Genomic DNA, 57,384 nt, shown 5'->3' on the forward strand with positions numbered 1-57,384 from the left:
TATTTGAACGTGAAAACCCTACGTGGTTACGTAAATGGTTAATGATTTTATTTTTAGGGCGCCATAATTTCGTCCAGTTTTCTAATGCACTATCGCTTCGTCATATGGCCGATGAACATGGTACTGATAAAAGAATTGCTCACAAATTAACCCGAGTTGCCCGAGTGCATTTCCGCCGTCAACGCAAAGTGATGACAGGGCCACAATTACCTAATCGACAAGCGTTGTTTGCCTCTTTATTAAAATCAGAATCTATCAAAAAAGCCATTGAAGAAGAGTCTGCGAATAAGAAAGTAACGGTCGAGAAAGCGCGTGAAACCGCCATTGAATACCTTGATGAAATTGCCGCCGACTATTCTGATAGTTTGGTGCGTATTGCCGAACGTTTCCTGACTTGGTTATGGAACAAATTATACAGTGGTATCAATATCAAAGGTGCCGAACAAGTAAGACAGTTACATCATGATGGCCATGAAATTGTTTACGTTCCTTGTCATCGTAGCCATATGGATTACTTGCTACTGTCGTATATTTTGTATTATCAGGGCATGGTTCCGCCGCACATTGCTGCCGGTATTAACCTTAATTTTTGGCCAGCAGGGCCGATGTTCCGCCGTGGTGGTGCATTCTTTATCCGTCGTAGTTTTAATGGTAATAAACTTTATACCGCAGTATTTCGTGAATATTTAGATCAGTTATTTGCTAAGGGTTATGCGGTCGAGTATTTCACTGAAGGCGGCCGTTCGCGTACCGGACGTTTGTTAGCGCCTAAAACCGGTATGTTGGCTATGACAATTAATAGTGTGCTTCGTGGGATAGAGCGCCCAGTGACATTAGTACCCGTGTATTTAGGTTATGACCATGTGATGGAAGTGGCGACGTATCACAAAGAATTAAGCGGTAAGAAAAAGAAAAAAGAATCAGTTTGGCAGGTCTTTGGTGCTATTCGTAAGTTAGGCAATTTTGGCCAAGGTTATGTGAATTTTGGTGAGCCGATTAATTTACAACAGTTCTTAAATCAGCAGGCGCCAGAGTGGCGTGATGAGCTAGCTAAAGATCCTGATCAAAAACCGTCTTGGTTTACGCCATCAGTTAATTTATTGGCTAACCGTGTAATGACTAATATCAATGGCGCTGCCGCAGCCAGCTCAGTAACATTGACCAGTTTAGTGTTACTAGCGTCAGAGCAAAATGCGTTAGAAAGAAGCCAGTTAGAGCGTCAGCTTGATTTGTATTTAGCCTTACTTAAAACAGTGCCTTATACCGAATACGCCTCAGTGGCAGAAGGTAATGGCAAGTCAATTGTTGATCATTGTTTGTCGTTAAATAAGTTTGTGAGTACCAAAGACCTTATTGGCGAAATCATTTCTGTTGATGAAAAAATTGCCATCACCATGAGTTATTACCGTAACAATATTATTCACTTAATGGCGCTTCCGTCATTAATTGCCAGTTGTTTAGTGCATTATGATGTGTGCGACCGTCAGCGAATTCATGCCATTGTAATGGACTTTTATCCATTGCTTAAAGCTGAACTCTTTATGAGCATTGATGATGTGCCTAAACATGTAGATTGCATTTTAGATTTCATGGTTGAACAAGGTTTACTGACAGGTAGCGATCAATTTGAGATAACGCCTCGTCATATTACCCAAGTGTTATTGTTAGCCGAAACTATCAGTGAAACGTTGCAACGTTATGCGATTATTTTTAATTTACTGGCAATAAAACCAGATCTTGAGCGCTCAGAACTGGAACGCGATAGCCATTTGTTAGCCCAACGATTAGGCGCGCTGCACGGTATTACCGCACCAGAATTTTATGACAAAAAATTATATAACACCCTGAGTGTGAAACTGAAAGAATTGGGCTATTTATGCAGCGACGAACATCGTGCAGAAGTGATCAGAATTCGTGATAACGCTAATAAATTACTCAGCTCTTTAGTAAGACAAACCATTGTTGATAGTGTGGAAGCGGAGCACGGACAATAATGGCTAATCATATGAATGCTGCTAAGCATCGTACCAGCGGTAAATCTGTATTGGGTGGGGCGATGATTATTGCCGGAACCACTGTGGGTGCGGGGATGTTTTCGTTACCCGTTGTTGGTGCTGGAATGTGGTTTGGCTATTCTATCGCGATGTTACTCGGCGTTTGGTTTTGCATGCTAATGTCGGGTTTATTGTTATTAGAAGCCAATTTGCATTTTGAACCAGGTGACAGTTTTGACACCTTAACTCGGGTGACTCTGGGGCAGTTCTGGCGGGTGATTAACGGCGTTTCGATTGCGTTTGTGTTATATATTTTAACCTATGCTTACATCAGCGGTGGTGGTTCGATTGTGAATCACAGTCTGTCTGCATTGGGCGTAAGCCTACCGCAGAGCGTAGCCGGATTAGTGTTTGCGGTAGTTTTGGCTCTGGTGGTATTTATTAGTACTAAAGCGGTCGACCGTATCACCACAATCATGCTTGGCGGCATGGTGATTACTTTCTTTTTGGCTATTGGTAACTTATTAATCGATATCGATACCATAAAGCTAGTGTCGCCTGATGGTGAATCGCGTTACCTGCCTTATTTACTTGCCGCGATTCCATTTGGCTTAGCCAGTTTTGGTTATCACGGCAATGTGCCAAGTTTAGTCAAATATTACGGTAAAGATGCCAAAACCATCGTTAAAGCCATTATTACTGGAACCACTATCGCATTGGTAATTTATATATGTTGGTTAGTGGCAACGATGGGTAATATTCAACGAAGCCAGTTTGCCGATATTATTGCTCAAGGTGGCAATATCGGTGTGTTAGTGGGTGCGTTGTCTGGGGTTATTGCCAGTCAATGGCTGGATAACATGCTAACCCTATTTGCTAACCTTGCCGTTGCCTCATCATTTTTAGGTGTGACACTAGGCTTGTTCGATTACCTTGCTGATTTATTTGGGTTTGACGACTCGCGATCAGGACGAATTAAAACGGCAGCGGTCACGTTTGTGCCACCAACAATCCTTGGTTTGTTATTTCCGAATGGATTTATTTTAGCGATTGGTTTTGCTGCGCTAGCTGCCACTATTTGGGCTGTTATTGTACCAGCGTTATTAGCCTATAAAGTAAGACAACAATATCCTGACTCAAAGGGATTTAAAGTCCCTGGTGGAACCCCGTTAATTGCTATTGTGGTGTTGTTTGGAGTTATCACTGCCACATGTCATTTGCTGGCCATGGCCGATATATTGCCGGTGTTTAAATAGACGCAAAAAATTCCGGTGAAAAAACTTTTAGTCAAAAAGCCTTCGTTTGAAGGCTTTTTGCTTTTCTGCTGATATCGACTTAACTTATAAGACAAGTTTCATGTTGGCTATAACAAGGCAACTATTTTTATAAAGGATTAGGATAATGAAGGTACAACAGTATCAACAAGGACAGCCTTGCTGGATTGAATTAGCAACTCATGATTGGGCGGCAGGTAAAGCATTTTATCAGGCGCTATTTGGCTGGGGAGCAGATGATATGCCTATGCCAGAAGGGCATTATACTATGCTGCAAATCGACGGTGATGATATTGCTGCAATGTACCCAATGCCAGCAGAAATGGAGGCTTTACCGACTCATTGGACAATTTATTTTGCGGTCGATGATGTTGATGCTACCTCTAAGGCTGTGACTCAAGCTGGAGGTGAAATTATTGCGGGGCCTCATTCTGTTGGAGATGCTGGCCGTATGGCGCTATGCACAGATCCAGAAGGCTGTCGATTTGCATTATGGCAAGGCCAAGACCATATTGGCATTAAGCGATCGCAAGAATCAAATACCCTATGTTGGGTTGAGCTTGCTTGTCGTGATACCGCTGCGGCGAAACAGTTTTATAGCCAAGTATTAGGTTATCAAACTCAGCTTAATGATGTGGCTGATTTTGAATACACCGAATGGTATGCGGATGAACAAGCCATTGGCGGAATGATGGCAATGACTGCAGAATGGGGTGATACTCCTGCCCACTGGATGAGTTACTTTGCCGTTGATGACTGTGATGTATCAGTGACTAAAGCACAAACCTTGGGAGCTACTGTTTGTGTGCCAGCAACCGATATTCCAAACGTAGGCCGTTTTTCAGTACTCAATGATCCACAAGGTGGGGTTTTTTCCATTATTGCGTTATTTGCTGCGCAATAAATAGATCTGAAAATTATATTTTTCCATAATGAATGTTGATTATTTATATTCGTGTGTTGCCGATTAAAGCTAGAGTATCATTTAATGTAGAGTGCCGATTTAAGATCGAATGACGATTTAAGATAGAAGGCCGATTGAACCTTGATTATTAAGTGATGTCATATTGAGTTGTTGGTAAAATGTTACTTTTAGTAGAGTGTTACTATTAGTTGTTGGTAAGAGTTAGTGTATTTAAACAAGGATGAGTGAATGACACAGGAAAACACCCAAATCACATTAGCCAGTATTCATCGCAATATGTTGTTAGTGGCACTGATCGATTTTCCTGGCACGATATTATTTGGTCTTGGACTCTACGGTATCCTTGTAGGGTTTGACCAAGATTTCTTGCCTATGTTAGCCAACCCTTTGATCATTATTATTATGTTGATTATCGGTGCGATTATTATGCTATGGGGGATTATCCGCATGATGCTGCTTGCGCGTCAAAAACAAGGAATATTACAACAATGAAAAAATGGATAATCCAATTAAGCTTGTTATCTAGCTTAGTGATACTTACGGGATGCCGTGGTACCGATATCATCAATATTGGTAATAATATTGGCAATGCAGATGACAATAAAAATGACACAGATTACATGATACTGAATGTCCCTAGGGCAATTTTAGCCAGCGATCCATGCAAATATGGGCATCCTGACGATATTGCGGCGTGTCGTAAAAAGAAACAAGATGAAGCCGACCAACTTAATGAATCACTTAAGCGTAAATAACATTGTAATTAGCATATAAAAATCCCAAGCGATTAATCGTTTGGGATTTTTATTTATAGGGGTAAAAGTAATAACCTCAACTCTGGTTAAATAAATTTAAGATAATGATTGCTTGGGTAACTTACGGCCATATATCAGCAAGTAAATTGCTGGGATAACAAATAGCGACAGTAGCGGCGCAGTGACCATTCCTCCGACCATAGGCGCAGCAATTTTTTGCATCACTTCATTACCCGTACCGCTACCCCACATGATCGGTAGTAAACCAAAAAAGATGGTGGCGACGGTCATGGCTTTAGGGCGAATGCGCATCACTGCACCTTCAATTAATGCAGCCGTTAAATCCGCTTTGCTGTGGTAATTGTCGGCTTCTTTATAGGCCTTAATACTATTATTAAGGTACACCTGCATCACTACGCCAAACTCAGCGGCGACCCCAGCTAAGGCAATCATGCCGACAGATACAGCAACTGAAAAATTAAAATCGAGTCCATACAGTAGCCATGCGCTACCCACCAATGAAAAGGGTAAACTTAACATGATTACAGATGCTTGTATTACTGAGTTGAAAGTCATCATCAGCAACATAAAAATCACCGCGATCATTAATGGGATCACCATTTTCATTTTGGCATCTACGCGTTGCATGTACTCGTATTGCCCAGCAAAGCTATAGTTGTAGCGTGGAGGAAGGGTAATTTGTTGTTTAAGTGCCTTTTCTGCTGCAACGATATATTCACCGATAGAAATGTCTTTCAGATCGACAAACACCCACGAGATAAGGCGACCGTTTTCACTGGCTAACATAGGCGCACCATCGGTAATTTTCAGTTCGGCTAAATAACTTAACGGTAAGTACTTACCCGTTTTAGTCAGAACGGGTAAATTTCTGAGCTTCTCGATGTTGTCACGTAGCTCTCGCGGGTAACGGATATTGATTGGATAGCGTTCTTGACCTTGTATTGATTCACCTATTGTCATGCCACCAATGGCAATCTTTACCACATCTTGGATGTCTTTTAAGGTCATGCCATAACGTGCGGCATTTTTAAGGTCTGGTGTGATATCGATATAACGGCCGCCGCTACTACGCTGTGAAAATGCCGACTCAGTTCCCGGTAATTGGTTTACTACCGCTTCTATTTCTGCACCAATACGTTGTAGTTCTTCAACATTTGCGCCCGATATTTTTATGCCGACAGGCGTTCTCACGCCGGTAGATAACATATCGATACGGGTTTTAATCGGTTGCACCCAAGCATTGGTCATCCCTGGTATACGCACGGTTTTTTGCAGTTCAGCAATAATGCTCTCTAAGGTTACGCCTTCACGCCATTCGCCAGGCGGTTTGAGCATGATGGTGGTTTCTAGCATTGTTAGCGGCGCTGGGTCAGTTGCTGTCATGGCTCGGCCCACTTTGCCAAACACGCGTTTAACTTCGGGTACTGTTTTTATCAGTCGGTCAGTTTGCTGCAATATTTCTGCTGCTTTGCCTGCACTTACACTGGGTAGCGTGGTGGGCATGTAAAGTAGGTCACCTTCTTCTAAGGTGGGCATAAACTCTGAGCCCATTTGGCTTAATGGGTAGTAAGCACTGAATAGCACAATAATGGCTAATCCGATGGTGATTTTAGGGAAATGCAGTACCCATTTTAACAATGGTTGATATATGGCAATTAATACTCGGCTAATGGGGTTTTTACGCTCATCAGGGATTTTACCTCGCACAAAATAACCCATTAACACCGGAATTAAGGTAATTGCTAAAATGGCAGATGCCGCCATAGCGAAGGTTTTGGTAAAGGCTAGCGGGTGAAATAAACGTCCTTCTTGCGCTTCAAGGGCAAAGACCGGTGTAAAGCTTAGGGTTATAATCAATAAGCTGAAAAATAAAGCTGGGCCGACCTCAATTGAGGCCTCTTTGACGAGTTGCCAATGATCATCTCCTTCTGGAGCTTTACCGTGTTTTTGGCGATAATGTTCCAAATGCTTATGGGTATTTTCGACCATTACAATTGACGCATCAACTACCGCTCCTATGGCAATGGCAATACCGCCTAAGCTCATAATATTGGCATTGACACCAATGATATTCATGGCGATAAAGCTGACTAAAATCGAAATAGGTAAGGTGATTATCGCGACTAACGTTGAGCGTGCATGCAGTAAAAATAGTAGGCAAATAAGTCCGACAACCAGCATTTCTTCTAACACTTTATGCTTAAGGTTATCGACTGAGCGTAAGATTAACTCTGAGCGATCATAAGTGGTGACTAATTCGACCCCATCAGGTAATCCATTACTGATCTCCTTGAGTTTTTGCTTAACATTATTAATGGTTTCAAGAGCATTTTCACCATAGCGCATCACCACAATACCGCCGACAACTTCGCCTTTGCCATCGAGTTCGGCAATACCACGACGCGCCGCTGGGCCAGTTCGTAGTTGGGCAACGTCTTTCATTAATACCGGCGTACCAGTTTCCGATAAAATGCCCAGTGGGACTTCAGCAAAGTCGGCAATGGTTTGGCGATAACCACTTGAAGTGATCATGTATTCTGCTTCGGCCATTTCAATCACCGAGCCGCCTGTCGAGCTATTGGAGTTATCTAAGGCGTTTTTAATGGTCATTAAGTCGATTTTATACAGTGCTAGCTTATGTGGGTCGACGACCACTTGATATGTTTGTTCCATACCGCCAACAGTCGCAACTTCGGATACTCCGGCAACACTTTGTAATTCAAGTTTTAAAAACCAATCTTGTAATGAACGCAGTTGGGCTAAATCATACTGTCCGTTACGATCGACTAAGGCATATTGGAAAATCCAACCCACTCCCGATGCATCAGGGCCAATACTGGGCGTGACACCGTCAGGCAGTTGATCTTGGGTTTGCGATAAATATTCAAGCACCCGTGAACGCGCCCAATAGATATCGGTGCCATCTTCAAAAATGACATACACAAACGAGTCACCAAACATTGAAAAACCACGTACTGTTTTGGCTCCTGGCACGGCAAGCATGGCCGATGACAATGGATAGGTAATTTGATCTTCAACTAATTGTGGTGCCTGGCCTGGGTAAGAGGTTTTTACAATAACTTGTACGTCTGATAAATCAGGTAGTGCGTCCAGTGGGGTCATGCGCATGGCTTGATAACCCACTAACGCGATAACGGCCGTGAGTATCAACACCATAACGCGTTGCTTTATTGAAGCACTGATAATTTTTGCTAACATTGTCGTGCTCCTTAGTGCTGGTGAGCATCGGTAGTGGTTGATTCTTTGGTCGTTGGCGCATTACTTAAACGCTGTAAACTGCCTTGAATACTGGCTTCTGAATCTAATAAGAACTGCCCTGAAATAACCACTTTGTCATGTTCATTCAGTCCTTCTAAGATTTCGGCTCTACCGTCTGCCATCATACCAATTTTGACTGGCACCGAAGCAAAGCTGGTATCACTGCGTTGCACCACCACGCGGTTTTCACGTCCGGTAAGGATCAGTGCTTCAGTTGGTACAGTGAGCACATTATCTTTTGGCAGGCCAAATAAGGTCACATCAACTAAACTGCCTGGTCTGAGTTTGTCGTTATGATTGTTAAGCTTGATCCGCACCCGCATCGCTCGGGTGACAGGGTCTAATTCTGGGTAGATATAGTCAATTGTCGAGTCAATATCAAACAGCCCTTGTGCTGCAGCGCTAACACTGACTTTACGGCCTTGTTGTAGCCAGCTTTGTTCATTTTCAAATACATCAGCAATGACCCATACACTGTCTAAATTAACGATTTCAAACAAGGTATCTCCAGGCTGAATATACATGCCATGACGCACGGTTAGCTTACTGATAAAGCCATCTTGTGGGGCATAAAAAGGCACTTTAAAAATGGTTTCACCGGTTTTTTCTAAACGATCAATTATCGAGGTATCGACGCCAAGCAGCTCTAAGCGTTTACGTGCTTTAAGTAATAAACTGCTACCTCGTTTTTTATCTTGCAAAAGGTAGTCTTGAGCTTGGGAATAGTCGTCTTGGGCATTGACGAGCTCGGGTGAATAAAGCTCATATAAAAGTTGGCCTTTTTTTATCTGTTGTCCCACGTTATGTACCGTGAGCGTTTCTATCCATCCGGTTGCGCGTGTATGCACATGGCCAATCGCATTTTCATTATATTGCACCGTGCCTATGGTATTCACTTGGCGCGACAAACTGGTTTTTTCAACTACATGGCTTCGCATACCCAAAGCTTGTTGCATCCCGCCAGAAACACCGACAACAATTTCTTGGCTTGCATCGGTAACGGTGACTTTCTCTAGGTTCATCCCGCAAATAGGGCAGGTTCCAGGAGCATCGGACACCACATGTGGATGCATTGGACAGACATATTTTACATTGGTGCTATCGCTCTGATTTGCTGCCGGCACTAATGTGGGCTTAGGTTGACTAAATACCTTATCTGCTTGGCTTTGTTTTACAGGAGTCGCACTTTGCATATTTGCCATTGGATCTTGAGTGTCGTCAATGGTGGACTCTTCTTCCTCTTCTTTGACGACGAGAAACATATTACAGATGGGGCAGGTTCCCTCTTTATCACTGATCACTTCAGGATGCATCGGGCAAGTATAAGTTTTACTGGCTTGCGACTGATGCTGGGCATGATCGTGCTCTGCGCCATAAGCGACAGGTGATGTGAAAGCCGCGGGGATCATTACCCCAACAAACGCGCCTAATAGCACACTAGAAAGTGGGAATTTCTTCATAACAACCTCGATATTCATCATGGCAATACTGAAGATTGCCATGATGATAAACGCTAAAAACAATAATGTTGAATGTGCTCAACACACAAGAATGATCAGTTAAACTTGTCTGCTAGGCTTGGTTCTTTTGGAATAGCGCCATGCATGTTAGCCATCGGATGTTGAGTGTCGCCTGCGCTGGACTCTTGTTGATCATCTTTGACGACGAGAAACATATTACAGATGGGACAGCGCCCCTCTTTATCGCTGATCACTTCAGGATGCATCGGGCAGGTATAGGTTTTAGTGGCTTGCGACTGATGCTGGGCATGATCGTGCTCTGCACCATAAGCAACAGTTGATGTGAGAGCTGCGGGGATGATGACCCCAACGAATGCACTTAATAGCACATTAAAAAATGGGAATTTTTTCATAATAACCTCGATATTCATCATGACAATACTGACAACCGGCATGATGATAAACGCTAAAAAACAATAATATTGAATGTGCTCAACGCACAAGAATGATCAATTGAATTAAGCGATAGGAGGGCGGAACGCGGGAGGGAAAGCGATTGACACATGGTTAACAACCATCGTAAGCGGTGCAGAGTAAACGGGTGTAATGGTCATCGCCAATGGAATATCAATTAGGTTGGCGGTAAACGAAATAGTTAAACAGTGGTTACAATCCAAGCTGCAAAATCCGGACCCATTACAACAGCTGTTTTGCGGTAACTTTGTGGCAATAGGTTCACCCACATCATTGACGGCATTTTGCATATCATCGTGGCAGTTCTTCATTGCCTTGTGTGACATGGCTGATGTGGTGTTGGTTATTTTGTCGGTTTGAGAGGACAGTGCTTGAGTCATTTCTGCATGTGCCATTGGCACCATCAAACTGTCATTAGTCAGCAACCCCTGTCCGACAAGTGCGAACAAAGTGATTACGATGATCCAATAGTTTGACTGCTTTGCTCTCATTTAGCCTTAACCAAGTCGTTTATTAGGGGTTAGCTTAACAGACCTTTACTTCAGTAAACATCTTTCAAGTAATAACAGATTATATTCATTAATCAGAAAATAATAATAACGTTTTTATGATCATTTTCGTGTGATACACATTCCATTTCATTAATTTAGGGGCGACTTACGTTTAAATCGCCATTATTTGCGCTTTAGTTTGGGCCGATACCTGTTGCGCTTAAGCATATCAATCACCCAAATTAATCCACTAAAAGTTAACCATAAAGTGATAAATGCAAAGATCATGATAGGGATGTTATTAAAACTGCCTTCACTGGTGTAATCCATAAAGTGCAGCATAAAAAATATATCGGCTAAACGTGTATGCTCATCACTGTGGCCGACAAGTCGACCCGACTGCGCTTCAATATAAACGCTGGTGCCAATGTTATCAGCAAAGTTTATCTGCCAAGTGTCATTGTGCTGTTTAGGAAAGTCGTCTAACGGCGGAGTGAGTAAGAGAGTTGAACTTATTGTAGCCTCTCCAGAATAAGATGCTTTGGCCAACTGTTGTGCCATTGTGATATCAATTATTACTTGGTTACCGTCATAAGCATCAACCAAGCTGTAGTCATTGTTAAGATGATTGTATAAACCCTTTTCATGGATTAATAAGTAGTAAGGTTTATCTAATAAAGTAATGATATTAAGCGATACGCTAGGCTTAAAGGCGGCCAAAATAGTACCAGGTTCAAGTAAACGATGAGTCTCTATTGCCACTTCAGCGTGAGTATCGTTAAGGTGAGTAAGCCCTTGAGCCTTATCGTGATCCATAAGATTAAAATACAGCCCGCTAATTAACCATAGGAGTAACTGAATCCCTACAATGACTGATGCCCATTTATGCAGCTTTCTGACCCAAAACATTAGGCAACCCCACTGTGTTTACGCTTGCTCAACATAGACTTACGTTTGTTTTTAGTACGACGTAATACCCTGAAATACACTAATATTAACCCGCTAACGGTGGCTAAAGTTGAGAACAACGCTATCCAGAATAATAATTGGTTATCGATTTCTTCAGCATCGCCATAATCCATCACATGAAAGCGAAACATCCAGTCGAATAAACGCCAAAATGCATGGCGCTTACCTACTACTAATCCGCTGTCAGCCGAGATGTAAAGTGAGGGGGCGGAAAAATGGTCGAAATTAATTCGCCAAGCCGGTAAGTGACGAGCACTGAGTTCAAAAGGTGGATTGTCGTTCAGTAAACTCACCTTGGTAATGGATTCATTACCAAGGTAATAATATTGGGCTAATGCTATGGCTGCCGTTTGGTTAAGTGGCGATAAACGTTCACCTGTTTGCGCATTTAGCATTACTTGCTGAGTCGTGATTATGGTCGTATTTATGGCCGGAATAGAGAAGCGGTATACGTCTTGTTGCATCAGTTTACCGACGCTTATTTGCTCTGCTTCAGGATAAGTTTGTAACAGTTTTGCTAATGAATACTGCAGTTTATCGGGGTTGATTTTTGTTTGAGGGTTACTGATTAGCGAATCACCATGAATATAGTCAATATGCATAAACACCATATATGTTCCTGTCACTGACCAAATCACAAACTGTAGCCCGAGAAACAGCATCAGCCATTTATGGAGTGTTCTTGCTGCTTTGTGCATTCAAATTAACCTTATTATTTTTATTATTGGTTTGGTTAAAAAGCGTTTTACGCTAGTAAATCAGGCTGTAAATGACCATCGGAATAGCATTATCTGTTAAGTGACTCATAGTTTGCAGCAATTTATGTTAATCGTGAAGCTAAAGAAGTGCTGTCAACAGATCACAATAGCCGTACTTGCATTACCAGCATGCAATTAATGGTTAACAATGAGCAGCATGTAATGGAATAGCATCACACTCATCATTAGTTGTCATTGCTAACGGTGAATAAACGAGCGGGCAACAAGTGATTGTTAAGCTAGCATTGGACATGGAATAAAATCTGAATTTATAAGTTTTATCTCATACCCTTTACCAAATATGATGCATTTATCTAAATTTCTGTGGTTAATGTTTTGCATTAAGTATTATTACCCACTAGCCAAGGACGAAGGCAAAACTCAAACTTATAACTCAAGTTCGGTGACTACTAAGCTAATCTTGTGGTTCAACGTTATCCTCATTAACCACTTCGGTAGTTTGATTCGGTAATCGGTGTTTGTTTTGGTACGGCACGAGTAAAAGTCGAGATCTAGCTCGCATTTTAGACATATTTTAGATAAGCAATTCTCAAAATAGCGACTAAAATCAATTTTATAATTTCGAATAATCCTAAACTAGACTTATAAATATTAGAAATTCCTTTTTTGCTATTACGGAGATTGAACAATGAACTGGCGTGCACTATTTAAACCAAGCGCGAAGTACTCGATTATTGCCCTCATTGTGGTTGGTGTAATTGTGGGTGTCGTGGGTTATTTCGCAACACAACAAACTTTACATGCAACAAGTAGCGATGCTTTTTGTATGACATGTCACCGTGACCATTCGTTAAGAGATGAGGTTATGGCGTCAGCTCATGGTGGTGGTAGAGCAGGTGTCACCGTGCAATGTCAAGATTGTCACTTACCACATGGCCCATTTGATTATTTAGTTAAAAAAATCATTGTTTCTAAAGACATTATTGGCTTGATGACCATTGATGGCTTTATGACGCAAGAATGGTTAGATGAAAACCGTAAAGAACAAGCGGACCTAGCCTTAAAATACTTCCGCAGTAATGATTCTGCTAACTGTCAGCATTGCCACACTCGTATTTATGAAGATCAGCCTGATACGATGAAGAAAATGGCCGTAAGAATGCACAGTATGAACTTTAAAAAAGCACCAGAAGACAGAAAGACCTGTGTCGATTGTCATAAAGGTGTCGCGCATCCTTACCCTAAAAAGTAATGTGCCGATGTTGTTAACTAAAAAAACCTCGTTAAATAACGAGGTTTTTTTATGCCAATGCCTCAGATAATCGCCATTTTTAATATTTGTTGATGCCGTTAACAAGCTGGCTAGAATGCCGTGAATGATATTGCTCAAATAGTGCAAATACTCCCCACAGCAAAATCGCCCGATAATGTACTGCAGGCTTTTTGTTACGAATATTTTTTAAGCGTGTGAGTAGTACAAGTAGCATGTGCATTGCCGCGGTGATACTGGCGAACACATTTAAAAATAGTGAGACATCTGGGCTGAAAATAAAAAAGCCGTAAGCCACCAAACACCACATCGACAAAGTGGCCGTTTTACCAATCAGTACAATATCGTGTATAGACATCGGCATTAACTTAATCGGCCAATAACAGGTTATCGTTCGGCTGGTATTGGTACAGTCGATAACATACTTGACCTGCCTTTTTTTCTTTCAAGGCAACCCAGGTTGCTGGCACATTGACTGAGGTTAATTCTGATTCGGTTTCGAGATAAATTTGTGCATTGGGGTTTAACCATTGATGTTGCATTAATAACTCAATGGTTTTGTTTACTAAATCTTTACGAAACGGTGGATCGATAAACACAATATCAAACCCACCAGGTGTACCTTTAGCAAGCACTTGCAAGCAGTCGGCATTAATAACCTCTGCATTTTGACATTGCAGGGTGGCAAGATTTTGTTTTAGTTGATTAGCAGCATTTTTTTGCAGTTCAATTATGGTTGCAAAGCTAGCATAACGGGATAAAGCCTCAAGGCATAATGCACCGCTGCCGGCAAAGCAATCGAGCACTTTGGCACCACGGATATCATTAGCAAGCCAATTGAATAAGGTCTCGCGAACGCGATCTGTTGTCGGGCGTAGACCTTCAAGATCATGGATCGGTAGCTTACGAGATCGCCATTGACCTGAAATAATCCGCACCTGACCGCTGCTGGTATTTTTTTTAGCCATCTCATCCTCGTGATTTGCCTGAACAAAGAAAAAAGAAAGTGGTAGACTATGCCACAATCTGAACCGTCGTTATTTTATATCAAACTTGTGATTAAATGTGAGTATTCATCATTTTACTGGTGAGAGATGCAACAAACGGCTTCAACTGAATTTTTAAGCATATAAATACTGGTAGCAAACATGGCAAAGAAAGGTTTTTTTTCCTGGTTTCGTAAAGATAAGCCCGTCCCTGAAGTTGAAGAACAGCAGCAACTCGATGTTGATGCGGAGAATGAAGTTGTAACAGAGACTGCAGAGCAACCTCAACAAGCTGAGCAACTAGAGCAAACTGAAGCAACAGCGCGCCTAGACGTTGAACGTCTTGAGCAAGAACGTCTTGAAACTGAGCTTGCAGAACAAGCCCGTATCGACGCTGAGCGTATTGCTGCAGATAAGTTGGCCGCTGATGTTTTAACCTCAGAAAAGCTCGCCGCAGAAAAGCTAGCTACTGAGCAGGCAGAGCAACAAAAGCAAGCACTAGAGACTGAACGTTTAGAAGCTGAACGTGTTGAACAACTTCGTCTTGAACAGCTTGATCTAGAAAATAAGCGTCTTGAGCAAGAGCGTGTCGACAATGAACGAGCAGAACTCGCCCGTATCGATGCTGAGCGTATTGCTGCAGAAAAGCTAGCCACTGAGCAGGCTGAGCAACAAAAGCAAGCACAAGAGACTCAGCGTTTAGAAACTGAACGCTTAGAAGCCGAACGTGTTGAACAACTGCGTCTCGAGCAGCTTAATTTAGAAAAGAAGCGTCTTGAGCAAGAGCGTGTCGACAATGAACGAGTAGAACAAGCCCGTGTCGATGCTGAGCGTACTGCAGCAGAAACGTTAGCAACTGAAGCCTTAGCTGCAGAACTAGCCGCACAGCAATTAGCAGAACAACAATTAGCAGAACAACAGGCAGCCGAGCAACAAGCACCGATAGAGTCTATTGAGTTAGCACAACAAGATGAACCGCAAGCTAAACCACAAAAAGAGGGTATGTTTGCCCGCTTAAAACGTGGCTTAATGCGCACCAGTGAGAATATTGGTTCTGGCTTCATTGGCTTATTCCGCGGTAAAAAAATTAATGAAGAGTTATTTGAAGAACTCGAAGAGCAATTGTTAATCGCTGATGTGGGTGTTGAAACCACCAATAAATTAATTAAAAGCCTGACCGAGCATGCATCTCGTAAGCAGCTTAAAGATGCTGAAGCACTTTATGATTTAATGCGTGAAGAAATGCAAAAAATGCTCGATCCGGTAGCTATTCCTTTAGTTCCCGATAACGCCAATGGCCCATTTGTCATTCTTATGATTGGTGTCAATGGTGTAGGTAAAACCACCACGATTGGTAAACTGGCTAAACAGTACCAAAGCCAAGGTAAATCTGTCATGTTAGCTGCCGGCGATACCTTCCGCGCAGCGGCAGTTGAGCAGTTACAAGTGTGGGGACAACGCAATAACATTCCGGTAGTGGCCCAGCATACTGGCGCAGACAGTGCTTCAGTTATATTCGATGCCTTACAAGCCGCTAAAGCGCGTAAAGTAGACGTATTAATTGCAGATACAGCGGGACGTTTGCAAAACAAAAGTCACTTAATGGAAGAGTTGAAAAAAGTCGTGCGAGTGATGAAAAAACTCGATCCAGATTCGCCTCATGAAGTCATGCTAACGCTAGATGCTAGCACTGGTCAGAATGCTATTAGCCAAGCACAGTTGTTTAAAGAAGCGGTTGGCGTGACGGGGATTACCATCAGTAAATTAGATGGTACCGCCAAAGGCGGGGTGATTTTTGCGATTGCCGATAAGTTTTCTATTCCTATTCGTCATATTGGTGTCGGTGAGCAAATTGATGATTTGCGTACTTTTAACTCCAATGATTTTATTGAAGCATTATTTAGCCAGGATAAAACGGACCAATAATTTATGATCCAATTTGAGCAGGTCAGTAAAATCTATGCTGGAGGCCAAAAGGCCCTTATGGATGTCAATTTTCACCTCCGACAAGGTGAAATGGCTTTTTTAACCGGCCATTCTGGTGCGGGTAAAAGTACCTTGCTCAAACTCATTACGGTTATTGAACGTGCTACGGCAGGTAAGGTATCTATTAATGGGCATAACATTGCCAATGTAGGGCCAAAACATGTGCCCTATTTACGTCGTAATATTGGTGTGATCTTCCAAAATCATCACTTGTTGATGGATAAAACCGTATTTGACAATATTGCCTTGCCGTTAGTGATCGAAGGTTTCACCCATGGCGAAATTCGTAAGCGTGTTGCTGGCGCACTCGACATGGTGGGTTTATATGGCAAAGAACGGCATTTGCCGATAATGCTGTCGGGTGGTGAACAACAACGAGTCGGCATTGCCCGCGCTATTGTTAACAAGCCACCACTGTTGTTGGCCGATGAACCTACGGGTAACTTAGACCCTAAATTATCGATGGATATTTTACGCTTATTCGAAGCCTTTAATGACTCGGGTACTAGCGTGCTAATTGCCACCCATGATTTAGGCCTTATTGCGCGCATGAAATATCGCACTTTTACTCTGCGTGAAGGACGTATGCTCGGTGGAGAAAGTTCTACTGCTGGTGGGGAGACAATACGATGAGTAAAAAAGTGAATATTACTCAGAGTAAATTACCTTTAAGCGGTCGCATTGTGATGTTTTTTATTCGCCATGTGCAACAAGGCATGTCGAGTATGGGCGAACTATGGCGCAGCCCTGTTTCATCCATTATGACCATGGCTGTATTAGGTGTGAGTTTAAGTTTACCGGCGGCATTGCAGGTACTGGTAAAAAATGCTGAAAACATCACCCAATCTTGGAACAGTGCCGCTGAAATTTCGTTATTTATTAACAAAGGCCGCAGTGAACAATCTATTCAAAGTTTGTTGTCGCGTATTAAAGCTTTCCGTGAAGTTGAATCGGTCACTTATATTAGTCGTGATCAAGCATTAGAAGAGTTTCAACGCTTATCTGGTTTTGGTGAGGCATTATCATATTTAGATGAAAACCCATTACCTGCAGTGGTTACGGTAACGCCTTCACTTAAATATTCTAGTCCCACTGGGGCGCGTGAGTTACTGGTAAAATTAGAACGTGAATCCGAAGTTAACTTTGGTCGTTTAGATATCGAATGGTTAGAACGGCTGCAAGCTTTGCTTAAATTACTTGAAAAAACCGTGTTGGCAATTGCTGCCTTGCTGGTTCTTGCGGTCGTATTAGTAATAGGCAATACGATTCGGCTTGCGATTATGAATCGTCGAACCGAAATTGAAGTGATGAAGCTAGTGGGTGCGACTGAAGCCTTTATTCAACGTCCGTTTTTATACACTGGAATTTGGTATGGGGTCATCGGTGGCATTTTGGCTTGGCTCATTATTAATGTGTTAGTGTGGTATCTCGATGGCGCCTTAGCTGAGTTGCTGGGGTTATACGGCAGTGAATTAACCATTCAGTCATTATCATTTTCAGAATTGATTAAACTGGTTTTATTGGCATCATTTTTAGGCTGGTTGGGCTCATATTTATCTGTACGACAACACTTACGTAGCATTGAACCGTCATAATAGCAGGCGTATAATTAAGGTTGAGCCACAATAATGAACGTTTGTTCACTTGCATTGTGATGATCTTGCGGTAAAAATGTTCATCTAGTAGAACCTTATTTGACATATGATGTCATATAGTTGATAGTTTATCGGCTAAATCGAGTGAGCTCTGTTGTGTAGTGAACCAAGAGAGCTTGTTCATCGTACTGAAGTTAGCTGAAATATATTTTTGAATGTAGTAGGAGAGCGAATGACTTATCAAACGCAATCAATGGCGCTGGCGGTTCCACACAATGCTAGTAGCCTAGAAGCGTACATCCAGTCTGTGACCAGCATCAATATGTTGGACGCAGATACAGAGTACGACATCGCCAAGCGTTTACAAGAAAATGGCGACCTACAAGCGGCAAAACAATTAATTATGTCGCATCTTCGTTTTGTTGTGCATGTTGCAAAAGGTTATTCAGGATACGGCTTACCACAGGCAGATCTTATTCAAGAAGGTAACATTGGTTTGATGAAAGCGGTTAAACGCTTCGACCCAGATGTTGGTGTTCGCCTTGTGTCTTTTGCGGTGCATTGGATTAAAGCTGAAATTCATGAATACGTGTTGAAAAACTGGCGTATCGTGAAAGTAGCGACCACTAAAGCACAGCGTAAATTATTCTTTAATATTCGTAAGTCTAAAAAGCGTTTAGGTTGGTTTAGTGACGCTGAAGTGACAATGGTTGCAGAGAATTTAGGTGTATCGAAAGCAGACGTGACCGAAATGGAATCACGAATGGCAGCTCAAGATCCGGCCTTCGACTTAACCAATGACAGCGATGACGACCATCATGATTTTGCCCCTGCATTATATTTAGAAGATCATTCTTCAGATGTGGCAGATCAGGTTGAACACGCCAATTGGGAAGCAGACTCTCAAACACGCTTATTATCGGCAATTAAAACCTTAGACGAACGTAGTCAGCATATATTACGTGCGCGTTGGTTAGATGATACTAAAGTGACTTTGCAAGAACTTGCATCGACTTATGAAGTCTCTGCTGAGCGAATCAGACAGCTAGAAAAGAATGCTATGAACAAGCTTAAATCTTGTATGGAGTAACACTCCAGCGCATTCGATTCTGATAGATTAAAACCTGCTACGGCAGGTTTTTTTATGGCCTAAATTTGATGATTTGGCAGCGAAGCTTTATCAGCATTAATTGATTTTGAACTTAGCGCAATCGAATGTAGACCCATTCACTTTAGAGCTAGCCAATTTCGTGTAGGCCAATTTCGAATAAGCGAATTTAGCATAATCAAATGAACCGAAGTAATTCATAGGTTAATCGTTATTGAGCACAGTCATTATGAGGCTGTTTTTGCGGCGTCTATCTGGGTTTGAATTGCGTTGATGATGCTTTTTCTTGGCACTTTTAAGCCACTGGAGACGATGTCTTTTGGCCAACCAAAAAATTGTCTTGGTCGCTTGAAACGCGCCAAAGTTGATTCAACTAACTGACTCAGCTGCAAGTTGATGTTATCGATATTAACACCATTTAAATCAGCTGCTTTGGCATTAACGGTTTCGAGTCCAATTGCATTAGTATTATTATCTGCGACACAATAATCAATAATGGCAGCAGGTAAGTGACCGAAAATTATATCGTCTATGGCAAATACAATTGCTTGTGCGACATTAGGATGGGTTAATAACACCGCTTCAAGTTGTTCTGGATGAATGTTCTCACCGCCACAAATAAACATGTTATCCATACGGCCTAAAATACTCAGTTGCCCCTCTAGATCTAGTTGTCCTTTGTCGTGGGTACAAAACCAGCCTTGCTCATCTAATGGTAAGCTTAACCCCTGGTCGGTTAAATAGCCTAAAAATAAACACTCGCCTTTTACCCAAATCAACCCGTCTTTCAACCTCAGTTGTCTTGAAGGCAAAGGACAACCATGATGGCCTAATAAATTGGCTTTAGCGGTGGTAATTTGCGAGCTCATCTCTGTCATACCATAGCTGGTGTAAGCGTTAATATGTAGATGTTGTAGTGCATCAATAAGTGCGGGCTCTATAACGCCACCACCCAACAGTAATGCACTTATATTGGTAAACGCAGCGGGATGTTGCCGGAGTATCTGTATCGCTTGGGTTGGCACTAATGACACATGGGTGATATGGCTACTTGTAAGTTGTTCGGCCAGTGTTAATGCGGGATCTCGCAATACAATGCAGGCTCCAGCCAAAGTGCAACGATGAATAATGGCCAAGCCACCAATATGAAACAGTGGTAACGATAATAGCCAAGCATCAGAAGGCGCTAAAGCAATAAACGTTGCAGCCCCTTTTGCGCTGCTCAGATGGTTCGTTAAGCAATGTACCGCAGCTTTGGGCGTACCACTTGAACCAGATGTGAGAATAATATTGGAAGCTTGATGCGGTGATATCTCAACAGCTTGGTTGATTAGTTGATCTACTTTTTGAGGCAATTCAATATCGAGCCAGTTGGCAATCTCAATCGCGGTTTTTCTGCTAACGTTATCGGTCCATAACCATTGAAGATCAAAGCGTTTGATAAGCTGATTAATTTGCACATCAGCCAATCGAGGTGACAAAGGTAAAAATATCCATCCTGCATCAATGCATGCCCAATATAGACAAATCATTTCAATATTATTGTGTGACAAACAAGCCACAATATCGCCATGCTTAACACCTTGTGATTGTAATTGTTGCGCTACACAGTGAACTAAACCACTTAACTGAGCATAACTGACGCGAGTAGTGGTGCATGTATTGTTGCAAGTCTTATTACCAGTAGTGATGCTTGGATCGATGGCTTCATGGCGACCTTCAATAGCAATAGCATCTGGATGATTTAATGCTGCTTGATGTAAAGGTGACATCATTATATACCGGCCTCGTCTGAGTCTTGTGGCTGGCCGATATGAGTCAGTAATTTCAATACTTGATGATTTAGCCGCGGAGAAAACCCAGAGGTTGCTAACAACACGGGTTTGCTAAAGGCGCTTAATGTATCAAGGCCTGGTGGTTCATCTGGTGTTAGTGCCTGGCTCACTATGCGTAAGTCGCTGATACCGAGGTCAGATTCTAAGCTTGAACTTAAAATACAACGCACACCAGCTAGATGAGCTTGGCTAATCATGTTTTGCAATTTTTCCAGCGAACCCAATAACATGGGTTTGATAATTAATGCGCCTAAACCGGGTTGCTGTAATGCTAAATCGAGATCAAATTGAGATGAATTCAATGACTCATCTAAGGCATATTTTATTCCCAATTGCCGGTATATTTGGGCATTGTCACTGGGGTTAATACATGGCTCTTCAATGTATTCAATTTTGTGTTTTGGTAAACACGCTAAAAAGTCGATAGCCTGTTCAAGGCTAAAACCACGATTAGCATCCAAGCGTAATGTTACATGCGGTGCTATTGCTAACACTTGATAAATAAATTGGATGTCGCTTTCCATACTGGTTTGAGCGACTTTAATTTTTACGCTGTTGATGCTGGTCAGTGTCTGTAACTTTTGAGTAATAACATGTGCTGACATTCCATCGTAAAGTAATGGCACCACAGCTAACTGAGTCTGTGGGTTTTCGATGCGAACAGGTAATTTATCGGTTAGTTTTGCATGCAATAAGCTTAATGAAAATGCCAATGATGGCAGCGATATCTGCTCGGCAATATTGGTTAAAATCACTAAGGGTTGATCGATAAAATTCGGTAATACTTGCAGCAGTTGTGATGTCACCTCATCAAGCGACTCTTGGCTAAACCCTGTTATCGGTTGGCTATCAATATCGATGCCTGATAATGGGGCAATTTCAACCCAAGCCACTTGTTGATTATTGAGTTGGGTAGCAAGCACTAGCCCTTTACGAATATCGATTCGTTGTATACCTACTGGTAAACTAGGATTCAGTTCAATTTGATATTGATACAGAGTACAGCTGGTTATCGTTGAGTTATCTGATGACATTGTTACTCCTTTGGATCCGTTAGCGGATCTAGGCACAATAACCCCAGTAAGGTGTCGGTAAACAATTGAGGATGCAGGCTGTGAATATTATGTCCCGCGGCATGCAAAGGATGTAACTGCAAAGTGCCTAAACCAGACTCTGCCAGTGTCGCCCGCCAATCTATAGCCACCTGAGCAAATTTTTTGTCATCAACTCCATACATAAAATGACATGGACACTTTAGCGGCTCAAGTACGGTGCGGCAGTCTTGCTGCAAACTAAGAGACGTTGTTATGTAACAATTGGCTAGGCGTTGTGGATCATTGCTACGGCGTATGGCAATGAGTTGCTGTTTTTGAGCTTCGCTCAAGTCGTTAAAAACTGCTTGTTGATACCAAAGAGCGAGAAAGTCTGCGATGGGTAAATGCTGTAGTTTTTTCGCCCAGATATTATCGCTTTTGGCTCGCGCGGCTTGTTGCTGAGCATCTTGCAAGCCAGGGTGAGCGGATTCGAGGGTTAAGCTTAAGAGTGAATCAGCATAACCATCTGCAATATGCAGCGCTATTCGCCCGCCTAATGAGTAACCCAGTAAATGAAACTGCATATAACCCATGTTATGCATTTTACTAACAATAAGCTCTGCCGCTTGGTGTAATCCTGGTGAATCTAAGGTGTCTTCGTTAGCGCCATGCCCCGGTAAATCAATGCAAATACAATGGAAATATTGACTTAATCGTGGCATTAAAATAGACCAGTCGTCTTTGCTGCCCAAAAAACCATGTAGCATTAATAATGCAGGTAATTGTGGCTGGCCAAAACGACGGATCATTATCATTAGTGTTGTTTCACCCATTGACTGATTTGTGTTATTTGATCGCTGGCTTGAGTCGGGCTGACATTAACTTCAATCACTGAGGCACAATTAAACTCAAAGGCTTCTTGATAGGCCTGATTAAACGACTCAATATCATCTGCTTGGCGATAGGCCAAACCAAACATGGCGGCGCCATAGCCAAACTCTAAACCGTGGCTTAATCGATAAAAGTCATTGCGTAGGCTTTCATTGGGTACAGGCAACAAATTAAAAATGTTACCGCCGTCATTGTTAATAATAACTAGCACAAATGGTTGAGTCATTTGTTTTAGCAGTGCCAGAGAATTGAAATCATGCAAACAGGATAGGTCGCCCATCACTAGGGTTGTAGGTGCATTTTTATCTGCGGCTACGCCACAAGCGGTTGCAATTAATCCATCGATGCCCGATGCCCCTCGGTTGGTATAAATTGCCGGTGTGTTGGTCGCAATTGGCGCATACATATCGTAGAGCCTAATAGGTAAACTATTACCGATAAACAGTATATGTTGATCTGATTGAGCCAATGCTATGGCGCGCACAACTTGGGCTTCACCAAAGGTTGTATTGTCGATTTGCTGCTTAAACAGCGACTCTAATGACTCATTTAACGGTAATAACTGTAATGCCCAGTTGGCTTGTGATGATCGCGGCCAAGGTAATTGGCATACCGCTTGAACACTTGCTTGATAAAACTCTTTAGACTGATGGGTTGGGTCTAAACGATCCCCGTGTTTAACGACATGCCAGTAGCTATGCCAGGATTGTTGGGCAATATATTGAAGTAATCGTTTGGAAATGAAACGACCACCAAAGACTAATATCCGCTCAGCTTGTTCGAGTTGTTTGTTCGCTTTCGGGTTTAATAATAACTGGTCAACGTGGCCGATTACACCTGGATGCTGACGCAACTGTGATTGTGCATCAACCAATACTGGCCAGCCAAGTTTTTGCGCTAACGCGACGATTTGCTGTGGATTATCTTCAGGAGCTAAGGTGCCAACCACTATCACACCTTTACCATGAACAAAGCGCATTAAGGTGTCTGTAGTCGGTAACTCAGCACTCGTTAGGCTAGCATAGCGTGTCAGTGGTTTAGTGTTTTCAAACCATTGGTTTAATGGCGCAAGATAGGTTGATGTTGTCACACTGGCCGTTTTCTTTACATGGGCTAATGTCACCAATTCTGTAGGGTATAGCGGCTCACGGTACATGCAGTTTATGTGTACCGGCTGATGTTGATTAGCTAAAGCATGATCGATAGTACTCAATAATGCATTAGCCGGATAACCAAGATCAGGCGTTGGTAAATTAACTTGCTTAGCATATTGAGCAAAAATAGCGGGCTGAATAATCGCTTGATTCGCGCCACAATCAATCAGCTCTGGTGGTCTGTCACCAGATAGAATAATCAGTGGCACATGGGTTAGCCACGCCTCAACAATGGCCGGATAAAGATTGGCCACGGCGGTGCCTGAAGTGGTAATGATGGCGACTGGCGCATTGCTGGCTTTTGCCAGTCCAAGGGCCATAAACCCTAAACCACGCTCGTCAAAATGAATATGACGAGTGAGCTGGGTTTGACTAGCAGCGGCCAATGTTAGCGGAGTTGAGCGAGAACCTGGTGCCATACACACATGCTTAACCCCTAAGCGTGCAAGCTCTTCCAAGATCAATTGACCCCATAACAAATTCATATCGGCGCTGGTCTGTTGTTGCATATTGGCTCATATTACAAATAAATAAACGAATATTAGTGTAACGCCAAGTTAGCGTTATATCTAAGATTTAGCGCAGATTTTTATCCGAAACCTGCGAAATAAGCTGTTAAGGTTACAATCAAATATCAGCCTTATTCTCTCTTGTTTTATATATGTTGTGCTAATGTTATTAATATGATTTATTTATAGTATTAAAAACAATAACAAGGACCTTCGGAATATGGAATCTGCTGCATTATTAAAAAGAGTTGATGAGTTACCTCGTTTACCCAAAGCCGTTAGTGAATTGTTAGATGCGGTTAATAATGAAAATACCACCGTTAAGAGCATTTCTGCCAAAGTGGCCCAAGATCCCCTTATCAGCGCTAGAGTATTGAGATTAGCTAATTCAGCTCATTTTGGTCGCAGTCGTGAAGTAGGTTCGATTGACGAAGCTGTGATTCGTTTAGGTATGCAAACGTTGCGGACGTTGGTGATTGCTTCTGCGGTTATTGGTGCTATTCCTGATGTAGAAGGTATCGATTTAGCCGAATTCTGGGGTGAAACTTTTGAAGTCGCCCTGTATGCACAAGAAGTAGCCAAGCGTTGTGGCGTCGCACCAGATGAAGCTTTTACATGCGCAATTTTACACAATATTGGTGATTTGCTAATCGCTTTTGTTGAGCCTTCGATTTCAGCACAAATTAGAGCTGCTGTCGCTGAAGGGGCTGATAAGCAAAAGCTTGAAACGAGCTTATTAGGTTTTGACTCACCCTCTGTTGGTGCCTTACTTGCTAAAACATGGAAATTTACTCCGGCTCTAGTACAAGGGATCGAATATCAACGTGAACCGCTTAATGCTAAGCCAGCTTCTAAGTTGGCTGCTGTTATCTATTTGTCGCACGAGGTATTTGCACATTGGAATGATCAACGAGATGATGAATCTTTTACCGCTTGGTTGGCAGCCATCACTAATAACAAAGCGGGTATGATCAAAATGGATATGGCTGGGCTAGGCGAGAAGCTCCTTGAGCTAAGAGGTAAAGGGCTAGAAATAGGTAAGCAATTAGCCTAGTTACAGTTAACACTCTTAACCATTAAGCTCTGTCTATACAGAGCTTTTTTAGGCTTGATTGTTAATCCATTCGCTCATGACCACATGAGTTTTAATTTTGACGATGTCAGCTTGAGCATCAATAAATTCACGGATCTCATGCAATCGTTGCATTGAATTTGCATGCACATAAACCAATAAATCCATGTCGCCAGTAATGCCTTGGCAAGTTATCACTTCCGGTATGGTGGTGAAAATATGGATGACTTCGGCGCAACGGGCGCAACGATGTTGAATTTCAAAGTATGCCGACACACCTTGTTTTTGCGACTCACTCAGTAAAACCTGATAACCACGGATAACACCCGTTTGTTCTAATTTCTTAATTCGTTCGGTTACAGCACTACGCGACAAACTCACTTGCTCAGCAATAAACGAAATACTCTGTCGAGCATTGTGGCGTAATTCGTTTATAATCGCTTTATCAAATTTATCCAATGATTTATATCCCGATAATTGTGTGTCACAGCTACGTTCTGTCATTATGACGGGAAGTTGCCTTTAATCCGTCATATTGTCGGTTTAGCAAGACAACTTGAGCTCACTAACCCGCAGAATGTTTTACTGTTTGGCCTTATAATATCGCAATATATCACAGCAAGAATAAGATAATGAATCAAATGACCGCAACAATAGGACGCTGGCAAGGTGCTGGCTTAATGGCCACCACATTGCTAGGCACAGGGGTATTTATTTTACCGCAAATGACCATTGAGGTAGCGGGCTCTGGTTCGCTATTAGCATGGTTATTATTAACGGTAGCAATTATCCCGGTCGCATTAGTATTTGGTTTGTTAGCGAGTCGATTCCCACATGCTGCTGGCCCTGCTTATTTTATAGAAAAAGCATTTGGTGCTACAGCGGGTCGAACTATCGGGCTGATCTTTTTATTAGTGATCCCCATCGGCGCGCCTGCTGCAATTTTAATGACCTTTCAATTTTTAGAAGCATTGATATCAATTTCTGGGCTAGGTCAATTAGTCGCAGAGTTATTAATTGTGGCTGTGTTATTGCTGCTTAATATTAAAGGTATTCAGGTGTCGGCAAAATTACAGTTTGCATTAACCTTATTGATTGTATCGGTAGTAGCAATATTATTTGGTGCCAGCGGATTAAACGTCGATCAGTTAGAAACCTTTGCACACAGTAGCCATCCGCAATTTAGTGGCGTGATGTTGGCAATGGGTATTGGTTTTTGGAGTTTTCTAGGCATTGAAGCCATGACACATCTTGCCAGCGACTTCCGCCAACCCGATAAAGATTTGTTGCCTGCAATGATGATGGGCACCGTATTAGTGGGCGTTATTTATTTAGCCTGTACTTTTTTATTGCTAATGGTACCAACAGAAGGTGATGGCTTAGCGATGATATCGGCGTTTGATTATTTATTATCGAATACTTTTTTGGGCGGATATGGCGCGTATATCATCGGAGTATTGGGCATCGCTAGCGGGTTAGCAACAGTGAATGTGTATGCTGCTAGTGCCGCACGTTTATTGTGGAGCTTCAGTAAAGAGGGCATTTTGCCGCGCTATTTTGATAAATTAAACCCACACGGTGTGCCGTTTAGAGCCTTGTTTGCCATTTTGGGTGCCATGGCGGTGGTGATTATCGTGACCTTTTATAGCACTCAAGAATTAGAAGACTTGATCGCTTGGAGTAATGGCGTGTTTGTGATTATTTACTTATTGGCGATGTTGTCTGCGGCTAAGTTACTCAGCAAGCGGTATCTACCATTAGTGATTGCAGGTTGTTTGTTTTGTGTTGGTTTGGGCATCGCACTGGGCAGTAATATGATTTACGCCATTGTATTGGTGTTGGTTGTCGCCCCTTTTATGTGGTGGCAAAAAGCCCACCTAACGCGTAAGTATTTACTCAATAATAGCCAAGGCTAATTGGCTATTATTTAGCGCGTTTCCATGGCGATATTGCGCATTTGAATCAGCTCACTGTGCTTTAAGTGGAGTAAATCAGCTGTGCGACGAATAATTTGGTCTTCATATTGCGACAATTCACCATCGGAATACGCTAGTTGCCACATTGAAAGTAGTAATTTTTGTTTATCATCAATACTAAATTGAGCATTAATTTCGGCGGTAAACTCAAATAGAGATGTGGCATTTTTACGGCTTTGTTTTGCCTCTTCTATAAGGGTTATCGCTTCTTCTGAGTTAATGCCTAACGTGTTTATGAGCATTTCAGGCAGTAAAGCAGCTTCAGCAGCAGCCAAATTTTCGTCGGCATACACAACCTCTTGCAATAGGGTTGCCGCAGCAAGGTTGAGGTTTTTCTGTTTATCTTCTGGGCTACTTTCTTGAGTATGAGATTGGAGAAATTGCTTTAGTTTGGCGATCATAATTATTCTGTCCAATGTTACTATTCATTTTTTATGCTAGCAAAAATGCTAATCCCAAGCGAATGGCTTGGGATTAAATAATGTTAACGCAAGATGTTATGGCTGGTGATATGCCGTCTTACAGTTTGATTATAAGACTGAACCTAAGCCTTTCATTAATAAATCAACTGTACCGTCACCACCACTCTGTTGGAGATAGTTTTTAGCGATATCAACCATAGGGGTAATATATTCTTTTGAGATACCAAGCTTTTCAAAAGCATCATATACCATTGCGCTACCTTGTAACGCAGAACCTAAATTACCTGCTTGTGATAATAATCCTGACATACCACTGTCTGATGATAATGCCGGAACTGCAGCCAGTAGACCGTCTGCATTAGGGATGCTGTCGCTTAATTGACTGAAATCATTTTCACCTAAATTTGTTTGAGCCAAGCTAAGTAGTGAGCCTAACCCGCCTTCAGCTTGGGTTTGAGATAAGCCAAGTTGAGACATAACGTCACCCACTAAAGCACTTGATTGCTCTGTTGTTTCAGATTGTTCTATTGTTTCAGACAGTGCAATGGTTTTAGCTTGTTCTGTTACTGGTTTTTTAGTTATTTCAGCCACGTTGTCTAACCAGCCCGCAGATGCTGGTGCTGAGAATGCGAAGACGGTAAACAGTACCGGTAATGCGGATGCTAATTTCATAATGAGTGTCCTTTAATGTGGCTCAATGTCTAAACTTAGGCATCATTTTACCCTGATTTACATAAATGCGACAGATGATCGCGATTTTTGCTCATTAGACTTGTGCAAAATGCATTTTTTTTGGGTATCCTAAGCGCAATATTTGTTGTTAATAGATTACTGGAACCCACATGTCATTGTTTGCAATTTTGACTGAAGCATTTAACTTTTTTCGAAACCACATCCGTCAGCTTGCCGTACTGACTCTGCCATTACTGTTAATCCAAGTCGCTATTCAACTTTGGCTAGGTAATGAAATGTTGCAGGCTGATGCTGAAAACCCTCAATTCGGTGCTGTTCATGCTGCAGCAATGATGGTGCTATTGTTGGTTTTTTCATTTTTAATTGCCGCATTAACCTTATATTTAGAGCTGCGCTCCCAAGGTCACGATCTTGCGCCGGCACAAATATTAAAGGCTAGTTTACCATTTGTACCGCCATTATTACTGGCTGGAGTATTTTCTGGTTTAGCTATTTTAGCGCCAGTGATGATCTTTGCTGCGTTTGGCCCACTATGGTTGATAGGCTTAATCGTGAGCTTGTACTTGTTTTCTCGCCTAGCCTATGTGAACTTTATGGTGGTGGTTGAACGTTTAACACCTTTAGAAGCGATTAAGAGTAGCTTTAAATTCAGTGGCCCAATAACAATTAAAACCATTGCGGTATTATTGCTGTACGTGCCATTGTCTCTATTAGCTGGCATGTTTTCACAAGTCGCGATGCAAGTTGGTTTTCCACTACAACTGGTAGTAGAAGCTACATTTTCGTTCTTAGGTTTGTTTGTTAATATTGCGTTATTTAGATTGTACATGGTTAATCGTAAAACACCGGATGCTGATAAAGCAGAGGGATAAATATTCAATCAACTCGCTAAAAGGAGAAACCATTGTTAAATGATATTGAGTTTATTAATGGTTTCTCTACTGAGTTAAGCGACGATTATCGTTTAGCTAAAAGTTATGTACGCGATATTCCTACCCAAGCGTTAGTCTACATTCGAAGCTTTACCCATAAACTCGCCGCTCAATTAGCGGTTCAGCATGGAGTAACGTTTACCTCAGCAAACTTATATGATCGTATTGAGCAGCTGAATCAGCGACGTGTTATTGATGTTGCCGCAGTGCGGGCGTTACACCGATTACGCAGTGATGGTAATCGCGGCGCACATCCTGAAAAATATCATTTAACTCAAACTCAGCTTGTTAACATCGCGGAAAAGTCGATCCATCAAATTCTGCAGGTAATTGAAAAACTATATCCCTCTCTGCATCCAGGTGTTGCTCCGCATTATCAATTTGAAGCATTTGATTCATTTGCTGGCCGCGATTTATGTTATCGCGCAGTGATGAAAAATGATCCTGAAGCACAGTATTTAGTGGGGATGTCTCTTAAAGCCAAAGGATTAATGCTACAAGAGCAAGAGCGCGCGTTGGCACAAACCACTGACGATTCACTCTTAGCAAGTTCAAATTCAAGTTCAGCATCATCAAGCTCAACATCCTCAAGTTCAAATTCAGCTGAATCAAACACTCCAAGCCTAATATCAACCACGGTTGAACAAACGTCAGCGGATGTATTTGCCCAAGCAGCACATTGGTTTCATATTGCATCAGCTCATCATCAAGCGGCATTGTTTGAGCATGGTGTGAGCTTATTGCACGGCTATAGTGGTGCGGAAAATCCTGCGACGGGCGAGGCGTTTATTGCGCAAGCTGCAGCACAAGGTATTGTTAATGCGCAGGCCTTGTTAGGTTTCTTTTATCTGGTGGGCAGTGATCAATTTGAAGTGGATATTAATCAAGCCGAAACATTGCTGACATTAGCCGCTAATGCAGAAGATGCTGAAGCAATGTCAAACCTTGGGGTGCTGTTTTATCAAAACCAACAATTTGAACAAGCTTACTTATGGATAAATAAAGCAGCGCAAACCGGTTACCCGCATGCACAATATCATTTGGCACTGATGCTTGAACAAGGTGAAGGATGCCAAATTGATCTCGCTACGAGCCAACAATGGATGCAAGAAGCCGCCGAACAAGGTCAGTTGGATGCGATGTTACGTTGCAGCAGTGATATCTTGCACGATGATGACGCTAGCCAAGAGCAACTTAATATTGCTGAACACTATTTGCATGAAGTGATTAAATACGGCCGTAATGTCACCGCGATGATTGAACTGAGTGTCGCCTTAGCCGACGGGATTTTAGGCCGTATCGATGTGGTACAAGCAGCATATTTACTACAACAAGCTAATTTGCACGCCAACGAGATTCAGCGCCAGGTCATCGAGCCGCTTTGGCAGTCGTTACAGATGCAAATTGACAGTGTGATTGCGCTTAATCCAACGGAAGATGAGTTAGCTACCTTGCAACAGGCAAAGTGCTTACTCGCGTAAATGACATTTGCTTTGTTATGGTTGTGTTTAAGCTGGGGTTGTTACGCAGTGATGACTCACGCTAGATAAGTGTGTAGCGCGTCTCTTCAATTCGCTTTAGTTAGAAACAATGCCTAATATTTAACTGATATATATTCAACATATCTCAACCTGCTTTGAAGCGCTTTGTGGAAAAACTTCACAGCAAGCCTAGCCTTACCATGCTCATACCAATAGAAAAGGTTAACGACAGGTGACAGCAATTAATATAACGACTTTGCCACCGCTTCCTGATGCGCATGCACTGGCTGTGTTATTGCTTGTGTTGCTTGCCCTGTTTCTATTTACCAGAGAATCTATTGCCATTGAGACCTCGAGTCTGTTTATTCTGGCAATGTTGAGCATCGGTTTTACAGTTTTTCCTTACGTCAATTCGCAGGGGCAACATCTTGAAGCGTTGCAGTTTTTCAGTGGTTTTGGCCATGAAGCGCTGGTGGCTGTGTGTGCCTTAATGATTGCCGGAAATGGTTTAGTGCGCACCGGAGCGCTAGTACCTCTTGGGCGAATTCTGGCGCGCTTATGGCTTGTTAGCCCAGCATTGAGTATGTTGCTGACCTTGCTGGTTGGCGCTTTTCTGAGTGCATTTGTTAATAATGTACCGATAGTCGTACTGCTGCTTCCTATTCTAATCAGTGTATCGCTGCGAACCGGAGAGCCAGCTTCGGGGATGTTAATGCCAATGGGATTTGCCACTCTGGTTGGAGGCATGAGTACCAGTATTGGCACCTCGACTAATTTGTTAGTTGTTTCAGTTGCTGCAGATATGGGCTTAAGAAGACTGCAGATGTTTGATTTTTTTGTACCGGCAGCAATCGTTGCCGCTATTGCTATTGTTTATTTATGGTTGATTGCGCCACGCTTACTGCCTGCTCGTAAGGCCATACTCAGCGATACCTCCCCAAGAATATTTACTGCCCAACTGGTTATATTGGAAGACGGTTTTGCAGTCGGTAAGACATTAACCGAACTGATTGAAAAGAGCTCAGGTTTGCTGGAAGTATCACGGATTATGCGGGGCACTGGAACCTATGTTGTACCGTTGCCCGATGCGCAAATTCAGGCTGGGGATCGGTTGATGGTGAATGACACTCCGGAAAATTTGAAGGAACTTGAAAGTGCTCTGGATGCCATGCTCTATGTCGGAGATACGCCTGTTGATGAAGAGCATCCATTATCCGGTGAGGGACAGCAGATTGCCGAAATAGTCGTCATGCAAGGTTCACCTTTGCTTGGTATGACCTTGAGGCAACTTAACTTTTATGATCGTTATCAATTAATGGTGCTGGCAATACATCGAGAGGGAAACTCAGTAGAGACGCTGCGTGAAAAAATAGCACAGGCCCGTTTGCGCATTGGTGATGTTCTTTTAGTGCAGGGAGATCAAGATACCATTGGCGAAATCAAACGTGCTGGAGAGCTATTAGTGCTTGATGCCACCGCAGATCTTCCGTACACGGATAAAGCGGTAACGGCTTTACTGATTATGGCGGCAATTATTCTTGTGTCTGCATTTGGGGATGTTCCCATTGCGATAAGCGCCGTAGGTGGTGTGCTGCTTATGCTGGTCACACGCTGCCTAACCTGGCGTCATGCTTCTATGGCGCTAAGTACTCAGGTCATTTTGATTGTGGCGGCGAGTTTGGCTATGGGATCGGCATTATTAAAAACCGGTGGTGCAGAGTATTTAGCACAAGTCTTTGTCGCGTTAACCGCAGGGGCTTCTCCGGCGGTTATTGTATCTGGACTGATGTTGCTAATGGCCATTATGACCAATATTGTGTCCAATAATGCTGCGGCAGTCATAGGCACACCTATTGCTATCAGCATTGCGCAGCAACTGCAGGTTAACCCTGAACCTTTTGTTATTGCGGTGCTATTTGGTGCAAATATGAGTTATGCCACCCCTATGGCTTATAAGACTAACCTGCTGGTAATGCATGCGGGCGGCTATAAATTTACCGATTTTGTCCGAGTGGGCGTTCCACTAACGATTATCGTTTGGCTGAGTTTATCGCTATTACTGCCAGTCATGTATTCGCTTAGCTGGTAATCTTTGAAGTGGCTGTTTATTCTTTATTGGCTACGGCCACTAACGTAGTTGGTTCTGACCATTTCAAAGCTAGTTATGTAAATCATTTATGCAGTAAAGTGAGTTAGCAAGGTACATCAGGGAAAGGCAATAATCGAAAAAGATGAAAGCTAACAAAACCCACCTTAAAAGGTGTAATCAGAACAGGAAATTAGCCAAAAGATTGTACAAAATACCACTACCGTTAAAAAGCGAATTCCTATAGCATCTTACGTTAAGAAAAAAGTTACCCGTTAACTTGGATGTGGCTTCGACCAAGTCCAACAAGCGATTTATGCGTCGCAAACAGCGCAACTCATAAATACTAAAACGTTAACTCTTAATCATGAAAAGGACATCATCATGTTTCCAATGGAATTTTACATCCTCCCTGAAGAGCTCTTCCGACTAGGTAATTCCACAAGTCCAAAGCTTGCCAATGTACGCGCTAGAGACGTAGATATAATCGAAATTAACGGTATTAAGGTTATTATCGCAAACGGTAAAGGCATTAGCGTCTTTGATAAGGTTGGGATCAACGAATCGCCAATGACAGGTTGGGCGTGGCGATTCGCTCCTAACACTAGGCCTCCGGTTGGTTTAAAGATGGTTCAGGATAAACCCCATCACTATTGTATTTCACCGGCGTGTAATATGCCTGTTGATAAATACAAAGGATTACTTGAAGAAATGGCATTGATTGCCACTCGGGTGTTCAAAAAAGAAGGCAAATTTGCATGAGTAGTATTCAACTCGATTTAACCGCTTCTGAAGCCAAAATTATTCTTGAGGCTCTGACAGAAATGGAAGCCAAGATGACTGCCATCTGCGAAACCTCTGTAGATGAAGATGAGGTTGCTGATGTTGGAAATGACCTCATTGAGGTTCGGCTGCTGCTAAACCCTCTCAAGAAGCAAGCAATTACTCAGTTTGGTGAAAATGTAATAAATTTTTCTCGAGAGCTACTATAAAGTTAACAAACAAAGTCACTGCGACCAAATACTCTTCACTTCGTTTTCGTGCCGAAAAATGCTCTCACAAAAACAAAGCTCCGGTATTTGGCGCGTGCTTTGGACGTTACCCATAGAAATTTTAATCCGAAACTCACGAACTAGAGTTAGGAATCTAACGCACTTTTGTCCATAAATGCGTCAAATACCTTGCCTGAAAATGGATAAATTCAACTCTGAACTTGTGGCCGTTGAAGACTCTTTATAAAAGAATGCGTGAGCCTGACAAGACGTCAGGCTAGCTTTCGCGGTACAGGATGTACCATCGGAAGCGTTAGCATTTTCATTCTTTATTACAAGATAGGCCGAAGACGGTTACAGATGAAGTCAAAAGCTGGATCAATCCCCATGGCAATTTTTTCGCTGTTCAGAAAATGTTGCGGGGCGGTTGGGAGTTCCAAGAGGGAACTGCCGTTGGTTTCCTCTTGGTCTGGTGTGGGTGAAGCGCCACGACGTTAGTGGCCGCAGGCCATCTCTTAAATACACTTTTGTCCAAAAATCAGCAAGCGTATTAGCTTTTATCATTTGCACAATGGTCGCTCTTTCATATCTCGATAATCGCCAGCCAGTTCGGTAATCTAGCAGTGTGCGATGGATGAAATGTCATTTCAGGCTTAAAGTTCAAGCTTAAAGTTCAGGGCTAAATAGTGGTGCACCTAACCACGGAATATAGTTGATTTGTTTTATCTAAGGCTATGAAAAAAATACTAAAAAAACGGCCAGCGTTGTGCTGGCCTTAATGTTGTTTAAGTGTTTAAGTGTTTATGGCGTTGTTAGGCGAATGCCTACTGAATGGATTAATTTAGGACATCAGTGAGGGATTTACTGCCATTAAATAATTCAAAGACTTTGCCGCCTAGCTGTGGTTTTCCTACAGCGTAAGTCAGTGCGCGAGCAACATCTTCTCTGTGAATGGTCATTTTTTCTTTGCTGCTCGGCCGTTGGGTTTGGACTTTACCTGTGGCACGATCATCGGTTAATGAACCCGGTCTAAATATAGTGTAGTTAAGGCCACTGCTGATCAAGTATTCGTCGGCCATGTGTTTGGCAACTAAGTAAGGCTTCATTTGTTCTGAGCCTTGGTCGGGATCGTCAGCGCCGATAGAGCTAACCATAATGAAATGTGACACATTAGCCGCTTTTGCGTAATCAATAGCTTTACAGGCTGCCCATAAATCAATGAGCATGGTTTTGTCTGCGCCTGTTTTGCCACCTGATCCAGCGCTAAAAATGACCTGATCGCAATCGTTAAATGCTTGGCTAAAGTCCTGTTCTAAATCCGCTTCAACTATGTCTAGCTTCTTATCACTGGCGATATCAGCCAATTTATTTTTATCTCGCACTAATGCTATGACTGATTGGCCATCTGCTAATAGCTGCTTTGTCGCCATGTTACCGATCTGTCCGCTTGCGCCTAAAATGAGTGTCTTGTTCATTTTATCTTCTCCTCAGTATCGAATTTTTGGCTTATATTACTGGCAAATGTTGCAGCATCGTTTGCTACTCTATTTGCCCGCCTTCTAATAACATTGGGGTTTGATCTGTGCTATTCAATGCCTAAGAGGTGACTAGTGTTTAGCCGCTCTTTATGTTTTACATAAATAATAAACATAGCAAGCCGATATTTTTGGCGAATATTTAAGGTTTTACCGGCTTAGATATCGTTAATAGCTTGCAGGAATGACTACTAATGACGGTAATCCTAAGATAAACATAGCCAATACCAATTTGGAACAATGGCTAGAAGCGGTAAGGTTGTCACTAAACGCATCTAACGGTTAGTTAATCTGCCTGATGCTCAAATGTGCGACCAGTGTGTTGAGTTTGATTCGATTTAGGTCGGCTAAACATATCTGCGTAAGGCGCTGCTTGTTCGCGCTGAACATCAGCGCTGTCTTGGTAGATATCACCTTGTTGAGCTTGCGACTGGTTTCTCTGCAATATTTTTTTACCTAATAGCTGCAAAGTAATAAAGCTTAAAAAGCCCAATAACAATATAAAGGGCAATAGCACAATCGTGGTGAATGCGATGCTAAAAAACATCAGTAATGCCAAAATGGGGTTCATAGCCGAGAATCGACTTTTCAAATTGGCAGTGTGGAATGATTGATTAAATTTCATGATGGCTCCTGAATGCGCTTAGTCTGAAAATAGGTGTCTAAAAAACGTTATCTATAAATCAGTAACGATGACTTAATGTACAGCTTGCAACGTTTTGACATAATATGTCACGTTAAACCTAGTTAATGTGTTAAGTTTGTGAGCGAAAGTCTATTGAGTTAAATCAGTTTGGATTTGAGTTGTATGTAATACATTGCATTTGTGAGCCCGAATGAAGTTTATTCATCACACGGATAATACAAAAGAGTAAATCGACACTAGGTGTAGGAATACTGTTTATAAAATACTTTTAGTGATTAGTTACTTTCGCGGTCATGTTTTAACGGCTGTTTTGATGGCCAATAGGTGAGTCAATACTAACCTGTTATTTTTCAACTTTAGTTATGGTAGCCCTGCTTTAGCTATGATAGTTCTGCAGATTTGGCATGACTTAAACAAGATTGCTGATTCGAGTTTTCTCGTTCAATATTTGGATGTTGATGATAAATATTATCCTTAGGATTAGCTGTTGAAAGAGGTGATGATGCAGCATGATGCTGGCGCATGTATTGGCGTCTTAACAGTGTCATACCGATGAAACCTACAAACACAAACAGTAATATTAACGGTAACAATAGCAAGCCGCCGATCAAGACGGTAACAACCGTTGTTAATGCAGCCAATGGTCGCATTTTTTGCAGGCGTTGCATTATTTTGTGAGTGTAAATTGATCTGAACATCCTCTGATCTCCGAGGGTTTACTCTATGAGATAGTCCATCAGGTTGGCTTGATGGACTATCTATTATCTAGTCGTTTTATTTGAGTGTTGAGTAAGCTAAAAGTTCAATGTCAGTTATTGGGTTTACTAATATGTTGGTTCGCTATGGCTTTATCGACGCTGCTGAAAATAATATTGCGAAACCATTGATGCCCAGGTTCTTGATTATTTCGTTCATGCCATAAGAAAACATACGCCATCGGCATAAATTCAAAAGGTAAGGGAATGGACACCAGCGAATATAATTTTTGTGCATGGTTAGCAAAGCTAGAGGGCAAGGTAAAAATTAAATCGGTATGGGCACAAACACTGGCAGCACCATAAAAGTCTGGCACAGTTGTCGATAGGTTACGGTGTAAGCCTAAGTTGGCTAAGTGGTAATCTAGTGCCCACCAATCGTTACCTTCACATCTTACCTGTACATGAGACATGTTAAGGTAGTGAGCTTGATCCCAGCGACCATCTTTTACAGCTTGTAAAATAGGATGATTTTTACGCACTAAGCAAACTTGATGGTCGTTAAATAATATTTGCGATTCGATACCTTCAGGTACTTTGTCAATATTGACATCGGTTTGAGGCAGAATATCTCGACCTGCAATGCCAAAATCTATTTGTCCTTGCTGTAGGTCTTGCATGGATTTTTCGGTCCAAACATAGGAATCTAATTTTATTAACGGTGCCTGTTGTAATAATGGTCCGATAAAATAGGGTATTAAGGTTTCATAAGCACTTTCGACCATCGAGAATGAAAATTGGCGGTTACTCGTCGCCGGATGAAAATTTGGCGGTTGCGTGAGCTTATACAAGTTTTGTAATACTAACGGCAGTTGTTGTCTTAATGCATCAGCATGTGCGGTTGGTTTTAAGCCGTGTGCTGTGCGTTGAAACAGTGGATCGTCTAGTGTTTCTCGCAACCGATTTAAGCTTTTACTGACAGCAGATTGACTCACATGCAAGCGATGGGCAGCCCGAGTGACGCTTTGCTCCTCAAGTAATACCTGTAGAATGACTAATAGATTAAGATCGATTCGAGCAAGGTTGTCTAAATTCATGTGATATTCTCAAATGGAAATTCACTTCGGATTTTATATCATTTTCATTCATACCTCCATTTGACTTATTATAGCGCCCTATTAAGGGTGACCTTTGTGTATTAAAAATTTGAGAGAAAGAAGTTTATGCGTCGTAACTTATTGCCATTGTTAATGTTTATGGTGCTTTTGAGCCCATTAGCTATTGATATTTATCTGCCGTCTATGCCTGCAATGGCGTTGGAGTACGGTGTATCTAACAGTGAAGTACAGTCCACCTTAGTGTTATTTTTATTTGCAATGGGCGTAGGACAAATTCTAATTGGCCCGTTAGCTGACCGTTTTGGCCGTAAACCTGTCGCGTTATTCGGAATTGTACTTTATGGCATTAGCAGTTTATTAGGTGCTTACGCGGTTGAGTTTGAATGGTTGCAGATAGCTCGCGTTTTTCAAGGCTTAGCGGCATGTTCAACCTCTATAGTGGTATTTAGTGCGGTACGTGACTGCTATTCCCGCAAAGAAAGTGTGTCGATGTACAGTTATCTAAATGGTGCAATTTGTGTGGTTCCGGCACTGGCTCCAACATTTGGTGGCTTATTAGCATTACAGTTTGGTTGGCGTTCTACCTTCATTTTTATGGCTTTGTATGCCATTTTTGTATTGTTTTTGGTAGGGTTCCGTTTTCCGGAAACACGTCCGTTAAATACCGACAGTACAGGGCCTTTATACCGTTGGAGCCGCTATAAGCCGGTTATTGGCGACCCTCATTTTATGTTTTATGCCAGTTGTTGCATGATCGCGATGGCATCAATTTTATGTTACGTATCTTATTCACCAGTATGGTTAATTGGTCATTTAGGCATTTCAGAATTAACTTTCAGCGGTTTATTTGGCCTTAATGCTGCGGTAAATATTGCAGCGTGTTTTGCTGCTCCAGTGTTGGTTAAGCGTATTGGTAACCGTCCGGGAGTGGTCGTGGCATTATCGTTGATGTTGCTTGCTGCTGTTATCGAAGCCGCGATGTACTTTGCTGGCCCCCAAGAAGGATTAGCCGCCGCAATAGCGTTTATGGCTCCGATGATGATTTTGTGTGTTGGCTTTGCTGTTTTACTTGGCCCTGCAACCAGTATGGCGTTGTCGGCTTTCGGTGAGCGAGCAGGCACGGCGACGGCGATGTTAGGTTGTATTCAAATGAGTGGGGCATCAATACTGACGGCGTTGATCCAACTAACCGATATACCAGCACCCTATGCGATAGCTGTTGTGATGGGGGGCTTTAGTGCAGTATTGCTGATCATTATTGCAATGAACCGTTTAAGCCATCTGCATCAAGAACAGTTACAACATGACTAATTAGCTTTAGTAATATCACCTTTAACCCGCAGAATGCTAACCACATTCCGCGGGTCTTTTTTTGCCTCAATATGATAAAAATTAGAAACGGGCGTTAATTGCTATGCCAACATTAGTTTCTGAATCACTATTATACTCACCATTATCGAAATAATGTTCTAGTGAAAACTTAGCCGAGAATACATCTGAAAAATGCCAGAAGTAACGTGTATTTAAACCCGTTTCAGTGATGTTGTTGCTGTGGCTACTTTTATTTGAGTCATCAATATTACTGCTGCTTAAATCAGTATTTACATCTGTCCGGTAGTAAGTCGCACCCACTGACCATGCGTTATTGATATACCAATCTGCAAACACTGCAACAGTATAAATGTCATTTTCAAAGTTTATTTTAGAATCTTGCACTATAGTCGGAGTTGAGCCATCAACTTGAGTGAGCATTTCGTTGTTGATATATTGTGGGTTTTGATAACCTACAGCCCCAGTTATAAACACTCCAGCGGTTGATTGTAATGGAATAAAATGTTCGTAAGTTAACGTGATAGCATCAATGTTTTGGCTAAAATATGATTCAAATTCATATTCTAGATATGCGCCATTGTTAGATTCTGATTCTGAGTTGGTAGTGTAGTTCAAGGATAACTTTGAGTGTTCGCTAAAAAAATATCCAGCACTAATCTCGTATGTTGTGATGTCAAATACAGCATCATCTGCATTTAACTGGTTGACTCCAGCCCCCAAAAACCATTTTGAGTCAAAAACGTATTCTCCAGAGATGTTATATAAATCTTGGAAGTCAGTGGTGGCATAACGCGCAGAAACAGTTGAGCCTTGATTAAAGAATCCCGCCAATGCATATGGCTTATCTGCTTGTTCAACCGCTTTAAAATAATAGCGATAATTGGCGTTAACTAGGCCATCCGCTTCACCTGATGAGTCTAAAAAACCGATTTCAGCTTCGTGGTGATAGGTATTATCTTGGGCTGCATATGCAGGGATTGTGGCCAATGCGAGCATTAATGCCACTGACATCTTTGTTCTAGTCATAGTAATGGTTCTTCCTTGAGGTATTATGGTGTAGAGCGAAGCATATTGAACTCAAGTTTACATATTTGCAACAACAGATTTGCAACAAAATAAGACAAAAAATGAGCAGAAGTTATTGTATCTATTGCCAATACCCACAGTCGGCTTGCGTGTGTCATGCGCTCAAACCGGTGACGTCAAATACCGAGGTAGTGGTGATGCAGCATCCATCTGAAGTGGATCATGCTAAGAACACCGTGAGGTTATTGAAACTGGTGATGCCGCAGATGAAAATTTACGTGGGTGAATCTGCCGCGGACTTTATTGAGCTGCAACATTATTTAGCTGCGCAAACGAAGCCGATTTATGTGGTTTATCCAAATGAGCACAGTCAAACTGTAGCCGAGGCTGGAGCGAGTGAGGCTGCGATAATTATTTTAGTCGACGGTACTTGGCGTAAAGCATACCGAATGTTGCAGCTCAATCCGTGGTTACTTAATTACCCGTCACTGCATCTAGAATGTGAAGATGAGTCGCAATATATCATTCGTAAAGCGAAACGTAGCGACAGCTTGTCGACTCTGGAAGCGGTTGCCCACACGTTGATTGCTTTAAATCCAGCGGCTGATATCGCGCCAATATTTGCAGTGTTTAACGCAATGGTGCAACATAAGTTAACGGCTATGCCTGCTCTGGTTCGTGAGCGTTATAATGGTGATAAAATCAAAGGATAGGCAACATGAAACATCGGCTGATAAGCTCAGTTATTTTGCTCGTTACGGCGAGTACATTGGCATTTTTTACAGTAGCTACTGATAAGCCACATAAAAAAATGACCTTAGCTGAAAAAGGTGAACAAGCGCGTCAAGAGTCGGCCGAATTTGAGCAAACACAATTGCAAAAAGCGCGTGAGGCAGCCAAGACGACCTCGGATCGTGAGCAAGAAATATTAGCTAAATCACAGTCAAACGATTGGGAAGCACAGCAGCTCGAAAAAGCCCGTGCTCAATCTGATGAACGTTTAACCCGTCAACAAAAGTATTTACAACAGGCGCAAGAAGCCGCCACTCAAACCCGTAAAATTCCTAAAGACACCAGTATAGAGCCAGTTCAATCTGACTAGTCATGCTGTTGATTGATCCCCTCGGTTTATTTTGGAGTTCACTTTGTCGTCTTGTCCTTTGTGTCACCATGAAACAGCTGCTTTTTCTCAAGATAAAAGTCGTTCCTATGTCCGTTGTCCGCAATGTTTTTTGGTATCGGTTCCTGCAGCATTTTATTTAGATGAAATAGCAGAAAAAGCCCATTATGATTGTCACAATAATGACGTTGCCGATCTAGGTTACCAACAATTTTTATCCCGTACTTTAACGCCATTAATCGCGCGTATTAAACCCGGTGCAATAGGGTTAGATTTTGGCTGCGGAGAAGGTGCTGTATTAAGCCAAATGGCTGTAGCGCAAGGCATTAAGGTGGTTAATTATGATTTATTTTATCACCCAGATACTCTCGCTCTCTCTCAAAAATATGATTTTGTCTGCTTAACTGAAGTGATAGAGCACATTGCCAATGCACAGGCGTTGATGGCGCAATTAAGCACATTATTGTTGCCTGGCGGCATATTAGCGATAATGACCAAACACATACCCAGTTTAGATAAGTTTAACAATTGGTACTATAAAATCGACCCGACTCATATCAATTTCTACTCTATAGAGACCTTCCAATGGGTAGCATTACAACAAGGTTGGCAGCTTGAAATTATCGACAGTGACGTGGTGTTTTTTCACATTCCAACGTCGCCAGCTTAGTCGTGAGTGTTGGGTGTTAATAAATAGATACAATTGACTTGTTAGCAAATCGGTAAAAGATTTAACAAAATTCTCATTTCAAGGTAGTTTTGTTGCACTAATTATTATAATAAATGGAATGAACATGCGCCTGACGTCTGTTGCTTTACTGCTTTCAAGTGTATTTGCCGCCAGTGTTTACAGTACGACTACCGTGGCTAGCGTGCCCAATGCTGCAGAACTAACCGCTCAAGTTGAAAGCAAAGTCATTGCATGGCGCCGCGATTTACATCAACACCCTGAATTATCTAATCGCGAATTTCGCACCAGTAAAGTGATTGAAAAACACCTTAAATCCTTAGGGCTTGAAGTACAGACGGGTATCGCCCATACGGGTGTGGTGGCGATATTAACAGGTGGTAATCCTGGGCCATTAATTGGTTTACGCGCTGATATGGATGCGCTACCCGTTACCGAAGTGGTTGATTTACCTTTTGCCTCTAAAGCGACGGACACTTATCGAAATCAAACCGTGGGTGTGATGCACGCCTGCGGTCATGATACCCATGTGGCTATGCTGATGGGCGTGGCTGAAAACCTCGTAAAAGTAAAAGACAGCCTAGCTGGTGACGTAATGTTTATCTTTCAGCCAGCCGAAGAAGGCGCGCCAGAAGGTGAGCAAGGTGGTGCGGAGTTAATGCTCAAACAAGGCTTATTTGCTAAGCGCAAGCCTGAGCAAGTGTTTGGTATGCATGTCACATCCAGCATGCCTACAGGTATGATTGGTCTACGTTCCGGCCCTGCAATGGCGAGTGAAGACTCATTTACGATTAAGGTCACAGGTAAGCAAACCCATGGCTCACGTCCTTGGAGTGGTGTTGATCCTATCGTGGCCTCGGCACAAATTATTAATAGTGTACAAACCATTATTAGTCGTCAGGTCGATATTACCAAAGCACCCGCCGTGGTGAGTTTTGGGGCCATTAATGGTGGTATTCGATCGAATATTATTCCTGACGAAGTAGAACTTATTGGTACTATTCGTACTTTCGACCAAGATATGCGCGCCGACATTAAAGTTAAATTGGCCCAAGTGGCAGCTAATGCCGCTAAAACAGTTGGCGCCACTGCAGTAACCGTGATCCAACCTGGTTATCCGGTTACGGTTAACAACCCAGAATTAGTCAGCAAAATGCGCCCGGTTATCGCCTCTGTAGTGGGTGACAATATGTTGATTGAGCCAGGACTGATTACCGGTGCGGAAGACTTTTCTTATTACGCATTAGAAACACCAGGGATGTTCTTTTTCTTGGGCGTGACACCTGCTGACCAAGATATCAATAATGTCGCCAGTAATCACTCTCCGGCATTTTATGTTGATGAAAGTGCCCTTAAGGTTGGCGTGCAAACCATGACCCAAATTGCCTTAACAGCATTAAGCGCGGCACAATAGCCCTATTTAAAAACCAATTTTAATAATCCATTTTTAATAAACCATTTTAATAAACCATTGGACGATAGCTCAAAAGGAGCGAGATATGACCCGCAAGATAATGGCGTTGTTGATGACGTTAGGTGTACTGAGTGCACCTAACGTGTCAGCGACACAAGCTGAAGATATTAATAGTTTTACCTTAGATAATGGCATGAAGATTATGGTGTTGGAGGATAGTTCTATCCCTAATGCCAATATGTACATTTTTTGGAAAGTGGGTTCGCGCAATGAAGTACCTGGTATTACCGGTATTTCGCACTTTTTTGAACACATGATGTTTAATGGTTCTAAAAAGTTTGGCCCTAAAATGTTTGACCGCACGATGGAAGCTGCTGGTGGCGCCAACAACGCTTATACCAGTGAAGATTTAACGGTATATACCGACTGGTTTCCAGCAAATGGTCTAGAAACTATTTTTGATTTAGAAGCAGACCGCATCGCCAATTTAGACATCAACCCTGAAATGGTTGAAAGTGAGCGCGGCGTGGTGCAGTCAGAGCGCACCACAGGGCTTGAAAACTCCAACTGGCGTACTATTCAAGAAGCGCTTAAAAGTGTCGCCTTTGCGGCGCATCCTTATAGCTGGTCGGTTATTGGTTATGAGTCGGACATTGCCGCTTGGACATTAGCAGACTTACAGCAATACCATAAAACCTACTACGCCCCTAACAATGCGCTAGTGGTGATTACCGGTGATGTGAAGCTAGCCGAAGTTAAAGCCCTAGCTAATCAGTATTTTGCACCAATTCCAGCTCAAGCTCCACCGAAAGCCGTACGTACAGTTGAACCGCAACAAAATGGTGAACGTCGGGTATTTGTTAAAAAAGAATCGGTAAGCACGCCAAACATTATGTTGGCTTATCATGTACCTGCAACTAGTCATGCCGATTACTATGCATTGGATTTATTAACGTCGATGTTAAGTGAAGGCAATAGCTCACGCTTTTATCAGGCCTTAGTTGATAAGCAATTGGCCGTGGCTGCAGACACGTATATGCCGATGTCGTTCGACCCTAACTTATTTTATATTTTGGGTGTAGCGAATGCGGGAGTCAGCGCCGAGACTTTAGAAAAAGCCCTTATTGAGCAGATTGATCTTATTGCCAACAAAGGCGTGACCCAGCAAGAACTTGAAAAAGTTAAAAATATCAAGTTAATGGACTTTTACCGCACCATGGAAACCATTAATGGTAAAGCCAATACTTTAGGTACATACGAGCTGTATTTTGGCGACTATGCAAAACTGTTTAACGCCCCAGAAGCCTATAACAAGGTCACTCCTGCTGATATTCAACGTGTGGCGCAAACCTATTTAATCAAAGCGAATCGAACTGTCGGTGTGCTCGCTGCTACTGAGGAGTCAGACAAATGAAAACCGTAACTCACACACGTATTAAGATATCGTTATCAGCAATTGCATTAGCGTGTAGCATTGGAATAAGTGGTTGTGCGACCACTCAAAAAAACACTGCCGACTCCGCCAACCCTGTTACCGCTAGCTTTGTTATGCCACGCTACCAATCTGTTACCTTAGACAATGGCTTACAGGTTAAGCTGATGGTGCAAAAAGAAGTGCCATTAGTGACCATTGATGCCGTAGTGAGAGCGGGAGCAGTCAATGATATTACCTCTGGTATGGCTTACATTACCTCACAAAGTTTACTGTTGGGTGCCGCGGGTCAATCAAAGGCCGACATCGAGCAGCAGCTAGATTTTATCGGCGCCAGCATAGACACCAACGCTGATTTAGAAGGCAGTTATATTCGTGCCAATATGATGAGCAAAGATGTTGATACCGTGCTCGATATTTTTAGCCACGTATTGCGCCAGCCAGACTTTGATAGCGCTGAATTTGATAAACTAAAACAGCGCGAAATTGTGGGTTTATCTCAGCAAAAAGAAAGTCCTCGTGCAGTGATTGGTCGCTACTTCAATAAGTTAGTCTTTGGTGATCATCCTTATGCCAATCCGGTATCAGGCAATAGTGACACCATAGCTAAACTTTCTGTTGAGGAGTTACGCGCTTTTCATAAAGGCTACTATCAACCAAGCAACATGACCATTAACGTGGTGGGCGATTTTGATGTTGCCGACATGACCGCTAAACTGAATAAAGCCTTTGGCGATTGGCAGACCACTGAAACCGTGGTTCAGTCAGATTTAAGCCAACATTTACCAACATTAACCCAACCTCATGTACTGTTGGTCGACAAGCCTGACGCAATTGAAACCACCTTTTTAATTGGTGGCGTGGGGATTCGTTATGACAATCCAGACTATGTTGGGTTAACCGTAGTGAACACCATTCTAGGTGGTCGTTTTACTTCATGGTTAAATGATGAATTACGCGTCAATGCCGGATTAACTTACGGTGCCCGTTCTGGTTTTAGCCCTTATGCTCAATCTGGGGTATTCCAAATCAGTACTTTTACTAAGTCATCGACAACTAAAGAAGCCATTGATTTAGCCTTAAAAACCTATGCTCGTTTATGGGGAAAGGGCATTGATCAAACCACTTTAGATTCTGCCAAAGCTTATGTTAAAGGCCAGTTCCCACCTAAGTATGAAACTAGTGGGCAATTAGCTGGTTTATTGTCTGACATGTATCTGTATGGCTTTAATGATGATTTTATTAATCAATTTCAGGCTAAAGTGGATGGACTTACCCTCGCAGAAACTCAGCGTTTGATTAAGCAATATTTCCCACAACAAAACTTACAGTTTGTGTTGATTGGTAACGCTGAAAAAATTGCTGATATTGCGGCGCAATACGGTGAAGTGACTAAAGTTGATATCACTGCGACGGGTTTTGGTCAGTAGTTATTAGTGGGTTAATGACTTATTCAGTTAATGACTTAGTCTGTTAATTGCACTGTAGTATCGTATGATGGCCCACATAAGTGGGCCATTTTTTATGGCTAGATATCATGGTGTCACTGAGTGATTCTATTTGGTTTCTAGGGCAAGATGGTGCAGGCAACATTGGCTATGTTGAGCTTGTGATCTGTTAAGTGTTAAACGCTATTTTGATAAGGGGATGGTTAATGATACATACATGCCGATTTATATTACTGCTAACGGCGATGTTGTTACTGACACATTCAACGTCATCTTACGCTGCGAAAGTAACCTTGGATTCATTTTGTGGTCAACTAGCGGGTGAGTGGCAGGGCAGTGCCGCCAATCCGAATGTTGCGCCGAAGCAGGTAAGCACTTCGGTGATGTGCTCGGCAGATAAACGTAATTTATACATTAGTGTTAGCCGTGGTAGCCGCTTTTCGAACAGTGAAACTTGGTGGTTTAGGCAACAACAAGATCATATTTTATTGGTGTATGCCAATGGGATTACCGATGATATATCGCAACAGTTAACGCTTTATGAGCAAGCGGGCAGTTACTCATTTTTAGGCAAAGGGGAAATTAATCAACGTCCGGCTTTAGTACAATTGCAGTTCGATCCCATGATGAGTGATACCAAACCGTCAACAGCAGGATGGCAATGGCAGCAAAGCGCGCACTATTTGGATGACGACAGTGAGCAGTATCAAGTCATTAGAGCCATTAGTCTGCTTAAACCATCGGCAAATAATACTCTGCCGACAGAATAACGTGAGTGTATCTCAACACTCACAGGGCTTATCGATAAAACAAATAAGCGGCAAACAATGCCCAACTTAAGATAAGTAATCCCAGTAACGACCATGTTAAAGAGTTAAATTGACTCTCTGTTTCAATGTAAGACGCATCAGAATCGTCATCATTTGAGCTTGTCGCGCTTTTAGCTTTTTGCTGCTGTTTACGGGCTTTATCTCGTTCTCGAGCCTTAGCCTTCTCACGTTTTTTGTATTCAGCAATCCCCTTTTCAACGCCTGCAGCAATCAGCTTGGTTTGTTCTTTAACTTGCCCAGGTTTTTGGGTTGCTTTGGCAATGGCTAAAGCATTTTGTTGGGTTTCAGGTGATAACGTTTTTTTCATTACTCAGCGCCTGCAAAACCCAGCTGACGCCATGCTTCATAACTAATAATGGCAACTGAATTGGATAAGTTTAAGCTACGGCTATTGGCGGTCATAGGGATACGTAAGCGCTGTGCCAGTGGCGTCGCATCAATAATATCCATTGGTAATCCGCGGGTTTCGGGGCCAAATAACAATACATCATTTTCTTGGAAAGCAATTTGGGTATGAGGACGGCTACCTTTAGTGGTGCAGGCAATAATACGCTTTCCTGCCATGGCCTCTAAAAAAGCGGTATAGTTTTTATGGCGAGTCACACTGGTCAGATCCGAATAATCGAGTCCCGCGCGACGTAATTTCTTTTCTTCGAGATCAAAACCTAACGGCTCAATCAAATGTAACTGCGAGCCATTGTTGGCACATAGACGAATGATGTTTCCGGTATTTGGAGCGATTTCGGGTTCATAAAGGGCAATATGAAACATAGCAACCTTAGGTACGAAGCATAAAAAGAGTGGCAAATTATACCCTAAGCAAGGTTTGACTGCGAGGCGTTATAAACGCTGACGTTATCAAAGTGAGCGATACAGCCCTGATGATAATTGCTGGCTGGGCGCTGACACATAGGCAATAACAGCCTCATAAATTACTGGCTATTTTATTGATGCCTTCGCGCTATAGTTCGCATATCGAGAAATAAAAATTCCATGCTTAGTCCTCTACCAACATAAGAGCTTAGATAATATTGGCGCCACTTTCAGGATCTCGTGATTGTGCCGCTTGTTGACGTATATCATCGGTATCGCTGCTGATGTCATCGCTAGTCTCATTATGGGTATCTTCTAATGACTCTTGGGCTTTGTTGCTGTTGTGCTCAGTGCTCTGTATCGTATTCAGAGGTGTTTCATCTTGCGGATGTCCGTTGGTGACTAATTGTATCCCTTGAGGGAAAATACGTTCGCGGGCATCGTCCGGCAAGCTTATCTGATTTGCTTCATAAGCGCGCACCAGCAAGCGCATTAAAATTGAAGCCACTTTTGGAACACTGTGAGTTTCAGCATTGACCCAAAAATACACTTGCAGATTAATCGTCGATGGACCAAGGTTTTTTATTAATACCTGTGGCTCGGGATCTGCGAGTACGCCGTGATGATCGCTCATAATCTCCATAGCAATATCCTGAGCCTTACGGATACTTGCATCATAACCAATGCCAATGACAAAATGGCCACGCATTCTCGGGTTGGCAGTAAGATTTTTAATCACGTTTTTATAGATAGTGGCATTGGGGATTTGGATATGATTTCCGTCGTAGTCGACTAACGTGGTAGCCCTTGCTGTGACTTGCTTTACCACCCCCAAATTCCCTTCAACGGATATTACATCCCCTAATTTGAACGGACGCTGCACACTGAGTAGTAAGCTGGAAATAAAGTTTTCGGCGATATCTTTAAAGGCAAAACCTAAAATCAGACCGATTACACCAGTGCTGCTAATAATCGCGACCGCAAACTGCGTTAGGCCAGCGAGGCGCAAAAATATATACAGTCCCAATAAGATGATCAATACACTGATGCTGCGCTGCATCACTAATCGAATCAACTCGCTTTTTGTTACCCAAGCTAAGGGACTAATCAATAAGCGTGCTAAAGGATGAGAAAGCCAAAATAGCAGCAAGAATATCGACAGCCCTAAAGCCAAACGCGGTAAATAGAGTAAGGCTTTGTCCCAAAATTGCTCAGCATCCTGTTGCAGGGGAGCTAAAGATAAGGGCGCAATAGGTTGCAAGTGAATATTATCCACAACCTGAGTCACATCAGGTAAAGCGGCTATGGTTTGCAGTATGCGCTCTTTACTCGCTTGCTCAGTGACGGAGCCGTTTAGGTGGACGACAGAGCCTTGTATTTCAATGTCTATGACGCTGCTTGGGTCGTTAATCTGTATGAGTTGTTTCACAGTATCAGGCGAGGGCGCAGCCTGGGCATCAGTAGGCACAAAGCTGGTAAGGCAAACAACAGCAATAACTAAACTCCATAGTAGAATCCATCGATTTAACCTTGAGGATGATCGCTGGTTGCTGCGAGGAAAGCTGTTTAACAAAAATCGACAAATCATAAGATTATCCGCAAGGTACTAGCCTGTCATTACTCAATATTAGCAAACAATCTACACAGGCACCAAAGGTTGTGAGCGTTATCCGCTAATGTTTTTAGAGTATGCAAAAAGGGCTTTTTTTCACTTCTAAATACATATTTATAAGTCAGTATATGAGGTTATGTAGTTGCTTAAAAGCGATGTTCATTGAGGGGAATAATAGCAACACTTGAAATAGTGGTCAGATAATTGCTTTGTTCTTTATGACAATAAATGCAAGTCAGCTAATATACGTTGAGGCAACTGTTAACCTCAGCACATTCAAAATGGAGAATATCATGGATTTATTACGTATTTTAATCGCAATCTTACTGCCACCACTTGGGGTTTTTCTACAAGTAGGCCTAAGTAAGACCTTATTATTAAATATAATTTTAACCTTGCTAGGCTACATTCCAGGGATAGTGCACGCGGTATGGGTGATTGCTAAGCGCTAGTATCTGCAAAGATGATTATGCCTAATGGTGAAGCGGCTCAGGCCGCTTGCATCAATCGGAAAATGTTGCCAAGTTAGGGGTAATTTTTACCTAGCAATGACATGCTATTGATTACAGGGTTAATTCAGCTGTGTCGTCTATGAAGGCGAGCTAGCTATTATTGATACGTGCTTATTCCCTGCGTGTGCAGGGAATATTAGTTAATGCCATTATTAAGGCCGATTAGAATATAAGTGGTTGAAGTTTATTTTTTATATCGACTAGCTAACCGGTAAACTGATACTGAGCTTAAGGCCTTCGCGCTTTCCTGTTGGGCCGATAAGGTTTTCTGCCACAATACTGCCTTGATGTAACGTAATAGCAGCTTGAGTTATAGCCAACCCTAAACCCCACCCACCACTTTGCCTGTCTCTGGCTGTATCGGGGCGATAGAAAGGCTTAAAAATAGCTTCGAGCTCTTTTGGATCTATACCTGGACCGTCGTCTTCCACTGTAATTAATATGTGTTTGCCAACTTGGGCTGCACTAATGGTTATCTGGCTATTGGCATAGCAAATTGCATTACGCAGCAGATTTTCTATGGCGCGCGAGAGTGTCTTTGGGTGAAGAGGCAATTGCAGTGCCTCTGGTATATCAATTTGTAATAGTTTGCCTTGCTGCTCGGCTTCAAATTCGGCGTCATCTAACACTTGGCTTAAAGATTCTGCTAATTCGAGTACGACTTTATTTTCATGGCTGGCTAAGCTTACCCGAGATAGAGTGAGTAACTCGCTTATTAGCGCTTCAAGTTGTAAGGCTTCATAGCCGATACGTTCTAGCTCTTCACTTTGCTGCCCTTTTTTACGGCCTAAAGCTAAGGCTAATTGCAGCCTAGTGAGTGGTGTGCGCAGTTCATGAGAAATATCACCCATTAATCGTTGCTGGTTGTTAATCATGGCTTGCACTGCATCGGCCATTCCATTAAAAGCCTGTGCCAATTGGCCCATTTCATCACGACGATTTGCGGTAGCGGCATCGACTCTGCTAGATAAATCACCTCTAGCGAGGGCATTGGCACTGTGCTTTAGCGAACGTAATGGTTTACCCAAATACCATGCGAGCAAACCGCATAATAAGCCAGACAGTAAAATGGCTAAGCCTGCAGTAAGTAATTTATTGTCGGCAAAGAAAAAGAACCACGGCCGTGGATGATTATCGGGGAAGCGGCCAAATAATTGATACGGCTTGCCATTGACCACAAAAGAATAGGGGCCGAAAATAAGTTCATCTCTAAATTGATGGCTGATCGGATGGTCTGCTTCTTCTGCCATGAGTTGAAAGCGTCTAAATCCTCGCGATACTCGTTTGGTATTTAATACTTGGCCTTCGCCATCGGTTAAATATAAGCGCAATGGACCAGCATTATGGTTTCTATCGCCTTGTTTATTGCGGCTACGGTGCAGACGTTGAAGATTTTTACCTTCGAGTAATTGAGGTTGCTCTTGTATTCGTTTTGCAACGCTTTTAAGTACTCGCTCAAGACTGGGAGGTAATGGTGAACGATCATGGTTTTGTTGCAGTAATGGCAATAAAGACACCAGTGCAATAATCAATGAACTGCATAGCCAAAAGCCTAACAATAATTTAAAAAATAGCCCGTTAAATGGATTGTTTTTTAGCATTACGGTATCCAAATATAACCTTTGCCGCGCAGGGTTTTGACGCGTGGACGGCCATCTTGACGCTCTGGTAATTTTTTGCGTAAGTTAGACAAATGCATATCTAAGCTACGATCAAATGGCATTAACTTTTTGCCTAATACGTTTTCGCTTAATGATTCTTTGGTAACCAGTTCGCCTGATTTTTCGATCAAATGAAATAGCAGTGAAAACTCGGTGCCAGTGAGAATGATTAGTTGCTCATTGCAATAGGTTTCTTGGCGGGTAGGGTCGAGACGTAAATCACCAAACTGCATCATTTCATTGGCTTGGCTATCTTGCTGAGTTGTTTGTGCTCGACGTAATATGGCCCTAATTCGTGCCACTAACTCACGGTCATTAAAGGGTTTTGGCAAATAGTCATCGGCACCTATTTCAAGGCCGACAACCCGATCAATTTCATCACCGCGAGCGGTTAGCATTAATATCGGTGTTTGCTTGCGTTGGCGTAAAGCACGCAAGACTTCAAAACCATTGAGTTTAGGCAGCATCACGTCAAGAAGGATTAAATCGAAGTCTTGCTGTTGCGCCATCATCAGCCCTTGCTCACCATCATAAGCTTGGGTTAATACGAAGCCTTCCAACTCAAGTAATTGGCTGAGTAGATCGGATAAACCAATATCATCGTCGATCAGTAAAATGCGATTCATAACTTTCCTCTGGCACAAAGAAAATCTGTATGTTGAAGCTAACATACAGATTTTTCGATCAATTAAGCTTATCTTATGCCAAGATTAAATCATATCAACATTGCACAGTTTTACATTTACCCTGCTTTATTTTGTACTATGTAGCGTTTAATTCTGGCAATAATAAAGGTCAGTACAATAGACCCAAATATCAGGCCTACTGAAAAGACTGCATTTTGCAGTGAGTTAGGGTTAAACACTAACATGCTGCCTAACCCTAACATCATAATACCTGACATCAGTTTAAGCACTTCGCCTTCTTTTTCGGTGAGCTTGCGTTTACCTAAGGTCATTGAGAATACAATCACAATAGCAGCAAGTGGAATAACGTAAACCACATTATAAGCGATGAGGTATAAGTATCGCTGCATGGTATCGAGATCTGATAATGACAACACAGAGGTGTAAATCATTGGGAAACCTGCGGTGCAAAGCAGTTCATAGGTATTTGCTAAAATAGCCAGAATCGTTGAGCCTAAAATCATTGTTGGTAACGAGCTGGCTTTAGATAATTTGCCCATACGTTTAATAAGCGAGCCACGATTTTCAACTGACATTGATAGACTGACATCGCCACGGCCGTAAAAGTAATCTTTTATATTCACTATGGCCGCAATCAATGCCAATACCCCCGCACAAGTGATAATGATACCGCCATCACCGCCACCAAGTAGTTGGAATAAGTTAAGCCAGGCGCTCATAAATATAAAGTAGATAAAGCCTGAGAAGAATACAAAAATACCGCCTACCAATAACATACGTTTGCGGCTGCCTGCATTAACCATAATGCTCAGTAAAAACAGCAACACGAAAAATGCGCAGGGATTAAAGGCATCGACACCAGCGAGTACTAAGGTGAGCACTGGTAATGACATTTCTTCAGGGTGCACAGCACCAATGAGTGGAATGTCGACAGGTTGAACAGTCGGTATAGGAGTAATGTCACTGGCTTGGTCAAACGACATACCACACGAACTTTCGGCTTGTGGGTCTTCACTAGTGTCACCACAGGTTTCAAATAATGGTGCGCTTACTACTGGCGATGCGCCTAAGTAATCATCGAGCTTATTACCAATATCTGCTTTACCACCTTGGCGTTGGTAACAGTTAACTAAGCGTTCTAGGATAAAACGGCCTGTGACATCATGGCTGTTATAGCCAACAACGGCCTCACCACAAATGGCAAAGTAGGGTACTGATTTAGGTTCAACACCAGTGTGTTGGCCCATTTCCATCAGTTTATCGACATTACCGGGTTCGCTAATGGCGTAGTCGTGTAGTTCTATCCAGTCAAAACGTTCGCCTAGAGCATCAATAAAAGGATGGGCTTCACGACAATGAGGGCAGGTTTTAGACCAAAAGAAATGCAGTTTAACTACTGGCTGCTGGTTTTGCTGAGTATACCAAAGTGAGTTGTCAGTTGAGGCTGCGGTACTGGCTATTGAGCTGGGTGCCAATATCAGTACACAAAGAAGTAACAGTAATTGGCCAATCAATCGGTTCATAATGTATTCCATTAAAGCGCTAATAGTTAGATTTTATGCCCTAATATGATTACTGTAAGGATCAAGACTGAATTACGTTAACTGGCTCGCATTACTGCGATATTTATCATTCAAGATGCCAACTTGATCATGAATTACTGGCACTAAAGTGCTATGAAAACGTTCTTTACATAGGTTTACTCAGTCTTAACCCTCATTGACATTGCATTCGGTAAACTGAGTATCAAATCTGCAAAGGCAGAAAATAAATCCCATTCATACCGAGGTACTTAACAATGAAAACATCATCAATCATCAAAACGAGTTTAGTTGCCTTAGTGGCAAGCTCGGCTTTATTAGCTGGTCAGTTATATGCAGTTGATGCAGCTGATAATACTGTAAAAACTGAAAATGTTACCGCTAAAGGTGACCGACATCATGGTCACAAAGGTGGCATGCATAAAATGCTTCGTAAGCTGGATTTAACTGATGCCCAAAAAGTTCAAGTAAAAGCCATCTTTGATAAGTATCAAGCTAACCGCCCTGAGCGTCCAACTAAAGAGCAGCGCGCTGAGCACCGTACAGAAATGTTAGCGTTAATCACTACCGCTGGTTTTGATGAAGCAAAAGCAACTGAAATGGCTGAAGCACAGCAACAAAAGCATTTACAAAAGATGCTGACGCATTTGAAAATCCAAAACGAGATTTATCAATTATTAACGCCTGAACAGCAACAAACGTTTCAAGATAAATTTAAGCTAGGCAAAGGCCACAAACCGCGCCGTTAATGATTACTGACACATCGTCGAATTAAATCGATAAAAGCCGTTACCTTTGGGTAGTGGCTTTTTTATTTATGCAAGTTTGCTAATGGTCACACTTTGCTTAAGGCGAGTGGTTACTTTAGTAAACTTTATCCTAATCGAGCAATGAACTTGCTATAGTAATAGCAGATAAATCATCAGTTAAATGAGCCGACAATTCTTATATGAGTACCTCTTCTGAATATGACTTTTGGGTCAAATTAGCTAGCCGCGCGTCAGTGGCCACAGCGCTGTGCCTTATTGTGATTAAGTTGATCGCTTGGATGTATTCGGGCTCGGCCAGTATGTTGGGTTCATTAACGGATTCATTTGCAGATGCACTTGCTTCGATTGTTAACTTTATCGCTATTCGGTATGCCATCGTTCCCGCTGATAAAGATCATCGTTATGGCCATGGTAAAGCTGAGCCGTTAGCAACGTTAGCTCAAGCGGCCTTTATTTTAGGTTCGGCGTCGTTGTTATTATTGTATGGCGGCGAAAAGTTAATTCATCCAGTGGCAGTCACCAATGCTATGAGTGGCATCGTGGTGTCTATTATTGCGATAGTACTGACATTTGCACTCGTTTTGCTGCAACGACATGCGTTGAAAAAAACCAATAGCTCTTTGGTTGAGGCCGATTCACTACATTATAAGTCTGACTTGTTATTGAATGCTGCGGTGTTGTTTGCGCTAATATTGGCGCAATATGGCTGGTGGTGGGCCGATGGTCTGTTTGCGGTGTTTATTGCATTGTTTATTGGTAATCAAGCGCTCGGTTTAGGTTATCGTTCAATTCAGAGTTTACTTGACCGCGAGTTAGACAATGAGACTCGCGACAAAATTAAAGCGTTAGCCAAGCAAGACCCTCGCGTTAAGGGGATTCATGATTTACGCACTCGTCAAGCGGGCAAAACCACGTTCATTCAATTGCACATGGAATTGGCTGGTGACTTATCTCTGCTTGAAGCTCATGCAATAGCAGATAAAGCGGGTATGACGATTAAAGCGGCGTTTGATGATGCAGAAGTGATAATTCACCAAGATCCGGTTTAATCAATGATGTGTAGAAACTAAGACTTTTAATTGAATAATGGCAGCTCATTAACCCCTTATCATTAGGTTAATGCACTGCCATTATTGATCTAACACTAATGTCATATGCCATTAGCAGAAAGTCTCCGCTTGTGACAGATTTTGCTTTAGCTGTACCATGAAGCGTGTTGCCATAGCGCCATCGATAACACGATGATCATAGGACAGCGATAATGGCAACATAGGGCGAATAACAATTTGGCCATTTTGCGCCACAACCTTGGTTATTTCTCTTGATACTCCTAAAATGGCAACCTCGGGCATGTTAATAATGGGCGTAAAACTCGTACCTCCCATTGGGCCTAAACTGGTTACCGTGAATGAGCCTCCTTCAGTGTCGGCAAAGGTCAGTTTACCTGCGCGAGTTCGCTCAGCTAATTGTTGTGATGCTATGGCTAGCTCCTCTAGTGTGAGTGCGTCTACGTTTTTAATTACCGGAACGAGAAGACCATTTGAGGTGTCTACCGCAATTCCAAGGTTGTAATAGTGCTTAAGCATCAGTGTTTCGCCGTCGTCACTGAGCGAAGCATTAAATGCAGGGAAAAGCTTCAATGCTTCAATCGTGGCTTTTAAAATGAACGGCAATAATGTGAAATGTATCTGTGCCTCTTCAGTCACACCCAAAACGTCAGCCGAATGTTCGATATTAAGCTTATGGCGTAATGCTTCGATGGCACCGATATCTACCTCATCATGATGGGTCACGTGGGGTATATGCGTCCAGCTCTCAAGCACATTATTAGCGATTATTCGCCTTATCTTAGTTAATGGTTCAGTGGTGACATCGCCAAACAAATGGTACTTAGCACCTTTATCTTGTAGAGTTTCCATGATAAATAATCCTATTATTTGGTGAAAATGCTATCACCACTCGCGCCATCCAACCCTGGATGAATATCAAACCTTACAACACCTACAGTGGCTTTACCCTCGACAGCGTTGGCAATACGAGCCGTACCAATGTGGCCAAAGCCACCACAGAGTTCGATAGATTTAATGCCTAAATCAGCCAGCTCAGTGGCAACCGATACTGCATCGTCGTAATTGCGTGTTGCGATCACTGTGAGTTCGAC

Annotated in this window: 56 protein-coding genes (2 of these 56 cut by a window edge); 28 read left to right on the forward strand and 28 right to left on the reverse strand. The window is 42.4% G+C overall.

The genetic code is table 11. From position 1 onward, the window contains the following. From plsB to SFRI_RS01395, 5 genes are all read left to right on the forward strand, one after another. A protein-coding gene (gene plsB, locus SFRI_RS01375) for a glycerol-3-phosphate 1-O-acyltransferase PlsB (protein ID WP_011635751.1) crosses the window boundary here: on the forward strand, positions 1-1,994 show its 3' portion. 430 nt of this gene lie to the left of the window's left edge; the window shows 1,994 of its 2,424 coding nt (coding positions 431-2,424); its start codon lies off the left edge, out of view; its stop codon occupies positions 1,992-1,994. After that, positions 1,994-3,250 carry a tryptophan permease gene (gene mtr, locus SFRI_RS01380; protein WP_011635752.1) on the forward strand — a complete coding sequence of 419 codons (1,257 nt, stop codon included), beginning with the start codon at positions 1,994-1,996 and terminating at the stop codon, positions 3,248-3,250. Before plsB ends, mtr begins: the two co-directional genes overlap by 1 nt. Positions 3,251-3,395: 145 nt before the next feature. Further along, complete coding sequence (locus SFRI_RS01385; protein WP_011635753.1) at positions 3,396-4,172, forward strand: VOC family protein; 777 nt, start codon at positions 3,396-3,398, stop codon at positions 4,170-4,172. A 249-nt stretch (positions 4,173-4,421) separates the two neighbouring features. Then, positions 4,422-4,685, forward strand: coding sequence for a hypothetical protein (locus SFRI_RS01390; RefSeq protein WP_011635754.1), 264 nt, complete (start codon positions 4,422-4,424; stop codon positions 4,683-4,685). Further along, positions 4,682-4,948, forward strand: a complete 267-nt coding sequence (locus SFRI_RS01395; RefSeq protein ID WP_011635755.1) for a hypothetical protein — start codon at positions 4,682-4,684, stop codon at positions 4,946-4,948. The genes SFRI_RS01390 and SFRI_RS01395 overlap by 4 nt, the downstream gene beginning before the upstream one ends. Before the next feature lie 96 nt (positions 4,949-5,044). On the opposite strand, the gene SFRI_RS01400 is transcribed toward SFRI_RS01395, so the two are convergent. The 6 genes from SFRI_RS01400 to SFRI_RS01425 all read right to left on the reverse strand — a co-directional run bounded on the left by SFRI_RS01400 (position 5,045) and on the right by SFRI_RS01425 (position 12,340). Next, positions 5,045-8,188 carry an efflux RND transporter permease subunit gene (locus tag SFRI_RS01400; protein WP_011635756.1) on the reverse strand — a complete coding sequence of 1,048 codons (3,144 nt, stop codon included), beginning with the start codon at positions 8,186-8,188 and terminating at the stop codon, positions 5,045-5,047. A gap of 11 nt (positions 8,189-8,199) precedes the next feature. After that, entirely contained in the window at positions 8,200-9,708 is a 1,509-nt protein-coding gene (locus SFRI_RS01405) for an efflux RND transporter periplasmic adaptor subunit (protein ID WP_011635757.1), read from the reverse strand. Positions 9,709-9,803: 95 nt separating this feature from the next. Beyond that, entirely contained in the window at positions 9,804-10,121 is a 318-nt protein-coding gene (locus tag SFRI_RS01410; RefSeq protein ID WP_011635758.1) for a heavy metal-binding domain-containing protein, read from the reverse strand. 105 nt (positions 10,122-10,226) lie between these two features. Further along, positions 10,227-10,673: a CopL family metal-binding regulatory protein gene (locus tag SFRI_RS01415; protein ID WP_011635759.1), complete on the reverse strand. Its 447-nt coding sequence runs from the start codon at positions 10,671-10,673 to the stop codon at positions 10,227-10,229. Between the two features lie 183 nt (positions 10,674-10,856). Beyond that, positions 10,857-11,582 carry a PepSY domain-containing protein gene (locus SFRI_RS01420; protein ID WP_011635760.1) on the reverse strand — a complete coding sequence of 242 codons (726 nt, stop codon included), beginning with the start codon at positions 11,580-11,582 and terminating at the stop codon, positions 10,857-10,859. Beyond that, positions 11,582-12,340, reverse strand: a complete 759-nt coding sequence (locus SFRI_RS01425) for a PepSY domain-containing protein (RefSeq protein WP_011635761.1) — start codon at positions 12,338-12,340, stop codon at positions 11,582-11,584. The genes SFRI_RS01420 and SFRI_RS01425 overlap by 1 nt, the downstream gene beginning before the upstream one ends. Positions 12,341-13,049: 709 nt before the next feature. On the opposite strand from SFRI_RS01425, the gene SFRI_RS01430 reads away from it, so the two are divergent. Continuing rightward, complete coding sequence (locus SFRI_RS01430) at positions 13,050-13,613, forward strand: NapC/NirT family cytochrome c (RefSeq protein ID WP_011635762.1); 564 nt, start codon at positions 13,050-13,052, stop codon at positions 13,611-13,613. 79 nt (positions 13,614-13,692) lie between these two features. Here SFRI_RS01430 and SFRI_RS01435 read toward each other — a convergent pair whose 3' ends face one another. Next, on the reverse strand, positions 13,693-13,989 hold the full coding sequence (locus SFRI_RS01435; RefSeq protein ID WP_041412727.1) for a DUF1145 domain-containing protein: 297 nt from the start codon (positions 13,987-13,989) through the stop codon (positions 13,693-13,695). 10 nt (positions 13,990-13,999) lie between these two features. Beyond that, positions 14,000-14,599 (reverse strand): 16S rRNA (guanine(966)-N(2))-methyltransferase RsmD, encoded by a 600-nt coding sequence (gene rsmD / locus SFRI_RS01440; protein ID WP_011635764.1) that lies wholly within the window; start codon positions 14,597-14,599, stop codon positions 14,000-14,002. 180 nt (positions 14,600-14,779) lie between these two features. Here rsmD and ftsY point away from each other — a divergent pair, with 180 nt between their 5' ends. The 4 genes from ftsY to rpoH all read left to right on the forward strand — a co-directional run bounded on the left by ftsY (position 14,780) and on the right by rpoH (position 19,288). Then, a complete protein-coding gene (ftsY, locus tag SFRI_RS01445; protein ID WP_011635765.1) occupies positions 14,780-16,543 on the forward strand; it encodes a signal recognition particle-docking protein FtsY in 1,764 nt (587 codons plus the stop codon). A 3-nt stretch (positions 16,544-16,546) separates the two neighbouring features. Then, positions 16,547-17,236, forward strand: a complete 690-nt coding sequence (ftsE, locus tag SFRI_RS01450; RefSeq protein WP_011635766.1) for a cell division ATP-binding protein FtsE — start codon at positions 16,547-16,549, stop codon at positions 17,234-17,236. Continuing rightward, entirely contained in the window at positions 17,233-18,198 is a 966-nt protein-coding gene (ftsX, locus tag SFRI_RS01455; RefSeq protein ID WP_011635767.1) for a permease-like cell division protein FtsX, read from the forward strand. Before ftsE ends, ftsX begins: the two co-directional genes overlap by 4 nt. 232 nt (positions 18,199-18,430) lie before the next feature. Further along, positions 18,431-19,288, forward strand: a complete 858-nt coding sequence (gene rpoH / locus SFRI_RS01460; RefSeq protein WP_011635768.1) for an RNA polymerase sigma factor RpoH — start codon at positions 18,431-18,433, stop codon at positions 19,286-19,288. Positions 19,289-19,533: 245 nt separating this feature from the next. Here rpoH and menE read toward each other — a convergent pair whose 3' ends face one another. Genes menE through menD form a run of 4 tightly spaced genes read right to left on the reverse strand, consistent with a single transcriptional unit; the run spans position 19,534 to position 24,729 of the window. Beyond that, positions 19,534-21,081: an o-succinylbenzoate--CoA ligase gene (gene menE, locus SFRI_RS01465; protein WP_011635769.1), complete on the reverse strand. Its 1,548-nt coding sequence runs from the start codon at positions 21,079-21,081 to the stop codon at positions 19,534-19,536. Further along, complete coding sequence (gene menC, locus SFRI_RS01470) at positions 21,081-22,175, reverse strand: o-succinylbenzoate synthase (protein WP_011635770.1); 1,095 nt, start codon at positions 22,173-22,175, stop codon at positions 21,081-21,083. The genes menE and menC overlap by 1 nt, the downstream gene beginning before the upstream one ends. A 2-nt stretch (positions 22,176-22,177) precedes the next feature. Continuing rightward, positions 22,178-22,990 (reverse strand): 2-succinyl-6-hydroxy-2,4-cyclohexadiene-1-carboxylate synthase, encoded by an 813-nt coding sequence (gene menH / locus SFRI_RS01475; RefSeq protein WP_011635771.1) that lies wholly within the window; start codon positions 22,988-22,990, stop codon positions 22,178-22,180. Next, complete coding sequence (gene menD, locus SFRI_RS01480; RefSeq protein ID WP_011635772.1) at positions 22,990-24,729, reverse strand: 2-succinyl-5-enolpyruvyl-6-hydroxy-3-cyclohexene-1-carboxylic-acid synthase; 1,740 nt, start codon at positions 24,727-24,729, stop codon at positions 22,990-22,992. The genes menH and menD overlap by 1 nt, the downstream gene beginning before the upstream one ends. 220 nt (positions 24,730-24,949) lie before the next feature. Here menD and SFRI_RS01485 point away from each other — a divergent pair, with 220 nt between their 5' ends. Continuing rightward, positions 24,950-25,783 (forward strand): HDOD domain-containing protein, encoded by an 834-nt coding sequence (locus SFRI_RS01485; protein WP_011635773.1) that lies wholly within the window; start codon positions 24,950-24,952, stop codon positions 25,781-25,783. A 48-nt stretch (positions 25,784-25,831) separates the two neighbouring features. Here SFRI_RS01485 and SFRI_RS01490 read toward each other — a convergent pair whose 3' ends face one another. Further along, on the reverse strand, positions 25,832-26,260 hold the full coding sequence (locus tag SFRI_RS01490) for an Lrp/AsnC family transcriptional regulator (protein ID WP_041413293.1): 429 nt from the start codon (positions 26,258-26,260) through the stop codon (positions 25,832-25,834). Positions 26,261-26,433: 173 nt separating this feature from the next. Here SFRI_RS01490 and yjeH point away from each other — a divergent pair, with 173 nt between their 5' ends. After that, entirely contained in the window at positions 26,434-27,717 is a 1,284-nt protein-coding gene (yjeH, locus tag SFRI_RS01495; protein ID WP_011635775.1) for an L-methionine/branched-chain amino acid transporter, read from the forward strand. 11 nt (positions 27,718-27,728) lie between these two features. On the opposite strand, the gene SFRI_RS01500 is transcribed toward yjeH, so the two are convergent. Continuing rightward, positions 27,729-28,178: a tellurite resistance TerB family protein gene (locus tag SFRI_RS01500; protein ID WP_011635776.1), complete on the reverse strand. Its 450-nt coding sequence runs from the start codon at positions 28,176-28,178 to the stop codon at positions 27,729-27,731. A 129-nt stretch (positions 28,179-28,307) separates the two neighbouring features. Further along, positions 28,308-28,871, reverse strand: a complete 564-nt coding sequence (locus tag SFRI_RS01505; protein ID WP_011635777.1) for a DUF2780 domain-containing protein — start codon at positions 28,869-28,871, stop codon at positions 28,308-28,310. A 170-nt stretch (positions 28,872-29,041) separates the two neighbouring features. On the opposite strand from SFRI_RS01505, the gene SFRI_RS01510 reads away from it, so the two are divergent. The 5 genes from SFRI_RS01510 (at position 29,042) to SFRI_RS01530 (ending at position 34,383) form a co-directional block, all read left to right on the forward strand. Continuing rightward, a complete protein-coding gene (locus SFRI_RS01510; protein WP_011635778.1) occupies positions 29,042-29,764 on the forward strand; it encodes a hypothetical protein in 723 nt (240 codons plus the stop codon). Between the two features lie 32 nt (positions 29,765-29,796). Next, positions 29,797-31,305 carry a DUF4145 domain-containing protein gene (locus SFRI_RS01515; RefSeq protein ID WP_011635779.1) on the forward strand — a complete coding sequence of 503 codons (1,509 nt, stop codon included), beginning with the start codon at positions 29,797-29,799 and terminating at the stop codon, positions 31,303-31,305. Positions 31,306-31,537: 232 nt separating this feature from the next. Beyond that, positions 31,538-33,394, forward strand: coding sequence for an SLC13 family permease (locus tag SFRI_RS01520; RefSeq protein ID WP_011635780.1), 1,857 nt, complete (start codon positions 31,538-31,540; stop codon positions 33,392-33,394). Positions 33,395-33,775: 381 nt separating this feature from the next. Further along, positions 33,776-34,153: a Tse2 family ADP-ribosyltransferase toxin gene (locus tag SFRI_RS01525; protein ID WP_011635781.1), complete on the forward strand. Its 378-nt coding sequence runs from the start codon at positions 33,776-33,778 to the stop codon at positions 34,151-34,153. Then, positions 34,150-34,383: a hypothetical protein gene (locus tag SFRI_RS01530; protein WP_011635782.1), complete on the forward strand. Its 234-nt coding sequence runs from the start codon at positions 34,150-34,152 to the stop codon at positions 34,381-34,383. Before SFRI_RS01525 ends, SFRI_RS01530 begins: the two co-directional genes overlap by 4 nt. Positions 34,384-35,219: 836 nt before the next feature. On the opposite strand, the gene SFRI_RS01535 is transcribed toward SFRI_RS01530, so the two are convergent. The 4 genes from SFRI_RS01535 to SFRI_RS01550 all read right to left on the reverse strand — a co-directional run bounded on the left by SFRI_RS01535 (position 35,220) and on the right by SFRI_RS01550 (position 38,356). Further along, positions 35,220-35,858, reverse strand: coding sequence for an SDR family oxidoreductase (locus SFRI_RS01535; RefSeq protein WP_011635783.1), 639 nt, complete (start codon positions 35,856-35,858; stop codon positions 35,220-35,222). 346 nt (positions 35,859-36,204) lie between these two features. Next, positions 36,205-36,543: a hypothetical protein gene (locus SFRI_RS01540; protein ID WP_011635784.1), complete on the reverse strand. Its 339-nt coding sequence runs from the start codon at positions 36,541-36,543 to the stop codon at positions 36,205-36,207. Between the two features lie 401 nt (positions 36,544-36,944). Then, positions 36,945-37,262 (reverse strand): hypothetical protein, encoded by a 318-nt coding sequence (locus SFRI_RS01545; RefSeq protein WP_011635785.1) that lies wholly within the window; start codon positions 37,260-37,262, stop codon positions 36,945-36,947. A gap of 110 nt (positions 37,263-37,372) precedes the next feature. Next, on the reverse strand, positions 37,373-38,356 hold the full coding sequence (locus SFRI_RS01550) for a LysR family transcriptional regulator (RefSeq protein WP_011635786.1): 984 nt from the start codon (positions 38,354-38,356) through the stop codon (positions 37,373-37,375). Positions 38,357-38,482: 126 nt separating this feature from the next. On the opposite strand from SFRI_RS01550, the gene SFRI_RS01555 reads away from it, so the two are divergent. Next, positions 38,483-39,688, forward strand: coding sequence for a multidrug effflux MFS transporter (locus tag SFRI_RS01555; RefSeq protein WP_011635787.1), 1,206 nt, complete (start codon positions 38,483-38,485; stop codon positions 39,686-39,688). Positions 39,689-39,769: 81 nt separating this feature from the next. Here the strand turns inward: SFRI_RS01555 and SFRI_RS20925 are convergent, their stop codons facing one another. Beyond that, complete coding sequence (locus tag SFRI_RS20925; protein ID WP_011635788.1) at positions 39,770-40,735, reverse strand: putative porin; 966 nt, start codon at positions 40,733-40,735, stop codon at positions 39,770-39,772. Between the two features lie 101 nt (positions 40,736-40,836). Between SFRI_RS20925 and SFRI_RS01565 the strand changes: the two genes are divergently transcribed. The 7 genes from SFRI_RS01565 (at position 40,837) to SFRI_RS01595 (ending at position 47,607) form a co-directional block, all read left to right on the forward strand. After that, positions 40,837-41,448: a tRNA-uridine aminocarboxypropyltransferase gene (locus SFRI_RS01565; protein WP_011635789.1), complete on the forward strand. Its 612-nt coding sequence runs from the start codon at positions 40,837-40,839 to the stop codon at positions 41,446-41,448. Positions 41,449-41,453: 5 nt separating this feature from the next. Continuing rightward, positions 41,454-41,837 (forward strand): hypothetical protein, encoded by a 384-nt coding sequence (locus SFRI_RS01570; protein ID WP_011635790.1) that lies wholly within the window; start codon positions 41,454-41,456, stop codon positions 41,835-41,837. Positions 41,838-41,880: 43 nt separating this feature from the next. Further along, positions 41,881-42,525: a class I SAM-dependent methyltransferase gene (locus tag SFRI_RS01575; RefSeq protein ID WP_011635791.1), complete on the forward strand. Its 645-nt coding sequence runs from the start codon at positions 41,881-41,883 to the stop codon at positions 42,523-42,525. 118 nt (positions 42,526-42,643) lie between these two features. Next, positions 42,644-43,957 (forward strand): amidohydrolase, encoded by a 1,314-nt coding sequence (locus tag SFRI_RS01580; RefSeq protein ID WP_011635792.1) that lies wholly within the window; start codon positions 42,644-42,646, stop codon positions 43,955-43,957. Between the two features lie 100 nt (positions 43,958-44,057). Then, on the forward strand, positions 44,058-45,371 hold the full coding sequence (locus SFRI_RS01585; RefSeq protein ID WP_424540187.1) for a M16 family metallopeptidase: 1,314 nt from the start codon (positions 44,058-44,060) through the stop codon (positions 45,369-45,371). After that, the gene (locus SFRI_RS01590) at positions 45,368-46,819 is read left to right on the forward strand and encodes a M16 family metallopeptidase (RefSeq protein ID WP_011635794.1); all 1,452 of its coding nucleotides are present in this window, start codon (positions 45,368-45,370) and stop codon (positions 46,817-46,819) included. The genes SFRI_RS01585 and SFRI_RS01590 overlap by 4 nt, the downstream gene beginning before the upstream one ends. Positions 46,820-47,043: 224 nt before the next feature. Further along, the gene (locus SFRI_RS01595) at positions 47,044-47,607 is read left to right on the forward strand and encodes a hypothetical protein (RefSeq protein ID WP_011635795.1); all 564 of its coding nucleotides are present in this window, start codon (positions 47,044-47,046) and stop codon (positions 47,605-47,607) included. Between the two features lie 28 nt (positions 47,608-47,635). Here SFRI_RS01595 and SFRI_RS01600 read toward each other — a convergent pair whose 3' ends face one another. The 3 genes from SFRI_RS01600 to SFRI_RS01610 form a co-directional block, all read right to left on the reverse strand. After that, entirely contained in the window at positions 47,636-47,974 is a 339-nt protein-coding gene (locus SFRI_RS01600) for a DUF2956 domain-containing protein (protein ID WP_011635796.1), read from the reverse strand. Continuing rightward, a complete protein-coding gene (trmL, locus tag SFRI_RS01605) occupies positions 47,974-48,438 on the reverse strand; it encodes a tRNA (uridine(34)/cytosine(34)/5-carboxymethylaminomethyluridine(34)-2'-O)-methyltransferase TrmL (protein ID WP_011635797.1) in 465 nt (154 codons plus the stop codon). Before trmL ends, SFRI_RS01600 begins: the two co-directional genes overlap by 1 nt. A gap of 250 nt (positions 48,439-48,688) precedes the next feature. After that, positions 48,689-50,068, reverse strand: coding sequence for a mechanosensitive ion channel family protein (locus tag SFRI_RS01610; RefSeq protein ID WP_011635798.1), 1,380 nt, complete (start codon positions 50,066-50,068; stop codon positions 48,689-48,691). Positions 50,069-50,385: 317 nt separating this feature from the next. On the opposite strand from SFRI_RS01610, the gene SFRI_RS21155 reads away from it, so the two are divergent. Continuing rightward, positions 50,386-50,544 carry a YqaE/Pmp3 family membrane protein gene (locus SFRI_RS21155; RefSeq protein WP_011635799.1) on the forward strand — a complete coding sequence of 53 codons (159 nt, stop codon included), beginning with the start codon at positions 50,386-50,388 and terminating at the stop codon, positions 50,542-50,544. 260 nt (positions 50,545-50,804) lie between these two features. On the opposite strand, the gene SFRI_RS01620 is transcribed toward SFRI_RS21155, so the two are convergent. From SFRI_RS01620 to SFRI_RS01630, 3 genes are all read right to left on the reverse strand, one after another. After that, entirely contained in the window at positions 50,805-52,205 is a 1,401-nt protein-coding gene (locus SFRI_RS01620; RefSeq protein WP_011635800.1) for an ATP-binding protein, read from the reverse strand. Further along, a complete protein-coding gene (locus tag SFRI_RS01625; RefSeq protein ID WP_011635801.1) occupies positions 52,205-52,891 on the reverse strand; it encodes a response regulator in 687 nt (228 codons plus the stop codon). The genes SFRI_RS01620 and SFRI_RS01625 overlap by 1 nt, the downstream gene beginning before the upstream one ends. Before the next feature lie 116 nt (positions 52,892-53,007). After that, positions 53,008-54,435: a thioredoxin family protein gene (locus SFRI_RS01630; RefSeq protein WP_041412732.1), complete on the reverse strand. Its 1,428-nt coding sequence runs from the start codon at positions 54,433-54,435 to the stop codon at positions 53,008-53,010. Between the two features lie 275 nt (positions 54,436-54,710). Here SFRI_RS01630 and SFRI_RS01635 point away from each other — a divergent pair, with 275 nt between their 5' ends. Both SFRI_RS01635 and fieF read left to right on the forward strand, forming a co-directional pair. After that, the gene (locus tag SFRI_RS01635; protein ID WP_011635803.1) at positions 54,711-55,202 is read left to right on the forward strand and encodes a Spy/CpxP family protein refolding chaperone; all 492 of its coding nucleotides are present in this window, start codon (positions 54,711-54,713) and stop codon (positions 55,200-55,202) included. Positions 55,203-55,402: 200 nt separating this feature from the next. Then, positions 55,403-56,272, forward strand: a complete 870-nt coding sequence (gene fieF, locus SFRI_RS01640; RefSeq protein ID WP_011635804.1) for a cation efflux pump FieF — start codon at positions 55,403-55,405, stop codon at positions 56,270-56,272. 111 nt (positions 56,273-56,383) lie between these two features. Here the strand turns inward: fieF and SFRI_RS01645 are convergent, their stop codons facing one another. Together SFRI_RS01645 and SFRI_RS01650 are read right to left on the reverse strand one after the other, a co-directional pair. Further along, positions 56,384-57,142, reverse strand: a complete 759-nt coding sequence (locus tag SFRI_RS01645; protein WP_011635805.1) for a 2-oxo acid dehydrogenase subunit E2 — start codon at positions 57,140-57,142, stop codon at positions 56,384-56,386. Between the two features lie 14 nt (positions 57,143-57,156). After that, a protein-coding gene (locus SFRI_RS01650) for a DUF6506 family protein (RefSeq protein ID WP_011635806.1) crosses the window boundary here: on the reverse strand, positions 57,157-57,384 show its 3' portion. It continues 75 nt past the right edge of the window; only the last 228 of its 303 coding nucleotides appear in the window; its start codon lies beyond the right edge, outside the window — the gene reads right to left on this strand; its stop codon occupies positions 57,157-57,159.

Origin of the sequence: Shewanella frigidimarina NCIMB 400, assembly GCF_000014705.1 — a bacterium.
Classification (GTDB): domain Bacteria; phylum Pseudomonadota; class Gammaproteobacteria; order Enterobacterales; family Shewanellaceae; genus Shewanella; species Shewanella frigidimarina.

Excerpts from the sequence above, each read along its gene's own strand:
- mtr (WP_011635752.1), top strand. The coding sequence starts at position 1,994 with ATGGCTAATCATATGAATGCTGCTAAGCATCGTACCAGCGGTAAATCT.
- SFRI_RS01385 (WP_011635753.1), top strand. The coding sequence starts at position 3,396 with ATGAAGGTACAACAGTATCAACAAGGACAGCCTTGCTGGATTGAATTA.
- SFRI_RS01390 (WP_011635754.1), top strand. The coding sequence starts at position 4,422 with ATGACACAGGAAAACACCCAAATCACATTAGCCAGTATTCATCGCAAT.
- SFRI_RS01395 (WP_011635755.1), top strand. The coding sequence starts at position 4,682 with ATGAAAAAATGGATAATCCAATTAAGCTTGTTATCTAGCTTAGTGATA.
- SFRI_RS01400 (WP_011635756.1), bottom strand. The coding sequence starts at position 8,188 with ATGTTAGCAAAAATTATCAGTGCTTCAATAAAGCAACGCGTTATGGTG.
- SFRI_RS01405 (WP_011635757.1), bottom strand. The coding sequence starts at position 9,708 with ATGAAGAAATTCCCACTTTCTAGTGTGCTATTAGGCGCGTTTGTTGGG.
- SFRI_RS01410 (WP_011635758.1), bottom strand. The coding sequence starts at position 10,121 with ATGAAAAAATTCCCATTTTTTAATGTGCTATTAAGTGCATTCGTTGGG.
- SFRI_RS01415 (WP_011635759.1), bottom strand. The coding sequence starts at position 10,673 with ATGAGAGCAAAGCAGTCAAACTATTGGATCATCGTAATCACTTTGTTC.
- SFRI_RS01420 (WP_011635760.1), bottom strand. The coding sequence starts at position 11,582 with ATGTTTTGGGTCAGAAAGCTGCATAAATGGGCATCAGTCATTGTAGGG.
- SFRI_RS01425 (WP_011635761.1), bottom strand. The coding sequence starts at position 12,340 with ATGCACAAAGCAGCAAGAACACTCCATAAATGGCTGATGCTGTTTCTC.
- SFRI_RS01430 (WP_011635762.1), top strand. The coding sequence starts at position 13,050 with ATGAACTGGCGTGCACTATTTAAACCAAGCGCGAAGTACTCGATTATT.
- SFRI_RS01435 (WP_041412727.1), bottom strand. The coding sequence starts at position 13,989 with ATGTCTATACACGATATTGTACTGATTGGTAAAACGGCCACTTTGTCG.
- rsmD (WP_011635764.1), bottom strand. The coding sequence starts at position 14,599 with ATGGCTAAAAAAAATACCAGCAGCGGTCAGGTGCGGATTATTTCAGGT.
- ftsY (WP_011635765.1), top strand. The coding sequence starts at position 14,780 with ATGGCAAAGAAAGGTTTTTTTTCCTGGTTTCGTAAAGATAAGCCCGTC.
- ftsE (WP_011635766.1), top strand. The coding sequence starts at position 16,547 with ATGATCCAATTTGAGCAGGTCAGTAAAATCTATGCTGGAGGCCAAAAG.
- ftsX (WP_011635767.1), top strand. The coding sequence starts at position 17,233 with ATGAGTAAAAAAGTGAATATTACTCAGAGTAAATTACCTTTAAGCGGT.
- rpoH (WP_011635768.1), top strand. The coding sequence starts at position 18,431 with ATGACTTATCAAACGCAATCAATGGCGCTGGCGGTTCCACACAATGCT.
- menE (WP_011635769.1), bottom strand. The coding sequence starts at position 21,081 with ATGATGTCACCTTTACATCAAGCAGCATTAAATCATCCAGATGCTATT.
- menC (WP_011635770.1), bottom strand. The coding sequence starts at position 22,175 with ATGTCATCAGATAACTCAACGATAACCAGCTGTACTCTGTATCAATAT.
- menH (WP_011635771.1), bottom strand. The coding sequence starts at position 22,990 with ATGATAATGATCCGTCGTTTTGGCCAGCCACAATTACCTGCATTATTA.
- menD (WP_011635772.1), bottom strand. The coding sequence starts at position 24,729 with ATGCAACAACAGACCAGCGCCGATATGAATTTGTTATGGGGTCAATTG.
- SFRI_RS01485 (WP_011635773.1), top strand. The coding sequence starts at position 24,950 with ATGGAATCTGCTGCATTATTAAAAAGAGTTGATGAGTTACCTCGTTTA.
- yjeH (WP_011635775.1), top strand. The coding sequence starts at position 26,434 with ATGAATCAAATGACCGCAACAATAGGACGCTGGCAAGGTGCTGGCTTA.
- SFRI_RS01500 (WP_011635776.1), bottom strand. The coding sequence starts at position 28,178 with ATGATCGCCAAACTAAAGCAATTTCTCCAATCTCATACTCAAGAAAGT.
- SFRI_RS01505 (WP_011635777.1), bottom strand. The coding sequence starts at position 28,871 with ATGAAATTAGCATCCGCATTACCGGTACTGTTTACCGTCTTCGCATTC.
- SFRI_RS01510 (WP_011635778.1), top strand. The coding sequence starts at position 29,042 with ATGTCATTGTTTGCAATTTTGACTGAAGCATTTAACTTTTTTCGAAAC.
- SFRI_RS01525 (WP_011635781.1), top strand. The coding sequence starts at position 33,776 with ATGTTTCCAATGGAATTTTACATCCTCCCTGAAGAGCTCTTCCGACTA.
- SFRI_RS01530 (WP_011635782.1), top strand. The coding sequence starts at position 34,150 with ATGAGTAGTATTCAACTCGATTTAACCGCTTCTGAAGCCAAAATTATT.
- SFRI_RS01535 (WP_011635783.1), bottom strand. The coding sequence starts at position 35,858 with ATGAACAAGACACTCATTTTAGGCGCAAGCGGACAGATCGGTAACATG.
- SFRI_RS01540 (WP_011635784.1), bottom strand. The coding sequence starts at position 36,543 with ATGAAATTTAATCAATCATTCCACACTGCCAATTTGAAAAGTCGATTC.
- SFRI_RS01545 (WP_011635785.1), bottom strand. The coding sequence starts at position 37,262 with ATGTTCAGATCAATTTACACTCACAAAATAATGCAACGCCTGCAAAAA.
- SFRI_RS01550 (WP_011635786.1), bottom strand. The coding sequence starts at position 38,356 with ATGAATTTAGACAACCTTGCTCGAATCGATCTTAATCTATTAGTCATT.
- SFRI_RS01555 (WP_011635787.1), top strand. The coding sequence starts at position 38,483 with ATGCGTCGTAACTTATTGCCATTGTTAATGTTTATGGTGCTTTTGAGC.
- SFRI_RS20925 (WP_011635788.1), bottom strand. The coding sequence starts at position 40,735 with ATGACTAGAACAAAGATGTCAGTGGCATTAATGCTCGCATTGGCCACA.
- SFRI_RS01565 (WP_011635789.1), top strand. The coding sequence starts at position 40,837 with ATGAGCAGAAGTTATTGTATCTATTGCCAATACCCACAGTCGGCTTGC.
- SFRI_RS01570 (WP_011635790.1), top strand. The coding sequence starts at position 41,454 with ATGAAACATCGGCTGATAAGCTCAGTTATTTTGCTCGTTACGGCGAGT.
- SFRI_RS01580 (WP_011635792.1), top strand. The coding sequence starts at position 42,644 with ATGAACATGCGCCTGACGTCTGTTGCTTTACTGCTTTCAAGTGTATTT.
- SFRI_RS01585 (WP_424540187.1), top strand. The coding sequence starts at position 44,058 with ATGGCGTTGTTGATGACGTTAGGTGTACTGAGTGCACCTAACGTGTCA.
- SFRI_RS01590 (WP_011635794.1), top strand. The coding sequence starts at position 45,368 with ATGAAAACCGTAACTCACACACGTATTAAGATATCGTTATCAGCAATT.
- SFRI_RS01595 (WP_011635795.1), top strand. The coding sequence starts at position 47,044 with ATGATACATACATGCCGATTTATATTACTGCTAACGGCGATGTTGTTA.
- SFRI_RS01600 (WP_011635796.1), bottom strand. The coding sequence starts at position 47,974 with ATGAAAAAAACGTTATCACCTGAAACCCAACAAAATGCTTTAGCCATT.
- trmL (WP_011635797.1), bottom strand. The coding sequence starts at position 48,438 with ATGTTTCATATTGCCCTTTATGAACCCGAAATCGCTCCAAATACCGGA.
- SFRI_RS01610 (WP_011635798.1), bottom strand. The coding sequence starts at position 50,068 with ATGATTTGTCGATTTTTGTTAAACAGCTTTCCTCGCAGCAACCAGCGA.
- SFRI_RS21155 (WP_011635799.1), top strand. The coding sequence starts at position 50,386 with ATGGATTTATTACGTATTTTAATCGCAATCTTACTGCCACCACTTGGG.
- SFRI_RS01620 (WP_011635800.1), bottom strand. The coding sequence starts at position 52,205 with ATGCTAAAAAACAATCCATTTAACGGGCTATTTTTTAAATTATTGTTA.
- SFRI_RS01625 (WP_011635801.1), bottom strand. The coding sequence starts at position 52,891 with ATGAATCGCATTTTACTGATCGACGATGATATTGGTTTATCCGATCTA.
- SFRI_RS01630 (WP_041412732.1), bottom strand. The coding sequence starts at position 54,435 with ATGAACCGATTGATTGGCCAATTACTGTTACTTCTTTGTGTACTGATA.
- SFRI_RS01635 (WP_011635803.1), top strand. The coding sequence starts at position 54,711 with ATGAAAACATCATCAATCATCAAAACGAGTTTAGTTGCCTTAGTGGCA.
- fieF (WP_011635804.1), top strand. The coding sequence starts at position 55,403 with ATGAGTACCTCTTCTGAATATGACTTTTGGGTCAAATTAGCTAGCCGC.
- SFRI_RS01645 (WP_011635805.1), bottom strand. The coding sequence starts at position 57,142 with ATGGAAACTCTACAAGATAAAGGTGCTAAGTACCATTTGTTTGGCGAT.